Origin of the sequence: Cupriavidus sp. DL-D2 (genome assembly GCF_039710735.1) — a bacterium.
GTDB lineage: Bacteria > Pseudomonadota > Gammaproteobacteria > Burkholderiales > Burkholderiaceae > Cupriavidus.
This window is the reverse complement of sequence record NZ_JBDKXK010000065.1, coordinates 1-57,671: the sequence shown is the minus strand read 5'-3', so window position 1 is coordinate 57,671 and position 57,671 is coordinate 1. Positions and strand designations below refer to the sequence as shown.

At 63.4% G+C, this 57,671-nt stretch carries 52 protein-coding genes (1 of these 52 running past the window's edge); 35 read left to right on the top strand and 17 right to left on the bottom strand.

Going from position 1 to position 57,671, the window contains the following annotated elements:
• From ABDB81_RS25635 to ABDB81_RS25605, 7 genes are all read left to right on the top strand, one after another.
• On the top strand, positions 1-286 hold the 3' end of the coding sequence (locus ABDB81_RS25635; protein ID WP_346813948.1) for a branched-chain amino acid ABC transporter permease. 593 nt of this gene lie to the left of the window's left edge; only the last 286 of its 879 coding nucleotides appear in the window; its start codon lies beyond the left edge, outside the window; the stop codon is at positions 284-286.
• A gap of 8 nt (positions 287-294) precedes the next feature.
• Positions 295-2,871, top strand: coding sequence for an ATP-binding cassette domain-containing protein (locus ABDB81_RS25630; protein WP_346813947.1), 2,577 nt, complete (start codon positions 295-297; stop codon positions 2,869-2,871).
• Entirely contained in the window at positions 2,868-4,448 is a 1,581-nt protein-coding gene (locus ABDB81_RS25625) for a gamma-glutamyltransferase family protein (protein WP_346813946.1), read from the top strand. Before ABDB81_RS25630 ends, ABDB81_RS25625 begins: the two co-directional genes overlap by 4 nt.
• A gap of 312 nt (positions 4,449-4,760) precedes the next feature.
• Entirely contained in the window at positions 4,761-4,982 is a 222-nt protein-coding gene (locus ABDB81_RS25620) for a hypothetical protein (protein ID WP_137925397.1), read from the top strand.
• Between the two features lie 97 nt (positions 4,983-5,079).
• Positions 5,080-6,525 (top strand): MFS transporter, encoded by a 1,446-nt coding sequence (locus ABDB81_RS25615; protein WP_346813945.1) that lies wholly within the window; start codon positions 5,080-5,082, stop codon positions 6,523-6,525.
• Positions 6,526-6,675: 150 nt separating this feature from the next.
• Positions 6,676-7,053 carry a hypothetical protein gene (locus tag ABDB81_RS25610; protein WP_346813944.1) on the top strand — a complete coding sequence of 126 codons (378 nt, stop codon included), beginning with the start codon at positions 6,676-6,678 and terminating at the stop codon, positions 7,051-7,053.
• Positions 7,050-7,442 (top strand): type II toxin-antitoxin system VapC family toxin, encoded by a 393-nt coding sequence (locus ABDB81_RS25605; protein WP_346813943.1) that lies wholly within the window; start codon positions 7,050-7,052, stop codon positions 7,440-7,442. Before ABDB81_RS25610 ends, ABDB81_RS25605 begins: the two co-directional genes overlap by 4 nt.
• On the opposite strand, the gene ABDB81_RS25600 is transcribed toward ABDB81_RS25605, so the two are convergent.
• The gene (locus ABDB81_RS25600; protein ID WP_137925401.1) at positions 7,439-8,158 is read right to left on the bottom strand and encodes an SDR family oxidoreductase; all 720 of its coding nucleotides are present in this window, start codon (positions 8,156-8,158) and stop codon (positions 7,439-7,441) included. The genes ABDB81_RS25605 and ABDB81_RS25600 overlap by 4 nt on opposite strands.
• Positions 8,159-8,354: 196 nt before the next feature.
• Here ABDB81_RS25600 and ABDB81_RS25595 point away from each other — a divergent pair, with 196 nt between their 5' ends.
• On the top strand, positions 8,355-9,275 hold the full coding sequence (locus ABDB81_RS25595; RefSeq protein WP_237380569.1) for a DMT family transporter: 921 nt from the start codon (positions 8,355-8,357) through the stop codon (positions 9,273-9,275).
• Here the strand turns inward: ABDB81_RS25595 and ABDB81_RS25590 are convergent.
• Complete coding sequence (locus tag ABDB81_RS25590; RefSeq protein WP_137925402.1) at positions 9,239-9,859, bottom strand: GNAT family N-acetyltransferase; 621 nt, start codon at positions 9,857-9,859, stop codon at positions 9,239-9,241. The two genes, ABDB81_RS25595 and ABDB81_RS25590, sit on opposite strands and share 37 nt — an antisense overlap.
• Positions 9,860-9,947: 88 nt before the next feature.
• On the opposite strand from ABDB81_RS25590, the gene ABDB81_RS25585 reads away from it, so the two are divergent.
• The 9 genes from ABDB81_RS25585 (at position 9,948) to ABDB81_RS25545 (ending at position 22,124) form a co-directional block, all read left to right on the top strand.
• Positions 9,948-10,448, top strand: coding sequence for a helix-turn-helix domain-containing protein (locus ABDB81_RS25585; protein WP_346813942.1), 501 nt, complete (start codon positions 9,948-9,950; stop codon positions 10,446-10,448).
• A gap of 171 nt (positions 10,449-10,619) precedes the next feature.
• Positions 10,620-10,994: a helix-turn-helix transcriptional regulator gene (locus ABDB81_RS25580; protein ID WP_346813941.1), complete on the top strand. Its 375-nt coding sequence runs from the start codon at positions 10,620-10,622 to the stop codon at positions 10,992-10,994.
• 3 nt (positions 10,995-10,997) lie between these two features.
• Positions 10,998-12,299: a type II toxin-antitoxin system HipA family toxin gene (locus ABDB81_RS25575; protein WP_346813940.1), complete on the top strand. Its 1,302-nt coding sequence runs from the start codon at positions 10,998-11,000 to the stop codon at positions 12,297-12,299.
• Between the two features lie 315 nt (positions 12,300-12,614).
• Complete coding sequence (locus tag ABDB81_RS25570; protein ID WP_346813939.1) at positions 12,615-13,928, top strand: MFS transporter; 1,314 nt, start codon at positions 12,615-12,617, stop codon at positions 13,926-13,928.
• A 37-nt stretch (positions 13,929-13,965) separates the two neighbouring features.
• Positions 13,966-16,527, top strand: coding sequence for a nitrite reductase large subunit NirB (nirB, locus tag ABDB81_RS25565; protein ID WP_160473990.1), 2,562 nt, complete (start codon positions 13,966-13,968; stop codon positions 16,525-16,527).
• Between the two features lie 25 nt (positions 16,528-16,552).
• A complete protein-coding gene (gene nirD, locus ABDB81_RS25560; RefSeq protein WP_137925408.1) occupies positions 16,553-16,948 on the top strand; it encodes a nitrite reductase small subunit NirD in 396 nt (131 codons plus the stop codon).
• A gap of 49 nt (positions 16,949-16,997) precedes the next feature.
• Positions 16,998-18,254 carry an FAD-dependent oxidoreductase gene (locus ABDB81_RS25555; protein WP_160474702.1) on the top strand — a complete coding sequence of 419 codons (1,257 nt, stop codon included), beginning with the start codon at positions 16,998-17,000 and terminating at the stop codon, positions 18,252-18,254.
• Positions 18,255-18,286: 32 nt separating this feature from the next.
• Positions 18,287-21,025, top strand: coding sequence for a molybdopterin-dependent oxidoreductase (locus tag ABDB81_RS25550; protein WP_346813938.1), 2,739 nt, complete (start codon positions 18,287-18,289; stop codon positions 21,023-21,025).
• Positions 21,026-21,158: 133 nt separating this feature from the next.
• On the top strand, positions 21,159-22,124 hold the full coding sequence (locus ABDB81_RS25545) for a threo-3-hydroxy-L-aspartate ammonia-lyase (RefSeq protein WP_346813937.1): 966 nt from the start codon (positions 21,159-21,161) through the stop codon (positions 22,122-22,124).
• A 176-nt stretch (positions 22,125-22,300) separates the two neighbouring features.
• Here the strand turns inward: ABDB81_RS25545 and alaC are convergent, their stop codons facing one another.
• The 4 genes from alaC to ABDB81_RS25525 all read right to left on the bottom strand — a co-directional run bounded on the left by alaC (position 22,301) and on the right by ABDB81_RS25525 (position 25,559).
• On the bottom strand, positions 22,301-23,515 hold the full coding sequence (gene alaC / locus ABDB81_RS25540) for an alanine transaminase (RefSeq protein WP_346813936.1): 1,215 nt from the start codon (positions 23,513-23,515) through the stop codon (positions 22,301-22,303).
• A gap of 117 nt (positions 23,516-23,632) precedes the next feature.
• Positions 23,633-24,019, bottom strand: a complete 387-nt coding sequence (locus ABDB81_RS25535; protein WP_137925412.1) for a hypothetical protein — start codon at positions 24,017-24,019, stop codon at positions 23,633-23,635.
• A gap of 80 nt (positions 24,020-24,099) precedes the next feature.
• A complete protein-coding gene (locus tag ABDB81_RS25530) occupies positions 24,100-24,921 on the bottom strand; it encodes a siderophore-interacting protein (RefSeq protein WP_346813935.1) in 822 nt (273 codons plus the stop codon).
• A 2-nt stretch (positions 24,922-24,923) separates the two neighbouring features.
• Positions 24,924-25,559, bottom strand: a complete 636-nt coding sequence (locus ABDB81_RS25525) for a PadR family transcriptional regulator (protein WP_346813953.1) — start codon at positions 25,557-25,559, stop codon at positions 24,924-24,926.
• A 207-nt stretch (positions 25,560-25,766) separates the two neighbouring features.
• Between ABDB81_RS25525 and ABDB81_RS25520 the strand changes: the two genes are divergently transcribed.
• From ABDB81_RS25520 to ABDB81_RS25485, 8 genes are all read left to right on the top strand, one after another.
• A complete protein-coding gene (locus ABDB81_RS25520) occupies positions 25,767-26,495 on the top strand; it encodes an SDR family oxidoreductase (RefSeq protein WP_346813934.1) in 729 nt (242 codons plus the stop codon).
• Positions 26,496-26,919: 424 nt separating this feature from the next.
• On the top strand, positions 26,920-28,218 hold the full coding sequence (locus tag ABDB81_RS25515; protein WP_346813933.1) for an HlyD family efflux transporter periplasmic adaptor subunit: 1,299 nt from the start codon (positions 26,920-26,922) through the stop codon (positions 28,216-28,218).
• A gap of 67 nt (positions 28,219-28,285) precedes the next feature.
• Complete coding sequence (locus ABDB81_RS25510; RefSeq protein ID WP_346813932.1) at positions 28,286-28,708, top strand: hypothetical protein; 423 nt, start codon at positions 28,286-28,288, stop codon at positions 28,706-28,708.
• The gene (locus tag ABDB81_RS25505) at positions 28,705-29,031 is read left to right on the top strand and encodes a hypothetical protein (protein ID WP_346813931.1); all 327 of its coding nucleotides are present in this window, start codon (positions 28,705-28,707) and stop codon (positions 29,029-29,031) included. Before ABDB81_RS25510 ends, ABDB81_RS25505 begins: the two co-directional genes overlap by 4 nt.
• Positions 29,032-29,075: 44 nt before the next feature.
• Positions 29,076-29,783, top strand: a complete 708-nt coding sequence (locus tag ABDB81_RS25500; RefSeq protein ID WP_346813930.1) for a cupin domain-containing protein — start codon at positions 29,076-29,078, stop codon at positions 29,781-29,783.
• 75 nt (positions 29,784-29,858) lie between these two features.
• On the top strand, positions 29,859-30,224 hold the full coding sequence (locus ABDB81_RS25495) for a hypothetical protein (RefSeq protein WP_346813929.1): 366 nt from the start codon (positions 29,859-29,861) through the stop codon (positions 30,222-30,224).
• A 13-nt stretch (positions 30,225-30,237) separates the two neighbouring features.
• A complete protein-coding gene (locus ABDB81_RS25490; RefSeq protein ID WP_346813928.1) occupies positions 30,238-32,322 on the top strand; it encodes a peptidase domain-containing ABC transporter in 2,085 nt (694 codons plus the stop codon).
• Positions 32,323-32,485: 163 nt separating this feature from the next.
• Positions 32,486-33,082: a 2-hydroxychromene-2-carboxylate isomerase gene (locus ABDB81_RS25485; RefSeq protein ID WP_137925416.1), complete on the top strand. Its 597-nt coding sequence runs from the start codon at positions 32,486-32,488 to the stop codon at positions 33,080-33,082.
• A gap of 6 nt (positions 33,083-33,088) precedes the next feature.
• On the opposite strand, the gene ABDB81_RS25480 is transcribed toward ABDB81_RS25485, so the two are convergent.
• From ABDB81_RS25480 to ABDB81_RS25470, 3 genes are all read right to left on the bottom strand, one after another.
• The gene (locus ABDB81_RS25480; protein WP_137925417.1) at positions 33,089-34,633 is read right to left on the bottom strand and encodes a methyl-accepting chemotaxis protein; all 1,545 of its coding nucleotides are present in this window, start codon (positions 34,631-34,633) and stop codon (positions 33,089-33,091) included.
• 145 nt (positions 34,634-34,778) lie between these two features.
• Complete coding sequence (locus ABDB81_RS25475; protein WP_346813927.1) at positions 34,779-35,273, bottom strand: DUF6644 family protein; 495 nt, start codon at positions 35,271-35,273, stop codon at positions 34,779-34,781.
• Positions 35,270-35,632, bottom strand: a complete 363-nt coding sequence (locus ABDB81_RS25470) for a DUF6152 family protein (RefSeq protein ID WP_137925446.1) — start codon at positions 35,630-35,632, stop codon at positions 35,270-35,272. Before ABDB81_RS25470 ends, ABDB81_RS25475 begins: the two co-directional genes overlap by 4 nt.
• A 163-nt stretch (positions 35,633-35,795) precedes the next feature.
• On the opposite strand from ABDB81_RS25470, the gene ABDB81_RS25465 reads away from it, so the two are divergent.
• On the top strand, positions 35,796-36,944 hold the full coding sequence (locus ABDB81_RS25465) for a DSD1 family PLP-dependent enzyme (protein WP_346813926.1): 1,149 nt from the start codon (positions 35,796-35,798) through the stop codon (positions 36,942-36,944).
• Between the two features lie 16 nt (positions 36,945-36,960).
• Here ABDB81_RS25465 and ABDB81_RS25460 read toward each other — a convergent pair whose 3' ends face one another.
• Complete coding sequence (locus tag ABDB81_RS25460; protein ID WP_137925419.1) at positions 36,961-37,446, bottom strand: hypothetical protein; 486 nt, start codon at positions 37,444-37,446, stop codon at positions 36,961-36,963.
• Between the two features lie 481 nt (positions 37,447-37,927).
• On the opposite strand from ABDB81_RS25460, the gene ABDB81_RS25455 reads away from it, so the two are divergent.
• The 5 genes from ABDB81_RS25455 (at position 37,928) to ABDB81_RS25435 (ending at position 43,350) form a co-directional block, all read left to right on the top strand.
• Complete coding sequence (locus tag ABDB81_RS25455) at positions 37,928-38,101, top strand: hypothetical protein (RefSeq protein WP_171020411.1); 174 nt, start codon at positions 37,928-37,930, stop codon at positions 38,099-38,101.
• Between the two features lie 79 nt (positions 38,102-38,180).
• A complete protein-coding gene (locus ABDB81_RS25450; RefSeq protein WP_137925420.1) occupies positions 38,181-40,322 on the top strand; it encodes a phospholipase C, phosphocholine-specific in 2,142 nt (713 codons plus the stop codon).
• Positions 40,323-40,562: 240 nt separating this feature from the next.
• The gene (locus ABDB81_RS25445) at positions 40,563-41,486 is read left to right on the top strand and encodes a LysR substrate-binding domain-containing protein (RefSeq protein WP_137925421.1); all 924 of its coding nucleotides are present in this window, start codon (positions 40,563-40,565) and stop codon (positions 41,484-41,486) included.
• 61 nt (positions 41,487-41,547) lie between these two features.
• The gene (locus ABDB81_RS25440; protein WP_346813925.1) at positions 41,548-42,576 is read left to right on the top strand and encodes a M14 family zinc carboxypeptidase; all 1,029 of its coding nucleotides are present in this window, start codon (positions 41,548-41,550) and stop codon (positions 42,574-42,576) included.
• A gap of 15 nt (positions 42,577-42,591) precedes the next feature.
• On the top strand, positions 42,592-43,350 hold the full coding sequence (locus tag ABDB81_RS25435) for an alpha/beta hydrolase (protein ID WP_346813924.1): 759 nt from the start codon (positions 42,592-42,594) through the stop codon (positions 43,348-43,350).
• Between the two features lie 58 nt (positions 43,351-43,408).
• Here ABDB81_RS25435 and ABDB81_RS25430 read toward each other — a convergent pair whose 3' ends face one another.
• Together ABDB81_RS25430 and ABDB81_RS25425 are read right to left on the bottom strand one after the other, a co-directional pair.
• Positions 43,409-44,029, bottom strand: coding sequence for a TetR/AcrR family transcriptional regulator (locus tag ABDB81_RS25430; RefSeq protein ID WP_137925424.1), 621 nt, complete (start codon positions 44,027-44,029; stop codon positions 43,409-43,411).
• A 277-nt stretch (positions 44,030-44,306) separates the two neighbouring features.
• On the bottom strand, positions 44,307-45,188 hold the full coding sequence (locus tag ABDB81_RS25425) for a hypothetical protein (RefSeq protein WP_346813923.1): 882 nt from the start codon (positions 45,186-45,188) through the stop codon (positions 44,307-44,309).
• Positions 45,189-45,652: 464 nt separating this feature from the next.
• On the opposite strand from ABDB81_RS25425, the gene ABDB81_RS25420 reads away from it, so the two are divergent.
• The gene (locus ABDB81_RS25420) at positions 45,653-46,528 is read left to right on the top strand and encodes an alpha/beta hydrolase (RefSeq protein WP_137925426.1); all 876 of its coding nucleotides are present in this window, start codon (positions 45,653-45,655) and stop codon (positions 46,526-46,528) included.
• Between the two features lie 27 nt (positions 46,529-46,555).
• Here ABDB81_RS25420 and ABDB81_RS25415 read toward each other — a convergent pair whose 3' ends face one another.
• Positions 46,556-47,629, bottom strand: a complete 1,074-nt coding sequence (locus ABDB81_RS25415) for a methyl-accepting chemotaxis protein (RefSeq protein ID WP_346813952.1) — start codon at positions 47,627-47,629, stop codon at positions 46,556-46,558.
• A 346-nt stretch (positions 47,630-47,975) separates the two neighbouring features.
• On the opposite strand from ABDB81_RS25415, the gene ABDB81_RS25410 reads away from it, so the two are divergent.
• Entirely contained in the window at positions 47,976-48,275 is a 300-nt protein-coding gene (locus tag ABDB81_RS25410) for a hypothetical protein (protein WP_346813922.1), read from the top strand.
• 92 nt (positions 48,276-48,367) lie between these two features.
• On the opposite strand, the gene ABDB81_RS25405 is transcribed toward ABDB81_RS25410, so the two are convergent.
• Complete coding sequence (locus tag ABDB81_RS25405; protein WP_160474004.1) at positions 48,368-49,288, bottom strand: LysR family transcriptional regulator; 921 nt, start codon at positions 49,286-49,288, stop codon at positions 48,368-48,370.
• A gap of 133 nt (positions 49,289-49,421) precedes the next feature.
• On the opposite strand from ABDB81_RS25405, the gene ABDB81_RS25400 reads away from it, so the two are divergent.
• Both ABDB81_RS25400 and ABDB81_RS25395 read left to right on the top strand, forming a co-directional pair.
• Positions 49,422-50,915: an acyl-CoA synthetase gene (locus ABDB81_RS25400; RefSeq protein WP_346813921.1), complete on the top strand. Its 1,494-nt coding sequence runs from the start codon at positions 49,422-49,424 to the stop codon at positions 50,913-50,915.
• Between the two features lie 43 nt (positions 50,916-50,958).
• Positions 50,959-51,930, top strand: a complete 972-nt coding sequence (locus ABDB81_RS25395) for a tripartite tricarboxylate transporter substrate binding protein (protein WP_346813920.1) — start codon at positions 50,959-50,961, stop codon at positions 51,928-51,930.
• 13 nt (positions 51,931-51,943) lie between these two features.
• Here the strand turns inward: ABDB81_RS25395 and ABDB81_RS25390 are convergent, their stop codons facing one another.
• The 3 genes from ABDB81_RS25390 to cobN form a co-directional block, all read right to left on the bottom strand.
• Positions 51,944-52,513 carry a VWA domain-containing protein gene (locus tag ABDB81_RS25390; RefSeq protein WP_346813919.1) on the bottom strand — a complete coding sequence of 190 codons (570 nt, stop codon included), beginning with the start codon at positions 52,511-52,513 and terminating at the stop codon, positions 51,944-51,946.
• 98 nt (positions 52,514-52,611) lie between these two features.
• A complete protein-coding gene (locus ABDB81_RS25385; protein ID WP_346813918.1) occupies positions 52,612-53,646 on the bottom strand; it encodes an ATP-binding protein in 1,035 nt (344 codons plus the stop codon).
• Entirely contained in the window at positions 53,643-57,437 is a 3,795-nt protein-coding gene (cobN, locus tag ABDB81_RS25380; RefSeq protein WP_346813917.1) for a cobaltochelatase subunit CobN, read from the bottom strand. Before cobN ends, ABDB81_RS25385 begins: the two co-directional genes overlap by 4 nt.
• Positions 57,438-57,671 lie beyond the last annotated feature (234 nt).

Sequence of the window (57,671 nt, the reverse complement as noted above, 5' to 3'; positions counted from 1 at the left end):
ATTGCTCGCCGGTATCGCTGGCGTGCTGATCGCCCCGCTGTTCAATGTGCAGGCAGACATGGGCACGGTCTTCGGTCTCAAGGCGTTTGCCGTGGCGATTCTCGGCGGACTGTCGAGCGCATGGGGCGTGATGGTCGCCGGCCTGATCTTCGGCTTGGTCGAGGCACTGATCACGGCATCGCTGGGTTCCAGCTACACCCAGATCATCACGTTCGCGCTGGTGATCGCCATCCTGGCCCTGCGGCCCGATGGCCTCTTCGGTCGCGCGGAGGTACGCAAGGTATGAGCAAGACAATGACTTCGACGCTGCCAACAGCGCCTGCTGCCAACGCACCCCGCGCCGCCGCACCCGTGCTCGGCCTCGGCACGCCGCTGCAGATCGCATCAATGATCGCCGTGCTGGTGGCATCGGCCGCGCTCACGCTAACGCTCAACGGCTACTTTGTGTTCGTGATTGCTGGCGTTGCGATGCTGGCGATCTGCGGCGTCGGACTGAATCTGCTGCTTGGGCTGACTGGGCAGGTTTCGTTCGGCCATGTCGGTTTCTACGCCATCGGCGCCTATACGGTGGCGATCCTAACCGGACAGGCCGGCTGGAGCTTCTGGGCCGCATGGCCGGTGGGCATGCTGATCGCCGCCGTACTCGGCGCATTGCTGGCGCTGCCTGCGCTACGTGTCAAGGGGCCGGGTCTGGCGATGGTGACCATCGCCTTCGGCTTTATCGTCGAACACGGTGCGGTGGAATGGCGTGCCCTGACCGGCGGCCAGAATGGCCTGATGGGTATCGCGCAGCCTTCGCTGCCTGGTGTCGAAGGTGGCGAGCGCGCGCTGGCGCTGATCGCCATCGCCGTACTCGGTGTGGCGCTGGCGGCTTACGCGCGCATTTCGCGCGGTAGCTGGGGTGCCGCGATGCGTGCAGTACGCGACAGCGAAGCCGCCGCTGCATCGATCGGCGTGAATCCACTGGTGGTCAAGACCGTAGGCTTCGCATTCTCGGCAGCACTGGCCGGTCTGGCAGGCGGTCTCTTCGCGCCCTTGCAGGGCATGGTCACGCCGGGCATGTTCTCGTTCCTGCAGTCGATCCTGTTCGTGCTCGTGGTGATGATTGGTGGCGCGGGCACGGTGGCTGGCCCGGTGGCAGGCGCGATCATCGTCGGCCTGTTGCCCGAGATCCTGTCGAGCCTGGAAAACCTGCGCCTGCTGTGCTTCGGCGTACTGCTGCTGGTGGTGTTGTGGGTTGCACCGACCGGTCTCGTTGGTGTCGCAACATCCGCGTTCCGCCGCCTGCATCCCAAGGCCGCAGCCCAGCACGACGCCGTGACCGGTGCCACGCTGCCCGCGCGCGCACCAGAGGCGCGGCGAGGACTTTCCGCGCTCGGTCTGTCGATGGTGTTCGGCGGCGTGCGTGCCGTGGACAACCTCTCGTTCGATCTGCCGCCTGGACAGGTGACGAGCCTGATCGGCCCCAACGGTGCGGGCAAGTCCACCGTCCTGAACATGCTGTCAGGCTACTACCGTCCGCGCGCGGGGGGTCGCAAGCTCGGCAGCGACACCCTGCCCGCTCGTGGCGCGTGCCACAGCGCGCGGCAAGGCATCTCTCGCACCTACCAGACTACGCAACTGTTCGCGGGCATGAGTGCGCTGGATAACGTGGCGATTGCGCTGTCGCGCGGCAAGCTCGGGACGTTCCTCGGCATTGCCGGTTTCACCGCACCGTCCGTACGCGACGAAGCCCGCGCACTGCTGGCCGCCTGCGGCTACATGGGCAACCCCGACACGAGCGCGGCGGACCTCGCGCACGTGGATCGCCGACTCGTGGAAATCGCACGCGCACTGGCCACGCGTCCTGCCGTGCTGCTGCTCGATGAACCGGCCGCTGGCCTCTCGCGCGAAGACAAGGCCACGCTGGGCCGACTGCTGCGCAAGATTGCCGATAGCGGCGTGGCCGTGGGTCTGGTCGAACACGATATGTCGCTGGTCATGGACGTGTCGGACAGCATCGTCGTGATCGACGCAGGCCAGCATCTGGCTGCGGGCACGCCCGATGCCGTACGCGAGGACCCCGCCGTGCGCCGCGCGTATCTCGGCGATGCGGCAGCGGTACCTACGCGTCATCGGGCGGCATCGAAGAACGCTGCGCAGTTGCCCGAAGTCATCGGCGTCAGCCGCCTGCGTGCCGGCTATGGCGCGGCCCCCGTGCTGCACGATGTGGATCTGCAGGTGCGCGAGGGCGAGATGGTGGCGCTCCTCGGCGCCAATGGTGCAGGCAAATCCACGTTGATGCGTGCGATGGCCGGCCTGCATCGCCCTGTGCAAGGCGGCATCACATTCGACGGCACCGACCTGGCCCGACTCGATGCCGCACGCATCGTCGAAATGGGTGTGGTGCTGGTGCCCGAAGGCCGGCAGGTCTTCCCTGAACTGTCAGTGCTCGACAACCTGAAACTCGGCGCCTTCCCCTCTGGCCGCATCGCGCGCTCAGAGATGCTGCAGCGGGTTGAATCGATGTTCACGCGCTTTCCGCGTCTGCGCGAGCGGCAGCATCAGCGCGCCGGGCTGCTGTCCGGCGGAGAGCAGCAGATGCTGGCCGTGGCGCGTGGCCTGATGTCGAAGCCGACCGTGGTGCTGCTCGACGAGCCATCGCTGGGCCTCGCGCCGAAGGTTATCGACGAACTGTTCGCCTCGCTCGACAAGCTGCGCGAAGCCTCGATCACGATTCTGCTGGTAGACCAGATGGCGGCACTTGCGCTGTCTCTGGCAGACCGCGCCTACGTGCTCGAAGAAGGCCGCGTGGTGGCGAGCGGCGATGCGGAGACGCTGGCGCGCGATCCCGCACTGGTGCAGGCTTACCTCGGCGGACAACACGCATGAGCCGGCTCGCCACTTCCCGCGCGGGCATGGTCACCAGCCCGCATGCACTGGCCAGCGAGGCGGGGCTGGAAGTCCTGCGCGCCGGCGGAAATGCCATCGAGGCCGTGATCGCCATCGGCGCAACGCTGGCCGTGACTTACCCGCACTTCACGGGATTGGGCGGCGATGCGTTCTTCATCGTCAGCGATGGCGCGGGCAACGTGCGCACGTTGTCCGGCATAGGGCAGGCCGCCGGCACGCTGCCGGACTACGGCGATGCGATTCCCACGCGCGGCGCCGCGTCCGCCCTCACCACCGCTGCCACGGTCGATACCTGGGACCGCGCGTTCGCCATCAGCCGCGGCCAGTGGGGCGGCACCCAGAATTGGAGCAGTTTGTTCCAGCGCGCCATCACGCTGGCGCATGAAGGATTCGAGGTCACGCCATCGCAACGCTTCTGGCAAGCGTTCCGCAAGGACGAAGTTGGTAGCTGGCCCGGCTTCTCGAGCACGTTCATGCCTGATGGCAGGCTGCCCGAAGCCGGCGATTGGCTGCGCCAACCCGCGCTGGGCCGCAGCCTGGCGCGCATTGCCACGCATGGCGCGCGCGAATTCTACGAAGGCGAACTGGCCGAGCGTATCGTCGCTGGTCTGCGCGAAGCGGGTTCTCCGTTGTCGATGCAGGATCTGGCCCGCACTGCCGCGCGCGATGAAGCGCCGCTGCGCGTGCCGTATCGCGGCGGCGAGCTACTGAGCCTGCCGCCGCCCACGCAAGGTGTGACCACGCTGCAGATCATGGGCATCCTGGAGCGGTTCGACATCGGGAGCCTGGAGGAAGGCAGCGCGGACTACTACCACGTGCTCGTGGAGGCCGTGAAACAGGCGTTCATCGAACGCAACCGCTACGTGGCGGACCCCGAGTTCCATGCCGTGCCGACGGACGAGATGCTGTCGCCGACGCGCCTTTCCGCACTGGCCGCGCATATCGATATGACGCACGCATTGCCGTGGCCACACGTCTACCAGCATGGCGACACCGTGTATCTGGCGGCAGTGGATAGCGAAGGCCGCTGCGCGAGCGTGCTGCAGACCGTGTATTTCGACTGGGGCAGCGGCGTGGTGGCCGGCGATACCGGCATCCTGTGGCACAACCGTGGCGCCGCCTTCAGCACGGACACGCGGCATCCCAATTGCATTGCAGCAGGAAAGCGTCCGTTTCATACGTTGAACCCCGGCATGTACCTGCGCGGCGGCAAGCCGCGATTGCTCTATGGCACACAGGGTGCGGATGGTCAGCCGCAGACGCTTGCGGCGGTGCTGACCCGAATGATCGACCACGGCATGGACCCGCTCACCGCGCTGTCGCGGCCACGTTTTCTGCTCGGCCGCACATTCTCCGATACGCGCGACAGCCTCAAGATCGAGGCCGATGCCGGCGACGATGTGATCGCTGCGCTGGCCGCGCGCGGGCACGAGGTCAGCGTCATCCCCGCGCAAAGCCCGCTGGCAGGCCATCCCGGTGCCATCGCGTTGTACGACGACGGACACCGTGCAGGCGCCCACGACCCGCGCAGCGACGGCATCGCCATGAGCGCGTGAGGGGCTTGCATCATCAGATGACAATCCTGTTGCATCATGCAGGCAAGGCGAAGCCTGCATGACGAGGGGATGACAACCCTGCGTTGTGTAGCGGTTTTGTATCGGTCCGGAACCGATGCCGGGGCGCCCCGTCCAATGCAATGACTGTCGACTGCGGATCACGATGCAATGCAGCGTGCAAGCTGCAGCGCGATAGTCCAGAATCTCGACGGAGAGGCGCCCCCCAGCATCGGCACATCGCCGATGAAGTACCGCTGAGAAGCGCGTCCCTATGTCCCCAGCAACCGCTCCCCTCTCGCCAAGGAGAACACCGTGCTGAGCCCACATGAACTTGCCACGCTGATGCTGATCGGCAATGGCCCCCAAACGCGTAACGACACCACTGCCGCATCGCGTGAAATCGATCCCGTCGATCTCGACGCCCTGATCAACCACGAACTGGTGGTCCTGCAATCCGAACAGGGCAAACGCCCTTGCCCGCAGATCACCGCGCACGGCCGCTCGATGCTGGCCGCCGTGGGTCGAATGGGCTGACGGCGTATCAGTGGTTCACCGACAGGCAAGTGCCCTGCCTGTGCTTATCATCCCGTGAATACGGCGCTGCGTATCGCCCAGCGCCGCATTCACACTCATGACACAACCCTCCTCCACCGGCTGGCAATCGGACATTCCCGCACGACTTGACCGTCTGCCGTGGTCGGCATGGCACTGGCGTGTAGCCATTGCGCTCGGCGTTGCGTGGGTGCTCGACGGTCTGGAAGTCACGTTGGTCGGTTCGGTGGGCGCCGTGCTGGAACGGCCCGACACGCTGGCGCTCGATGCCACGCAGGTGGGCTGGAGCGGCTCGCTCTACATCCTCGGGGCTGTGTTCGGCGCACTGGTCTTCGGGCGGATGGCCGACCGGCTCGGCCGCAAGAAGCTGTTCCTCGCCACGCTGGCGGTCTACATGGCTGCCACGCTCGCCACCGCCTTCTCGCCCAACTTCGCGTTCTTCGCGGTGTGCCGATTTGTCACAGGCCTGGGCATCGGTGGCGAATACGCAGCCATCAACTCGGCCATCGACGAACTGATCCCCGCCCGCGTGCGCGGCCGTGTGAACCTGGCGATCAATGGCAGTTTCTGGCTCGGCGCCGCATTGGGGGCCGGACTCAGCCTGGTGCTGCTCGATCCTCGTGTATTCGGCCCGGTCTGGGGCTGGCGTGTCTGTTTCGGCCTGGGCGCCCTGCTGGCCGTGGCTATCGTGCTGATCCGCCGGCATATCCCGGAGAGTCCACGCTGGCTGACCACCCATGGCCGGCATGCGGAAGCCGGCCGGGTCATCGACGCCATTGAAGCCGAGGTATCACGCCAGCATGGCCCGCTGCCCGCCGTGGACCCGCGCGCCCTGGTGGCCTATGCCGGCAAACCCATCCCCGCGCTGGGCGATATCGTGCGCCTGCTGGTCCACCGCTACCGTTCGCGCAGCGTTGTGGTGCTGGCGCTGATGGTGGCGCAGGCATTCTTCTACAACGCCATCTTCTTCACCTACGCGCTGGTGCTGACGCGCTTCTATGCCGTGCCGGACGAGCGCGTGGCGCTCTACATCTTCCCGTTCGCGCTCGGCAACGCGCTGGGTCCGTTCCTGCTAGGACCATTGTTCGATCGCATCGGGCGTCGCAAGATGATTGCCGTGACCTATGTGCTTTCCGGGATCGGACTTGCGGCCACGGGCTGGGCCTTTGTGGAAGGACACCTCGATGCGCGCTCGCAGGCGCTATGCTGGTCCGCCGTGTTCTTCCTGGCGTCGGCAGCCGCAAGCTCGGCCTACCTGACCGCCAGCGAGGTCTTCCCACTGGAAATGCGCGCGCTGGCCATCTCCGTGTTCTACGCCGTGGGCACGGGCACCGGTGGTTTCATCGCGCCAGTGCTGTTCGGCATGCTGATCGAGACCGGCAGCCGCGGCGCGGTGGCTATCGGCTACGGCATCGGCGCCACCCTGGTGATCGTGGCGGGGCTGATGGCGCTGCGATTCGGCGTGGATGCAGAACGACGGGCGCTGGAGGACATTGCGCCGCCGCTGGGCGCCGAGAGGGACTGACCGGCCCTTTGGTTGACCCTTTGATTGGACGCAAACGGCTGGCCGCCACTTTGAGAACCGTCCCATATCGCTTCGTCGGCCCTCATCCGAGAATGGTTGCACCGGGCGCCAATGCGCTGCCGGGCCAACAACCAACCGAGGGGCACAACCATGAATGCAGCAACCCTGGCAGCCGACACCACGGCTTCCACATCGGCATCCACATCGGCATCCACATTCGCTGACACCACCTTGGCAGCCGACCATCATTTCTCGATCCACCATCTCGAAGGCTGCCTGGGCCGGGTGCGGACGCCGACCGAGGAAGAGATTGGCGCGGCTGTTGCGGATCTTGAAACGCTGGATACCCGCGCCGATGCCGACTTCAACCGGACGCTGCCGCCGCTTCGGCCGGGCCAGCGGTGTTCCGTGGTGCAGCTCGAAGGCTGTCTGGGCCATCTGGCTTCATGTTCCGCGCCAACGCTGGAAGAACTGGACGCAGTCATTGCCGACGCAGCCAGCGCGCACTACCTCGGGAGCTTCGCATGATCGGACTGGATTCGAACATCGTGCTGAGATTCCTTGCGCGAGATGACCCCAGCATGACACCGAGGGCGACTTCCATCATGAGGTCACTCTCCACGAGCCTGCGGGGTTTCATCCCGATTGCCGTGCTGGTCGAGGTGGTCTGGACCATGCGGCGCCACTACGGCGCGGACCGGAGCACGATCGCGCGCGTCGTCGAATACATGATCCGCAGCGACGAACTGGTCGTGGAATCATCCGATGTCGTGAAATCGGCGCTACACCTGTTCCGGGAGAAAAAAGGCGATTTCGCCGACTGCCTGATCACGCGCACATGTGAGGCGGCCGGCTGCTCGCAGACGCTCACGTTCGATCGCAAAGCAAAGGAAAACGGCATGCGCCTGGTCAACTAGCTCAATCCATCCAGCACCATATGCTGCCCATGCACCGCCTCTGCCGCATCCGAGGCCAGGAACGCCACGGCGCGCGCCGCCGCGCCGGTAGACACCCAAAGCGCATGGTCGGCAGCAGGCATCGCGTGCCGGTTGGCGGGGGTATCGAGAATACTCGGGGCGATGCTGTTCACGTTGATGCCCGAGCTACGCACCTCGTGGGACAGGCTTTCTACCAGCCGCTGCAACGCGCTCTTGGACGCGGTGTAGGCGCCCATCGCCGCGGCGCCCTGGCTGGCAGCTCGCGCGGACACGGCCACTACTTTTCCGCGCTGCTGGAACTTCATCGCCGGAATGAAGTGGCCGGTAACGGCCACGAAGGACCATGCATTGAGATCCATCATCCGTACAAACGACTCGCGGCTCAGCGCGTGGGTGGGCTCACCCATCTCGAACCCGCCGGCCACATGCACAAGCACATCGACCGAGCCCAATGCATCGAGGATGGCTGCTGCCACCGGGGCCATGGCCGTATCCGATGTGACATCGGCGGCGTGCAGCAAGGTACCGCCGTGGTCGGGTTCGGGATGGGCGAACACGCTCTGCAGATGCTGCAGGTCGCGGTCGATCAGCGCAAGCCGCGCGCCTTCCGCTGCAAACCGGCTGGCGATGGCACGGCCGAGGGCGCCGGCGGCACCGGTGATGACAACATGACGGCGGACGGCACTGGCTTCCATGGCGATCTCCTGGAAAGGGGGTGTCTGCCCCGCTGGGGTCTCTCAACCATAGTGCGTGGCACCGCGCTTCGCCAGATGCGGCGTCGGAGGCAACTGTACAGTGGCGGATCACGGCATCTGTGCATGGTTGGCCGCGCAATGTTGGGGCATGATGCCGCACCACCCCGCCACGGGGCCATCGCACCCAGGATCACAATTGCCGCTTTCCCGCCTCAAACAGAGCGATACGCTGCTTGCCGTGCTGGCGCTCATCGCGTCGATGGCGTCGCTATGCATTGGCACATCGTTCGCCAAAAGCCTGTTTGGCGCCGTCGGCGCACAAGGCACGGTTGCCATGCGCGTGTCGTTCGCCGCGCTGATCCTGATTGCTGTCTGGCGGCCCTGGCGCTTTCCGCTGTCGGGCGCCCATGCCCGCGCCATCGCGCTGTACGGGGCCGCGCTCGGCGCCACGAACCTGCTGTTCTATATGTCGCTGCGCACGATCCCCCTGGGTCTGGCCATTGCGATCGAATTCACCGGGCCACTGGCGGTGGCGGTGCTGTCATCACGCCGCGCCATCGACTTCGTGTGGATCGCATGTGCCGTACTGGGTCTGATCCTGCTGCTACCGCTCGGCGAAGCCTCGACGCATCTGGACCCGGTCGGTATCGGCTACGCGCTGGCTGCCGGCGTGGGTTGGGCGCTCTATATCGTGTTCGGCCAGATGGCGGGAAACGCCCATGGTGGGCAGGCGACCTCGCTGGGCATGACCATGGCAGCCATCGTGGCGGTGCCGTTTGGCGTGGCGCATGCAGGAACCGACCTGTTCAGCCCGGCGCTGCTGCTATCCGGGCTGGCCGTCGGCCTGATGTCGAGCGCGATTCCCTATTCGCTGGAAATGGTGGCGTTGAAGCGGCTGCCGCGCCGCACATTCGGCATTCTGCTGAGCCTGGAGCCGGCCATGGGCGCACTGGCTGGACTGGCCTTCCTGCACGAACAGCTGACGCCCATCCAGTGGGTGGCCATCGGGGCCATCATCACGGCGTCCATCGGCTGCACAGTGACGGCGCGCGGAAAGCGACCGCCGCCGCAGGACGAAGCTCAGTTGGCGGCGAACCAGTCGGCTGGCAACCACTGAGGCGTCAGCCGGCCGGGATGTGCCGGGGCAGGCGCGCCCAGCGTCAGGCTGACTTCATGCAGGAAGCTGTCCTCCGGATTGCGGCGTGCGGAGAAGCCGCACTCGCGCATGATCGCCAGCATGCGGCGGTTCTCGCTGAGGACGTCGCCACGCATCCCCCGCAGCTTGCGGGTCCGCGCAATGTTCTGGAGCCGCTGGATCAGGCGCCGCCCCAGCCCCTTGCCCTGCCAGCCATCGGCCACCACGACGGCGAGGTCGGCCACGCCTTCGGCATTCACCACGTATTCGGCCTTGCCAATGATCGTCTCCTCACCATCCGGCGACGGCGAAGTCAGCACCACGGCCACATCGCGATCCGGCCGATAGCCAATGAAACTCTCGATGATCGTGTCGGCAACCCGTCCGCCGGTCAGATAGCGGTAGTAGCGGCTCTCCAGCGACAAGCCATCAATGAAGGCGCGCAGCCCGGCGCGGTCCGTGTGCCGTACCGCGCGCAGCGTCACGCGCGCACCGCCCGATACCTGCCACGATTCTTCCGCGTTCGGCATCCCCGTATAAGCAGCAGCACCCTGTGTTTGGCTCATGACAACCCCTGACTACGTTTTACATAGCCAGAAGCATAGTCGAAACCCTAGCTTTTGCAAATGAAGTTAGGGCTGCTATGCTGAAGTCATGGACAAGACACCTATCGCGTCACCCGAAACCCCGACGATCAGCCCCGCTGACTTTGCTCAGTGCTCGATTGCCGGCACCTTGTCGCTCATCGGCGAGAAGTGGACCATTCTTATCTTGCGGGATGTGTTCTCGGGTGTGCGACGATTCGACGATTTCCTGGAGCGGCTCCAGTGCTCGCCCGCCGTCCTGTCTGCCCGGCTGAAAACGCTGACCGAGGCCGGCCTGCTCCGCAAGATTGGCTACAAGGAGCCGGGCGAGCGCGAGCGCTTTGCCTATCACCCCACCCGCGCCGCGGTCGAGCTGCTGCCCGTGATCGTGGGCTTGATGCAATGGGGCGACGACCACCTGACAACCTGCGGACAAGGCCCGGCCGAAATCCGCTCGAAGGTCAACGGCCTCAAGGTCCGCGCAGCGCTTGTCGACGAAAACAACGATCCTGTGGCACCGAATGAAATGGCGTTGATTTCGTTGTTGGTGCCAGTCAGAGCAGACGACTAGCCATCGCCGCCGAAGCAGACATGATGAGCGCCTCAACGAGCTTTAGCGCTCACTCATGAGTACTAAACACAAATAAGCGCTCATATGCGAGCGATTAAATCGATGCTGCTTGACGGCTGGATGATGCTTGCCCAATAATGCAGCAACCTCCGAAAGAATATAAGCGCTCACATGGGATCGATTAAACCGCCTAAAAGATCGTACATGAGCGATAGGAACACCGCCGTCGTCCCTACTCCGGTTTCGCGCGCTCTGATAAAGCTCGGTCGCGATTTATCGATGGCTCGAAGGAGGCGGATGCTGACCCAGCAGTCGATGGCCGAACGCATCCAGACATCTGTGTCCACGCTGCGACGCCTGGAAAAAGGCGACCCCCGCATTCCGATCGGCACCATCGCGCAAGCAATGTTCGTATTGGGCGAACTGGAAAAGATCAGCGGCTTGCTGGAGACTGCCGACGACGACATCGGGCTGACCCTGATGAATGAACAACTTCCTCAGCGGGTTCGAGGCAAGAAGCAAAAGCCTGATTCGGGAGCACTCTGATCCATGGCCCCGACGCGGAAGAAGGTTGGCGTCGCCTTGGGTCAGCGGGCCATACCGCTTGGCGAACTCGCCTATGCCCGTGACGGACGACGGGAGCATTCGTCATTCGCCTACGACGCCGCTTGGCTATCCGACTCGGCAAAGTTCTCGGTCTCCCCTGACCTTCCTCTCGTCTCAGGCAACCAGTTCCGGAAAGCACCGAGCAAAGACGACTCAATCTTCCATTTCGCGTTTGCGGACACCGAACCCGATGGTTGGGGCTGCCGCGTGATCGCGCGCGACCATGCCAAGCGCCGTAAAGCTGCGCAGCGAAACGACCTTCCTGTGCCATCGGCAGAACTGACCGAAATGGACTACCTGCTCGGGGTCGACGACACAAGCCGGATCGGCGCCATCAGACTCGTCGATCCAGAAACCAGGCGTTTCCTGCGCGTCATTGAAGACGGTGAGCGCGGCACACCACCGCTTCTGGAGCTTGCGCAACTGATGGCGGCGTCGCGCGCAGTGGAATTGAACAAGGAAACGGAAGCCGACCTGCGATATCTGCGCGGCCGGGGAACGTCGATAGGCGGCATGCGCCCGAAATGCACGATCGTCGACGACGACGGGCATCTGGCGATCGGAAAGTTTCCCAGCGTGAAGGACGATCGCAGCGTCACCCGAGGCGAAGTCCTTGCCCTGCAACTGGCTGCTGCAGCCGGAATCAACGTCTCCGACTCGCGCGTCGTCATGTCCGACGACATCCCCGTGGCACTGATTCGCCGGTTCGATCGCGTTGAAGGCGGAGGCCGGATTCCCTATCTTTCCGCCGGTTCAATGATGCAGGCATCCCGGCAAGACGACCACGCCTACACGCAGATCGCGGAAACCATCATTGCAAACAGTGCGCGTCCCGCCGAGGACCTTGAAGAGCTATGGCGTCGCCTCGTCTTCAATCTGCTGATTACGAATGTCGACGACCACGTGCAAAACCACGGTTTTCTCCACGTCGCTCACGGACAATGGCGCCTGGCGCCCGCGTTCGACATCAATCCCTTCCCCGACAAGGACCAGGAACTCAAGCTTTGGCTCGATGAAGCCTATGGCCCGGTGGATTCCATCAAAGCCGTCATCGGCGTGGCAAGCTACTTCAGGCTGGATTCGTCCGCAGTCCAGCGCGTGCTTAGGCAAGTCTGTCGTGCCATCGGCACGTGGATGGATGTTGGCAAGTCCGCTGCGGTGGGCATGTCGAACCGCGATCTGGACGATTTCGCGCCCGCGTTTGAGAACGCCCAGATGCGGATTGCCAAGACGCTCTTGAAGTAGTCCCACGCACCGCCCCCGCACATTGCACTGCACCATAGCCGTGCGAACGCCCAAGTCTGGCGCTGCACCATAACGCGCATACGGGCATCAAAACGCACTTGTTCGGCGCTTTTTTCCGTCCCAAGCCCCCTCCAAGCCACTTCCCACCCCTGGCACACCGCTTGCGATATAGAGCGTGGGCCGGTCAACGGCGACTGTCCCACCCCACATAAAACGACGGCTATGCCATGTAGCCGTCTGTCAGGACAACGGCGTCCCCTGAACTGGTCACTCTTGCCAGATTCTCGGGACGCCTTTTGTTTTTGGAGCACGAGAATGAACGGCAAAGCCACCCGGATCGAACTGCTGAATTTCAGCACGCCGCAGATGCGCGCTTTCCACCTGACCTGGATGGCGTTTTTCGTCTGCTTCTTCGCTTGGTTCGCTTGTGCGCCGCTGATGCCCGTGCTCAAGGGTGAATTCGGTCTGACGCCTGGTCAGATCGCCAATATCAATATCGCCGCCGTGGCCGTCACCATCATCGTGCGCCTGATCATCGGGCCGATGTGTGATCGCTTTGGCCCGCGCAAGACCTACACCGGCCTGCTCGCCATCGGCGCCATCCCCGTGATCGGCGTGGCGTTCGCGCAGAGTTACGAGACCTTCCTGTTCTTCCGCCTGCTGATTGGTGCGGTGGGTGCCAGCTTCGTGATCACGCAGTACCACACGTCGGTGATGTTCGCGCCAAACGTGGTGGGTACGGCCAATGCCGCGTCGGCGGGCTGGGGCAATGCCGGCGGCGGGGCCGCGCAGGGCGTGATGCCGCTGCTGCTGGCCGCCGTGCTGTTCCTCGGTGTGGATCACGCCATGGGCTGGCGCGTGGCGCTGATCGTGCCGGGCGTGCTGATGCTGGTGATGGCGTTCATCTACTGGCGATTCACGCAGGACTGCCCCGAAGGCAACTTTGCCGATCTGCGCGCACGTGGCATTGCGGTGAGCGGTGGCAAAGGCGGTGGCGGCTGGGCTAGCTTCCGCGCGGCCAGCACCAACTATCGCGTCTGGCTGCTGTTCATCACGTACGGCGCATGTTTCGGCGTGGAGATCTTCATCCATAACGTGGCCGCCACGTTCTATGTGGATCGCTTCGGCCTGTCGCTGTCGGCAGCTGGCATGGCAGCGGCGAGCTTCGGCCTGCTGGCGCTGTTTGCCCGTGCGCTGGGCGGCTATGTGTCGGATCGCTTTGCGCGCCGTCGCGGCCTCGATGCCCGCTCCATCGTGCTGTTCGTCTTCATTCTTGGCGAAGGCCTGGGCCTGCTGGCCTTTGCCCACGCCTCGGGCGTGGCCATGGCGATCGTCGCAATGCTCGTCTTCGGCCTGTTCACCCACATGGCCTGCGGCGCCACGTATGCGCTGGTGCCGTTTATCGATCGCAAGGCGCTGGGCGGTGTGGCCGGGATCATCGGCGCAGGCGGCAACGTGGGCGCAGTGGCCGCGGGCTTTCTGATGAAGGGTCTGGGCGATCTGCAGCAAACGCTGACGTATCTCGGCGTGGCCGCCACGCTGGCCGCGCTGTGCGCCATTGCCGTGCGCTTCAGCGCCGAGCACAAGGCGCAGGAGCAAGCCCTCTACGAAAACGCCCTCGCCAACTAATCGACAAAGCACAACATCCCCGCACAAGGAAAGCATCATGAAGATCATCATCGTCGGGCACGGCATGGTCGGCCACAAGTTCCTGGAATGCCTGGCTGAAGCCGGCGCGCAGGACCTCGAAGTGACGGTGCTCTGCGAGGAGCCGCGTCCTGCCTACGATCGCGTTCACCTGTCCGAGTTCTTCGCGGGCAAGTCCGCCGATGACCTGTCGCTGGTGCCGGAAGGCTTCTTCACGCAGCACAACAACATGCTGCTGCGCCTGAACGCGAAGGCCACGGCCATCGACACCGCCACGCGTACGGTCACCACTTCTACCGGCGAAACGCTCTCCTACGACAAGCTCGTGCTGGCCACCGGCTCGTATCCGTTCGTGCCGCCGCTGCCGGGCAAGGATCGCAAGGACACGTTCGTCTATCGCACCATCGAAGACCTCGAAGCGATGCTGGAATGCGGCAAGCGCGCGAAGTCCGGTGTGGTGATCGGCGGCGGCCTGCTGGGCCTGGAATGCGCCAAGGCCCTGCGCGACATGGATCTGGAAACGCATGTCGTCGAATTCGCGCCGCGCCTGATGGCTGTGCAGGTGGACGATGGTGGCGGCCGCATGCTGCGCCAGAAGATCGAAGACCTCGGCGTCAAGGCGCACACGGGCAAGAACACCGTGGAGATCGTCGATGGCGTGGATGGCACGCACCGCATGAACTTCACCGATGGTTCGCACCTGGACACCGACATGATCGTGTTCTCGGCGGGCATCCGTCCGCGTGACGAACTGGCGCGCGACAGTGGCCTGAATATCGGCCCGCGCGGCGGCATCGTGATCGACAACAATTGCCTGACCTCGGACCCGCACGTCTACGCTATCGGCGAATGCGCGCTGTGGGACGGCAAGATCTACGGTCTGGTCGCGCCCGGCTACGACATGGCGCGTGTGGCCGCGCGCCACCTGCGCGGCGAAGCTGCCGAGTTCGGCGGCGCCGACATGAGCACCAAGCTCAAGCTGATGGGTGTGGACGTGGCCAGCATCGGCGATCCGCACGGCAATGTGCCGGGCAGCCGTTCGTACCAGTTCACCGACGAGCGCAAGCAGGTCTACAAGAAGCTCGTGGTGTCCGATTGCGGCAAGTTCCTGCTCGGCGGCGTGCTCGTTGGCGACGCCGAGGAATACGGCACACTGCTGCAGATGATGCTGAACCGCATCGAGTTGCCCGAGTCGCCCGAATTCCTGATCCTGCCCTCCTCCGATGGCCAGGCCAAGCCCGCGCTGGGCGCCGACGCATTGCCTGACACCGCACAGATCTGCTCGTGCAACAACGTCAGCAAGGGCCAGATCTGCGCCGCCGTGACCGATGGCGCCACCAGCATCGGCGCGCTGAAGACCTGCACCAAGGCCGGCACGGCGTGCGGCGGCTGCGTGCCGCTGGTCACGCAGATCATGAAGGCCGAGATGAAGAAGCAGGGCATGGCGGTGAACAACCATCTCTGCGAACACTTCCCGTATTCGCGCCAGGAGATGTATCACCTGGTGCGCGTGGGCAAGTTCAAGTCGTTCGACGATCTGCTGGCCGCGCACGGCAAGGGCCTGGGCTGCGATATCTGCAAGCCCACGGTCGGCAACATCCTGGCTTCGTGCTGGAACGATTTCGTGCTCAAGGAAGAGCACGCCAGCCTGCAGGATTCCAACGACTACTTCCTCGCCAACATCCAGAAGGACGGCACGTACTCGGTGGTGCCGCGCATGCCGGGTGGCGAAGTCACGCCCGATGGACTGATCGCCGTGGGTCAGGTGGCCAAGAAGTACGGCCTCTACACCAAGATCACGGGCGGTGCGCGCGTGGACATGTTTGGCGCTCGCCTCGAAGAACTGCCGCTGATCTGGGAGGAACTGGTTGCCGCCGGCTTCGAGTCGGGCCATGCGTACGGCAAATCCCTGCGCACCGTGAAATCGTGCGTCGGCTCCACATGGTGCCGCTATGGCGTGGATGATTCGGTCGGCCTCGCCATCGACATCGAGAACCGCTACAAGGGCCTGCGTGCACCGCACAAGATCAAGTTCGGCGTCTCCGGCTGCACGCGGGAATGCGCCGAAGCACAGGGCAAGGACGTGGGCATCATCGCCACGGAAAAGGGCTGGAACCTCTACGTGTGCGGCAACGGCGGCATGAAGCCGCGCCACGCCGAACTGCTGGCGGGCGATCTGGATCGCGAAACGCTGATCCGCTACGTGGACCGCTTCCTGATGTTCTACGTGCGCACCGCCGACCGCCTGCAACGCACCAGCACCTGGCGCGACAACCTCGAAGGCGGCCTGGACTACCTGAAGTCCGTGATCATCGACGACAAGCTTGGTATCGGTGCCGAACTCGAAAGCGAGATGCAGCATGTGGTGAACACCTACGAGGACGAGTGGAAGAAGGCCATCACCGACCCCGAGACCCGCAAGCGTTTCCGCCACTTCGTGAACAGCGACATGCGCGACGACAACCTCGTTTTCCTCGAAGAGCGCGGCCAGATCCGCCCGGCCACGCCGGAGGAACGGAACTTGCAGCGTTCCCGCCTGAACCACATTCCTGTGGTTGCCGTGCCCGCCAATGCAGCCTGATACGCGTCAAATTGAGGAGAACGTGATGAATCAAGCCCACCATCCCGAAACCTGGACGGCCATCTGCACCTTGCGCGACATCGTGCCCAATACTGGTGTGTGCGCGCTGATCGGCAAGCAGCAGGTTGCAGTGTTCCGCATCGGCCGTGGCGAAGACGTCTACGCGATTGCCAATTTCGATCCGAACTCGCAGGCCAATGTGCTCTCGCGCGGGCTGGTCGGTAGCCTGGGCGATCGCGTCGTGGTGGCGTCACCGATCTACAAGCACCACTTCGACCTGCGCACGGGCGAGTGCCTGGAAGCACCGGAGCACTCCATCGACGCCTTCTCCGCACGGGTCTACGACGGCAAGGTGTGGGTCGCCACCGAAGCGGTGACGCGCGAGACCGAGGAAGCATCCGAGGAAGAATTGGCTGCCTGAATTACGGGCCGCCTGAAAGCGGGCGGCCCTCTACCGGATGACGCTTATGATGTCCCCCTCCCCGACCGCCGTCGCTCAAACCGCTCCCGCACGCCCCCGGCTGGTCGTCGTCGGCAACGGCATGGCCGGTATGCGCACCGTCGAGGAACTGCTGAAGCTGGCACCGGACCTTTACGACATCACCGTCTTCGGCGCCGAGCCGCACGGCAACTACAACCGCATCCTGTTGTCACCGGTGCTCGCTGGCGAGAAGACCGTTGACGACATCATGCTCAACACGCGCGACTGGTACACGCAGCACGGGATCGAGCTGCTGGCCGGCGACCCCGTGGTGGCCATCGATCGTCCGCGCCGCGTCGTGCGCTCGGCATCGGGCCGCGAAGTCCGCTACGACCGCCTGCTGCTGGCTACCGGCTCCAAGCCGTTCATCATCCCCGTGCCGGGCCACACGCTCGATGGCGTGATCGCATTCCGCGACATCCAGGACGTGGAGACCATGTTGCACGCCGCGCGCAATCATCGCCACGCGGTGGTCATCGGCGGCGGACTGCTGGGGCTCGAAGCGGCCAACGGTCTGATGCGTCAGGGCATGGACGTGACCGTGGTCCATCTGGCCGATACGCTGATGGAGCGCCAGCTCGACAAGCCCGCCGCCGAACTGCTCAAGGGCGCGCTCGAACGCAAGGGGCTGCGCTTCCTGCTTAACGCGCAGACCGCCGGCATCCTTGGCGATGAGCGCGTGACCGGCGTGCTGTTCAAGGACGGCACGCGGATTCCCGCCGATCTCGTAGTGATGACCGCAGGCGTGCGTCCCAATATCGAACTGGCGGCCGGCGCCGGGCTGCGCTGCGAGCGCGCCATCGTCGTGGATGACACACTGCAGACCTTCGACCCCCGCATCTACGCCGTGGGCGAATGCGTGCAGCACCGCCAGGCCACATTCGGCCTCGTGGCACCGATCTGGGATCAGGCGCGCGTCTGCGCCGCCCATCTGGCTGGCGCCGGGCATCGCCGTTACGTGCAGCAAGCCACGGCCACCAAACTCAAGGTGACGGGCGTGGATCTCTACTCGGCTGGCGATTTCATCGGCACCGAAGGCAGCGAAGACCTCGTGCTACGCGATCCGCGCCGGGGCGTCTACAAGCGGCTCGTGCTGCAGGACGGCCGCCTCGTTGGCGCCGTGCTCTATGGCGATGTGAAAGACGGCCCGTGGTACTTCGACCTGATCCAGAGTGGCAAGCCCGTGGCCGCGCTGCGCCAGCGCCTGCTGTTCGGCCAGGCGCAATGCGACGCGCTGGCTGCCTGATTGCCTGATCGCCACAAACCGGAAATCGATTCGTGAACCTGTCCGATATCGCGGTGGTTGCCACCACTGCCACCAAGACCGTCTCCACCACGTGCCCATACTGCGGCGTGGGGTGCGGCGTGCGCGCCACGGTGCGCGCCGATGGCCAGGTTGAAGTCCAGGGCGACGCCGACCATGCATCGAACTTCGGTCGCCTGTGCGTGAAAGGCTCCGCGCTTGGAGACACAGTCGACCTCGACGGCCGGCTGCTGCATCCACAGTTCCGCGATGCCGATGGCACGCTACGTCGCGTGAGCTGGAACGATGCGCTGGATCGCGTCGCGAATGGCTTTGCGGACGTGATTGCTCGCCATGGTCCCGACGCCGTGGCGCTCTACGTCTCCGGCCAGATCCTGACCGAGGACTACTACGTCGCCAACAAGCTCATGAAGGGCTTTATCGGCTCGGCCAATATCGATACCAACTCGCGGTTGTGCATGTCATCGGCCGTGGCCGGCCACAAGCGCGCGTTCGGTGAAGATCTGGTGCCGTGCAACTACGAAGACCTGGAATCCGCCGATCTCGTCGTGCTCGTTGGCTCGAATACCGCGTGGTGCCATCCGATCCTGTTCCAGCGCCTCATACGCGCCAAGGAAGCGCGGCCCGAGATGAAGATCGTGGCTATCGATCCGCGCCGCACCGCCACGTGCGAACTGGCCGACCTGCATCTGCCGTTGCGCGCGGGCACCGACGTGCGGCTGTTCAACGGGCTGCTGTCGTACCTGTCGCGGCATGGCCATGTGGATCAGGCGTTTGTCGAGGCGCACACCAGCGGATTCGATGACGCTCTGGCCGCCGCCGACTTGGAAACCAACGAGATCGCCGCGCTCGCCCGCGCGTGCAAGCTCGATGCGCAAGACGTAGAGACCTTCTTCGCGCTATTCGCCGGCACCGAGAAGGTCGTCACGGCGTTCTCGATGGGTGTGAACCAGTCATCGTCGGGCACGGACAAGGTCAACGCCATCGTCAATTGCCACCTGCTGACGGGTCGCATCGGCCGCGCCGGCATGGGTCCGTTCTCGCTGACCGGGCAGCCCAATGCGATGGGTGGGCGCGAAGTGGGCGGCCTCGCCAACATGCTGGCGGCGCATATGGAACTGGCGAATCCGCTGCATCGCGACATCGTGCAGGATTTCTGGCAGTCGCCGCAAATGGCCGATCGCCCCGGCCTCAAGGCCGTGGATCTGTTCCAGGCCATCGAGCAAGGCAAGGTGAAGGCCGTGTGGGTCATCGGCACCAACCCCGTGGTGAGTCTGCCCGATGCCGATCAGGCACGCCGCGCGCTGGCGCAGTGCGAACTCGTGGTGGCTTCCGACATCGTTACCCGCACCGATACCAATGACGCTGCGCACGTGTTGCTGCCTGCGCTGGGCTGGGGCGAGAAGGACGGCACGGTCACCAACTCCGAGCGCCGCATCTCGCGCCAACGCGCGTTCCTCTCCGCACCGGGCGAGGCTCGCGCGGACTGGGACATCCTCTGCGATGTCGCGCGTCGCATGGGCTTTGCGGGCTTCGACTATGCGGGCCAGCATGAAATCTTTGACGAGCACGCGCGCCTGAGCGCGTTTCGCAATGGTGATGCCGATGATCGCCACGCCCCGCGCATGTTCGATATCGGCGGCCTCACCGGTCTTGGCGAGGAAGCCTACGACGAACTCGTACCCGTGCAATGGCCGCTGCGTACCGCCACCGCGCCCGGCACGCAACGTCTGTTCGAAGACGGACGCTTTGCATTCGGCGATGGCCGCGCGCGCTTTGTCGCTACGGCTGCCCGCGCACCTGCGAACAGCGCGGACGATGATTTCCCGCTGATCCTGAACACGGGCCGCGTGCGCGACCAGTGGCACACGATGACGCGCACCGGCCGCGCCGCGCGACTGGCCGATCACCTGCCCGAACCCTTCGTCGACATGCATCCGCAAGACGCGCTGCTATGCGGCGTGGGCGAAGGCAAGCTCGCGCGCGTGACCAGCCGATGGGGCGCCATGGTGGCGCGCGTGCGCTTTGGCGGCGGCATCCCGCGCGGCAGCGTGTTCGTGCCGATCCACTGGAACAACCAGTTCAGCTCCGACGCGCGCGTGGGCGCCGTGGTCAATCCCGCCGTCGATCCGGTCTCGGGCGAGCCCGAGTTCAAGCACACGCCGGTACGCGTGGACGAGTTCCGCGTCTCGTGGCACGGCTTTGCACTGAGCCGCAACGCGCTGCCTGCCGACGCACTGACGTACTGGACGCGCATCCAGGGCAAGCAATTCCACCGCTACGAATTTGCGGGCCGCGATGTGGTGACCGACCGCACGGCCTGGGCGCGCGCACTGCTCGGGGTGCAGGACCCGGATGCCGACTGGCTCGAGTACGAGGATCGCACGGCAGGCGTGTACCACGCGGGCTACGTGGTCAATGACCGCATCGAGGCCTGCGTCTATATTTCGACGCGCGCCGAACTGCCATCGCGCGCGTGGCTGTCGCAACTGTTCGGCCAGGAACGGCTGGAAGACGCGGACCGCATTGGCCTGCTGCTCGGCCAGCCCCTGGAAAAGACCGCCGATGCAGGACCCACGATCTGCTCCTGCTTCGGGGTGGGACGGAACACGATTTGCGATGCAGTGCGCAAACACGACCTCAAGACGCCCGCCGAGATCACGGCCTGCGTGAAGGCCGGCGGCAACTGCGGCTCTTGCGTGCCAGAGCTTCGCAAGCTGCTGGTGGAGATCCGCGTCACGGAAGTGGCGTAAGGACAGCGCAGGGGAAGCGTGAAGTCGGGTACAGGCGGCGCTGTTCCGGTGCCGTCTGTATCTTGACAATCGAGGAGCCAGCCTTAAAGCTATGGGGCTTCGCGTGCCCACGCGCCCTCCTCGCGGAACCATCATGACCACCCTGACCCTGCCCACTTACGCCGACGTCGAAGCTGCCGCCGGCCGCATCGCCGGTTACGCCAACCGCACGCCAGTCAACACCAGCCGCACGCTCAACGACCTGCTGGGCGCGGAAGTGTTCTTCAAGTGCGAAAACTTCCAGCGCATGGGCGCGTTCAAGTTCCGTGGCGCGTTCAACGCGCTGTCGCGCTTTTCCCTCGAGCAACGCAAGGGCGGCGTGGTGGCGTTTTCTTCGGGCAATCACGCACAAGGCATCGCGCTGTCCGCCAGGCTACTCGGCATGCCCGCCACGATCGTGATGCCGCATGACGCACCCGCTGCCAAGGTAGCGGCGACCAAGGGCTATGGCGCCACCGTGGTCAGCTACGACCGCTACACGGAAGACCGCGAAGCCATCGGCCGCGAGCTGGCCGAAGAACACGGCATGACACTGATTCCCCCGTTCGACCACCCCGACGTACTGACGGGCCAGGGCACGGCGGCCAAGGAATTGTTCGAGGAAGTGGGCAAACTCGACGCATTGTTCGTGCCGCTGGGCGGCGGCGGCCTGCTCTCCGGCACCGCACTGTCCACGCGCGCACTGGCGCCGGACTGCAAGCTCTATGGCGTGGAACCCGAAGCCGGCAACGACGGCCAGCAATCGTTCCGTAGCGGTTCCATCGTCCACATCGATACGCCGAAGACCATCGCCGATGGCGCACAGACCGGCGCGCTGGGCAACTACACGTTCGGCATCATCAAGCGCGATGTGACCGATGTGCTGACTGCATCGGACGCCGAACTGGTGGAAGCCATGCGCTTCTTTGCCGAACGCATGAAGATGATCGTGGAGCCGACCGGCTGCCTGGGACTGGCCGCCGTCCTCCAGCAAAAGGAAGCCCTGCGCGGCAAGCGCGTGGGCGTGATCATCAGCGGCGGAAACGTGGATATTGCGCGGTTTTGCGAGTTGCTGGGTTAACTGCTGACCGCCTCCCTCGCTGGTTTGCTCCCCTCTCCCGCATAGCGGGAGAGGGGTTGGGGGGTGAGGGCCGGAGGTTCTGCTTGCCGACCACGTCGCAATTTGATCCGCTTGCCCTCTCCCCCGCCCCTCTCCCAGAGGGAGAGGGGAGAAAACCGAGGGGAGAAAAATGACTACTACTCCCCCACCTTCACCAACCCATCCGCCCGGAACATCGCCTTGATACCGCGCACCGCCTGCCGGATGCGGGATTCGTTTTCGATCAGGGCAAAGCGCACATACTCGTCGCCGTAGTCGCCAAACCCGATACCCGGCGAGACCGACACCTTGGCCTTTGCCAGCAACTGCTTGGCAAACTCCAGCGAACCCAGCGCGCGGTACGGTTCCGGAATCCGCGCCCAGATGTACATCGACGCCTTCGGGATATCCACCTGCCAGCCCGCCTCGATCAGTCCGCGCGCCAGTACGTCGCGGCGTGACTGATATTGCGCGGCGATTTCCTTCACGCATGCCTGGTCGCCTTCGAGCGCGGCGATGGCGGCCACCTGCACCGGCGTGAACGTGCCGTAGTCGTGATACGCCTTGATGCGCGTCAGCGCGGCCACCAGGTCGGGGTTGCCCACCATGAAGCCGATGCGCCAGCCCGCCATGTTGTAGCTCTTGGACAGCGTGAAGAACTCCACGGCGATGTCCTTGGCGCCGGGCACCTGCATGATCGACGGCGCCTTCCAGCCATCGAACACGATATCGGCATAGGCCAGGTCATGCACGACGAAGATGTCGTGCTTGCGCGCCAATGCGATCACGCGCTCGAAAAAATCCAGTTCCACGCACTGCGCCGTAGGGTTCGACGGAAATCCGAGCACGATCATCTTCGGCTTCGGATAGCTGCCACGGATGGCGCGCTCCAGTTCCGCAAAGAAGTCGATACCCGGCGCCAGCGGCACCGAACGGATATCGGCACCGGCAATCACGGCGCCGTAGATATGGATGGGATAGCTCGGGTCCGGCACCAGCACCGTATCGCCGCGATCCAGCGTCGCCAGCATCAGGTGGGCCAGACCTTCCTTCGAACCGATGGTGACAATGGCTTCCTTGTCCGGATCGATCTCCACGTCATAGCGCTCTCGATACCAGTGCGAGATGGCGCGACGCAGGCGCGGAATGCCTTTCGATGTCGAATAGCCGTGCGTATCGGGCCGCTGCGCGGCATCGACGAGCTTGGCGACGATATGCGGTGGCGTGGCCCCATCGGGGTTGCCCATGCTCATGTCGATGATGTCCTCGCCACGGCGGCGGGCGGCCATCTTGAGCTCGGCGGTGATATTGAAAACGTACGGGGGAAGGCGATCGATGCGCGCAAAGCGGCGCTTGCCGGAATCGGCAGTCATGGAGAGATCCTTTACGTAAGCGCCCGGAACCGTCCGAGCGACGTCGTGACCGCTGTCTAGGTCACTGGGGATCGATCATAGCCATCCGTGCGCATTTTCACAACTGGCCCGTGACACCTAGATGAGTCCGCCCGGCACGTTGACCGGCCGATCGGGCGGCAGGTTGCGCACGGTGCAGTCCAGCGCGTCGGCGTTCTCCTTGTTGCCGCCAAAGGTGGCGGCGATGGAGTCGCGATATTGCGGCACAGAGATGCGGTTGTAGTAGAGCCGCGACGTCTGATCCAGCCAGTAGACGTAGTTGCTGTCGCTGTCATCGGAGCCGCTGCGCAGCCACTCGCCCATGGGCTGGCCGCCCAGCCGCGTGTTGGCGCAGACGTCCTGGATCTTGTCGAGATACTTGTTGAGACCGTGCGCCTCGTAGTTGCGCACCGAATCCGGTGCGCATGCAGCAAGGGCAAAACAGGGGATGGCGGCGATGAGCGACAACCGGCGGAGACTGGGCATGTCAGGGTTCCATGTCGATGGGCATGCCAAACAGTGTAGTCGGGCACGCGCATCCGTGCTTCCGCATCCGCCCGCTTGCTTCAGTCGTCGATCGTTTCATGCACGGCAGCATTGCCATGCTTCCAGTAGGCCGAGGCGCGGATGCGCTTCTTGTCGATGCCCCGCTCGCCCACCAGGTACTGCCGCACGTCGCGCATCGCGGCGGCCTCGCCGGCAGCCCATACGTAGCCCTCGCCTTGCGGCAGGGTCAGTGTGCGCAGCGCGGGCAGCAACTGGCTGCCTTCCGGCTCGCCCCCGCGATAGACCCAATGAACCTCGACATTGGCGCTCGATGCCAGCGCAATGCGCGCCGACTCGTCACCCACCTCGGCTACCACCACCACGCGCGCATCCGGATTCTGCTGCGTGATGTCTTCCACGCGGCGGCCAATGGCAGGCAGCGCGGTGTCATCGCCAATCAGCAGATGCCAATCGAATCCAGTGGGAATCACGAACGATCCGCGCGGGCCACCCACGCCGAGGTACTGCCCCGGCTGCGCCTGCGCGGCCCAGGTGGATGCGGGGCCATCGCCGTGCAGCACGAATTCGATATCGAGTTCCAGCGCAGCGGCATCGTAGCGGCGCGGTGTGTAGTCGCGCGCCTGCGGGCGAGGCTGGCCTTCGGGGAACACGACGCCGTCGGGGCCTACCTGTGGCAGCACCGGCTTCTCATCGCCGGGCGCGGGGAAGAAAACCTTGATGTGGTCATCGAACGATGCGGATACGAATTCGGCCAGATCATCGCCGCCCAGCGTCACGCGCAACAGTTGCGGCGACATCTGCCGGGTGCGCAGCACCTTGAGTAAGCGCATCTTGAGCGGATGGCGCACACGTTGCACGGTCAGGTCGCGGGGTTCAGTCATATTCAAGCCTCCGGGTTCGGGTTCGATGCATTCGTCGCGCCTTCGATCTCGTCGGCAGCGCGCTCCAGGATGGCCGCGATGCGGCGCTGTTCGTCGGCGGACGCGCCGCTGCGCATCATCATTGCCTGCTTGAGACGGCCACGTGCACGCGTGAGTTCAGGCGCCCAGCCGCCCTCTTCAGGCTCGCGCTGCGGCTGGCCACTCATGGCGCGGCGCATGAAATCCATCTTGCGCGCCACGTGCTGCAGGCGGGCCACCATTTGCTCCAGACGCTGGCGGTTCTGGGCCAGGTATTCGCGGCCGGCATCCGACAGTTGATAGCGCTTCTTGTTGCCCTCGGTATCGACCGTGGCATAGCCCACGTCTTCGAGGTACGTCAGCGCGGGATACACCACGCCCGGACTCGGCTTGTAGAAGCCACCGGTGCGGGTTTCCAGCGCCTTGATCAGTTCGTAGCCGTGCGAGGGCTTTTCGTCGAGCAGGGATAGCAGCAGCAGTTGCAGATCTTCCGCGCTGAACTTGCGGCCACGGCGCAGGTTCTCGCCGTCGAAACCGCTTCCATCGCCCTCGCCACCGTCGAATCCGCCGCCTTGCGACCAGAACCCGCCGCCGCGCACCATGGCGAAAAGACCGTGCATATGACGATGCAGCTTGCCACCATGGCCATGATGATGACCGTGGTGAGCGCCGTGATGTCCAAAGTGATGTCGCATGGAATAGCTCCGTTATGTCGTAAGACGTATCGTAAGATATATATCGTACGATATAAAGTCAAGGGTTGATCTGCATGCGCCGCCCGCGATTGACGCTGTCATAATGCAAGTCACTTCGACCGGAGGAGACCCATGCCCGACAAGAAAGCCGTGCTCGTTGTAGGTGCTGGAGATGCGACAGGCGGTGCCATCGCGCGCCGTTTCGCGCGTGAGGGATATATCGCGTGCGTTACGCGCCGCAGCGCCGACAAGCTCGCGCCCCTCGTCGACCAGATCCGCGCAGAAGGCGGCGAAGCCCACGCCTTCGCCTGCGATGCGCGCAAGGAAGAAGACACCGTGGCGCTCATCGCGCGCATCGAACGCGAGATCGCACCACTGGAAGTGGCGATCTTCAACATCGGCGCCAACGTCAATTTCCCGATCCTCGACACCACGTCGCGTGTGTATTTCAAGGTCTGGGAGATGGCCTGCTTCGCCGGCTTCCTGATGGGCCGCGAGGCTGCGCGCGTGATGGTGCCGCGCCAGCGCGGATCGATCTTCTTCACCGGTGCCACGGCCAGCACGCGAGGCCGCGAAGGCATGTCGGCCTTTGCCGGCGCCAAGCATGCCCTGCGCGCTCTGGCACAAAGCATGGCGCGCGAACTGGGACCGAAGAACATCCACGTCGCCCACCTGATCGTCGACGCGGCCATCGACACGGCCTTCATCCGCGACAACTTCCCAGAGCGCTACGCCACGCGCGAGCACGACGGCATCATCAACCCGGACCATATTGCGGATACGTACTGGATGCTGCATCAGCAGCCGAGGGATGCGTGGACGCATGAACTGGATGTGCGGCCGTGGGTGGAGCGGTGGTGATTCACCGATAACCCTCCGCTCGCGTAGAGTCTGATCTAAGGACCGCACGAAATAGGTCTCAGGTCCGCTAACACGTGGCTCAAGTCCGCCACTAGCTCTGCGAACCGAACGATACAAGCTATGTCGTTCGCGAAAAACAAATTCCCTGGATCTGGGCCTCCTCCGTCCTCCCCTCCCGCATTCTCCGTTTCCACGCTTCCCCAGCCCCGAGCGCGAGCGAAGCCTTCCCTTGCCCCCATCGCTGGAAACCGAAAACCCGCAGCACTGGCAGCCTTTCGCAGTTCATCTGCTCAGCCATATGAGCAATGAAGAATTTCGGAGATTTACGATTTACGCATCCAAAAATGAACGGAAGAATGCATTCCTTTAAGTTTAATGATTCGCATTCTCATTTGCGATGGTGACACCATCCTGATTGGGCTATATGGAACAAACAGACCAGGCAACAATGGAAAATTCCCTGTTCCGCCATGAGGCATTAACTGGCGGACGAGAGAATTGGCTGGGGAATGTGCTACTGCATGAGCCATGGAGTCACTCAGTCATCGCAATCATCGCCATCTCTTTTGTGGCGATGATTGCAGCCTTTTCCTACCTTGGCACATACACCAGGAAGGCAACTGTTACTGGGTTATTGATACCCGAACAAGGCCTCCTACGACTTGCTGCAAGCGAGAAAGGCGTTGTCGCAGAGGTGAACGTAAATGAGGGGCAGAGTGTTGCAACTGGGGATGTGCTCTTCGTCGTATCCGATGAGCGTCTCAGCAATACCGGTAGCTTTCAGCGTCAAGTCTCCAAGCAATTGGAGCAACGAATCCACCTGCTGAATCGCAGTCGCGCCCTCGCAACCGAGCGCGCGGATATTCAAGTTCGGACGCTGGACGGCAGAATAAAATCCATCGATGAGGAACTTGACCGTTTCAACGACGAGTTAAGGCTTTCCCAGAAGCGAATCCAGTTAGCCGAGGCTCACATGGAACGCCAGAGAGAGTTGGTCGCAGCGAAGTTCATCACCATTGTGCAACTCCAGAACGCCGAAGCAGAATTGTTGGCATTGAAAGGCCAGCATCAGGCACTGATACGGAGTCACAAGAGTACCCAACGTGACCGGATGGAACTGCTGTCCGAACGGACGGGAGTCGATCTGCGCCGCAAGAGTGATTTATCTGAAATCGACAACGGAATCGCCGTTGTTAAGCAGGAACAGGCGGAAAACGATCTCCGGGCCGGGCAGATCAGCGTTGCTCCGTTTGACGGGAAGATAACGGGAGTAAGTATTCAACCCGGACAACAATTGATGCCCGGCACACTACTCGCTAGCTTGATTCCTCACGATGCCAAGCTAGTAGCGCACGTGTACGTCGCCTCGAGCCAAATCGGTTTCGTCGAGGCAGGACAGTTGGCACTAATGCGGTATGCCGCGTATCCCTATCAAAAATTCGGCACTGCGAAAGCAACAGTCTTGGACGTGGCAAAAAGCCCTTACGCCCTTCAGGAATTGCCGGTGCACATCGCGGAAACGCTGAGCAGCACCGCGCGAGCCTCCGAACTGTTTTATCGGGTCACACTTGCGTTGGAATCGCAGACCTTCGAAGTATATGGCGAGCCACAATCACTTCGGGTGGGAATGCTGGTGGAAGCGGATATTATTCAGGAAAGACGTAGACTCTTTGAATGGATATTCGAGCCCATTTACGCCATCGGGGCAAGAATTTTCCACTGAACCAATTTAACGCGGCGTTATGCCATATCACGCGACTCAACCACGCTCAATCCACGAACAAATATATATGGAAAAAATCCTTAAAAGCAGAATCACCGCAGTATCCGGCTGGGGGGTCGGGATAGTCATACTATTTATATTGTTTCGAGGAAAAATTGAATTAGTCGGGGAGCCAGCAAGATTCACAGATATGCTTCTGACGATGCTAGTCGCCATATTTTCTCTTTTGCTAGCAACAGCCATCTCTATTGGTAATAACAACACGCAAAATCCAGCGTTCGAGTGGAATCAAAATGGGTGGCTGCGAAGGATTCTATCTCCTTTGATTCCCGCACTCGCGATCATTATCGGCTGGCTAATTATGACACTTTCTAAAACCGAAACGGTTGTACCTATGGCAACCGCAACGCTGGGAGCCATCATCTCAGGTGCAGGGTGTGTAATTTCATATTTTTCAATTGTGCGTATCTTTCGGAAAAATAAGATATGAGAGAGCTTAGCGTTCAAGACATGGAATTGGTGGCCGGAGGCGATGACAGTGCAGGAAAGGCAGCGGCCGCAGGCGTTGGCGGATCCGTTGGCGCTGGACTGGGCAAGGCAGCCGGCGGTGTCATCGGTGGCTTTGTCGGCGGCCTTGCAGGCGGGTTGGTAGCTGGCCCTGGGGGAGCCATAGTTGGTTATATCGGCGGACGTGCAGGAGGCCAGTATCTCGGCGGCGGCATCGGAGCCGGTCTTGGTGGTTATTTTGGCGGCGAGATCTACGACATGGCGGGAACGAACTATGGTAATGCCGCCGGTACGAACTACAACTGATCCGTTCCAGGATAATTTTCCAGACCAAGTGAGTGGTCCTAAATATGCCTATAAATTTCAGTATTTCTTCGCACGATTTTCGAAACAACTATCAAGAGCGCAAGCCATTTCTTATGCCCGGCGCCCTACCCGTAGATGCAGTCACCTGGCGCGACGTGAATGGTATTGTAGAACGTGCCAACGTCGCATCAGATGACTTCAAGATTAGTTACGATGGAATCCGCCCGAAGGGCGAATATATTGAAAGTTGGTGGGACATAGGAACACTACGTCACCGACTAATTAGAAGTGTTGTTTACGATTACATGCAAAAGGGAGCAACACTAATCTCAAACAAGATATACGGAGAAGAAAAGGTAAGCCAAATATCCAATGAGATCAGTAATTTTACAGCGAGGCAAGTTGTAAGCAGTGTTTATGTGGCATTTGGCGATCGGAGTTCGTTCAAGTGCCATTGGGATACGCGTGACGTTTTCGCGGTACAGATCATTGGCCGCAAACGATGGCTAATCTACAAACCGTCTTTCGAATTTCCGCTTTATACGCAGCAAAGCAAGGACTATGGTCATTTGTATCCCTGTCCCGATAGTCCGTACATGGACGTCATCCTGGAACCGGGGGATATCTTGTATTTACCGCGAGGATGGTGGCACGACCCTTTGCCGCTCGGCGAACCAACGGTACATATTGCCCTCGGCACCGTCCCGGCATATACAATGGACTATTTATGCTGGTCCGTAAATCAAATGTAAAATAATCTGCATTCGCGGCGGTCGCTCTCCGAATGGAAGGAAGACTACATATCACTGACATCAGTCGTTAAGCAAATGAACGAATTTATTTGCGATCGGGATAACTATGAGCGCTTCCTGAATGAATTCACCGCAGGAAGTCGCGTTGAATCCCCTCTGTCTCTTGAAGTTTTTGGTAACCCATCGGCAGGGCCCTTGCCTGACATAGCCACCTTTTTCCTGAATTCCAACAAGGCACATGGGCTAGATAAAAACTACATCATTGCAAACGGAACGAAATTAAGCATGGATGACTCCGGCGCCGAGTTGATCCGATTTATCACTGACCATCCACGTGCCACCCTTGCGGAGATCATTGAACACTCCGGCACTCCAGAGGCGCAGATCCGAGAATTGATCACGCAGCTTTGTCGTAACGATATCCTGGGTATGATCTTTTAGAAGGATTCTTGGCATGCGAAAACGTAGCATGAGAGCTGTATTGCAATCCGGCTCTCAGGAATGCGGCCTTTCATGTCTTGTTATGGTTGCGGAGTTCCATGGACTAGATCTGGACCTGCGTGCTGTACGCCAGAAGTTCTCCGTCTCGGTCAAAGGAGTAAATCTGCCACAATTGATTAGGTATGCAGACGCTCTGGGTTTTCAATGTCGTGCATTGAGGCTCGAACTCCATGAAATGAGCAAACTTCTGCTCCCTTGCATACTGCACTGGGACATGAATCATTTTGTCGTGCTAGAGAAGATTCACGGCGACAAAATATCGATTATCGATCCAGCGACCGGCCGCCGGACTATGACGCTTCTAGTTGCATCAAAACACTTTACCGGTGTCGCGTTGGAGATGACGCCGGCCACAAATTTCAAATCCGCACGCGGCCGCCCCAGGATACGCCTTCGCGATCTTACCCTTGGCGTCAGGGGACTAAAACGATCGCTAGCCAGCATCTTTGCTATAGCATTCGCCTTGGAGATACTAGGCTTAATAATGCCATTGACCACACAATGGATCGTTGACGGCGCACTCGTTTCGGCGGATCGAGAGTTATTGCTGATTGCAGTTGTGGGCTGCGCCATTCTTATTCTGATTGAGTTCGTTGTACGAATGGCGCGCGGTTGGATTGAACTGCAGTTGAATCAGCAACTAGCGCTGCAATGGTCGACGGCGCTTTTTAGTCGCCTTCTGCGCCTCCCTTGGCCATTCTTCGAGAAGCATCATCTCGGGGATATCAGTAGTCGTTTTCAATCTCTGTCCGCTATACAAGCCACATTAACCAGTGGTGTCGTTGTGGCGGTACTGGACGGAGTGCTCGGCGCAGTTACTCTAGCCATGATGCTGGCGTACAACGGCACCTTAACCGGGATCGTGGTAGCTGCAGTTCTGCTCTATGCCGCTGTTCGTCTGTTTTTTTATGAACCGCTCCGAAGAGCAGCTGAGGAGCGAATTGTCATGGCGGCACGAGAGAGTTCGTATTTTCTCGAGACTATTCGAGCCATACAGGCGTTGAAGCTGTTGAATCTTGTCTCGTTACGTATGGCCACGTGGCAAAATCTCATCACCCGCCTTCAGAATCGAGACGTCAATACGCAAAGAATCATGCTGGTCTTTGGTGGCGTCAACACCCTGATCTTGGGGTTGGAAAGCTTGGCGATCTTGTACGTCGGTGGCATAGCGGTTCTTGACCGCAGTCTGACACTGGGAATGTTGTTGGCTTTCATAGCCTATAAAAGCCAATTCACACGTCGCATGAGTAAGCTGGTTGACGTGGCAATTGAGATTCGAATGCTCTCCTTGCATACCGAGCGTGTGGCCGACATAGCCCTCGAGAAACCTGAACCAGAGTACAAAGCTGGATACGAGACCCATAGGATCGAGCCGTCTATAGAGTTTCGTGACGTGTCTTTCCGCTATGCCGAGGGAGAACCGTGGATACTTCGCAATCTGTCGCTAATCATCGACGCCGGCGATGCGATTGCAATTGTGGGTAGATCAGGCTGTGGCAAGACGACTTTGTTCAAGCTGCTATTGGGTCTTCTGATGCCAACGGAAGGAGAGATTTTGGTTGGAGGAATTCCCGTACGCCAACTGGGCCCTCGAACGCTTCGTGATCTCATTGGAGCAGTCATGCAGGACGATCAATTACTCGCTGGATCCCTAAGTGAGAACATCGCCGGTTTTGATCCCGATGCCTGTCAGAGCCAGATTGAGGAGGCCGCAATCATCGCTCGGATCCACGGCGCTATTATGCGCATGCCGATGGGATATCAAACTCCTGTAGCAGAGCTCGGCGCTGGTTTATCAGGGGGGCAAAAGCAGCGAGCACTTCTTGCCCGTGCGCTCTACAGAAAACCCCGCATTCTGGCCTTGGACGAAGCGACCAGTCACTTGGATTTCCATAGCGAGCAGCATATCGTTCAATCACTGCATCAAATGAAAATGACCCGAGTCACGATCGCGCACAGACGAGAGACGATTGCATTTGCAAAACGTATCGTCTGCCTCGAAAAAGGACAGATCGTAGAGGATGTCCGAGTCGAATGACGTGAGCGGTGTAATTTTTTGGATAGCTAGCTTCCGAGAGATGAAAACTCGAACACGCAATGGCACTGCCGATGCTGGTCCTATGCCGAGCCGTTGTGTTTCTAGACTTGTATGGTCTTAAATTTCCGAACCCTCCCAACTCCCAGAGAAAATGAGGACCCCCATGCCCCACCAAGTCCACTTCTACTTCGACTTCGGCAGTCCCTATTCCTACCTCGCCTATCGCGAACTGCCGCGCATTGCGGCGCGCACGGGTTCGACCATCGTCTGGAAGCCGATGCTGCTGGGTGGTGTGTTCAAGGCCACGGGCAACCATAGTCCGATGGAGATCCCGGCCAAGAGCGACTGGTCGAAGCTCGATCTTCGCTGCTGGGCCGAGCGCTACCACGCGCCTTTCCAGCACAACCCGCATTTTCCGATCAACACGCTGGCACTGATGCGCGGCGCGATCGGTTATCAGCGCAAGGGCGAAGCCGAATTCCTCCGCTATGTGGAGGCGATCTTTGCTGCGATGTGGGAGAACGGCAGGAACCTGAACGATCCGAACGAGATCGGCAAGGTGCTGGTGGCGGCGGGATTCGATCCGCGCGAGGCGCTGGCGATGCTGGACGATCCCGAGGTCAAGGCCGGGCTCAAGCAGGCCACCGAGGAAGCCGTGGCGCGCGGTATCTTCGGCGCGCCGAGCTTCGTGGTCGATGAAGAACTGTACTGGGGCAATGACCGGCTGCTGTTCGTCGAGGAACGGCTGGCCGGTCGATAACTCACGTCAGGCCAGACGGAACGTGCCCACGGCGGCGGCCAACTGGTTCGCTTGAGATTCGAGCGAATCTGCTGCAGCCGCAGCCTGCTCTACCAGCGCGGCATTCTGCTGGTTGACCTGCTCCATTTGCGACACGGCCTCGCTGACCTGCGTGATGCCGCTGGACTGCTCCAGCGACGCCGCCGAGATCTCGCTGACCGTACTCGCCAGCCGCTGCACAGCGGATACGATTTCCTCGATCGTGCTGCCGGCCTGCTCCACCTGGGCGCTGCCCGCATCCACCTTGTTCACCGAAGAATCGATCAGCGTCTTGATTTCCTTTGCGGCGTTGGCGCTGCGCTGGGCCAGGCTGCGCACCTCGCCCGCCACCACGGCAAACCCCCTGCCCTGCTCGCCCGCGCGCGCGGCTTCCACTGCCGCATTCAGCGCGAGGATGTTGGTCTGGAATGCGATGCCGTCGATCACGCCGATGATGTCGACGATCTTCTGCGAGCTCGAGTTAATCTCGCTCATCGTATGGACCACGCCACGCACCACCTCGCCACCGCGCGAGGCCAGGTCGGCCGCGTTGCTCGCCAGTTCGGCGGCGTGCGCCGCGCTCTGCGCGTTGTTGCCCACGGTCGAAGTCAGTTGCTCCATGCTGGCCGCCGTCTGTTCGAGCGCCGACGATTGCTCCTCTGTACGCGACGACAGATCCGTATTGCCGGCTGCGATCTCGCGCGCGCCGATCGTCACGGCATCCGAACCCGTGCGCACCTTGTTCACGGTCTGCGTCAGGCCCGCCTGCATGCGGGACAGCGCGTCGAGCAACTGGCCGATTTCGTTGCGGCCCGCCTTCGGCACGTTGATGGTCAGATCGCCATCGGCCACGCGCATGATCAGGTCACGCGCCTGCATCAACGGCGCCACCACCAAACGGCGCAGTGCTACGTGGACCATGACGATCAGCGCCACGGACATGACCAGTCCCACGCAAACCAGCACGATCACACGGCGCAGGCGCGACGCATCTTCTTCCATCGCCGCATCGTTCAGCTTCGTTGCGTACTGCTGAAACCGCTCCACGCCGGCCGAATACCTGGCGCCGGATGCCGTGATGTCGCGGTCGTTGATAGCCGCGTAGCCATCTGGATCGCCGTTGCGCAGCGCTTCCAGCCCGCGCTGCACCACTTCCATATGCGAACGGCCCGCGCTGACGATTTCCTCGCGCGTGGAAGCATCCTGCTGCGGCAAGGCTGCGGCCTTCTCGAATTCGTCGAGTTCGGTCTTCGATTTGCCGAGCGATTTCTCCGCGCTGGCAATTGCTTCGGCATTGACCTGGCCGCTGGCCTTGGCCGAGCTGTACGCACGCGTCAGCGCGGAGCGCACGCGGGTCATGTTCTTGTAGGCATCGTTGATCAGCAACGCCCGCGTGGACACCGCATGCACGCTGCCGGCGGCCTGGCTGGCCGCACTCAACTGGCTGACGCCGAGCACGGCGCCAAACACAATCATCAAACCAAAAATCACAAGCGTCGCCAGCAAGCCGTGGCGAATACTGAGGTTGTTCATCAGGGGGGCTCTACTCGTAAGGGGTCCGACCTGCCTTAACGTCGCCCACCTTTAATTCTTGAGCGTCTACTCTCACACGTTTGAGTTACATCAATTTCAGCACTTGAAAGCGCCGATTGATGCACCCGAATTGCCTGGAAAACGCCTACACATAGGCGATGAGACGCCCTGCGCAGATGACCAGGAACCACGTCAGGATCGACAGTCCGGCGCACGCGCGAGCCATCGGCGGCGGCGCACGTTGCGTTTCCCACGCGCCGTTGCCGTGCAGCCGGCGATACGGGCCAAGATGAAACCATGCGGCATTGAGCAGCCCGAGCAAAATCAGCACGAGCTTGATCAGGAAGGCGCGATTGGTGATCAGTTCATCGGCATGCGCGATGAACAGCAAGGCGCCGCTGACCACGATGCAGGCAAATCCCACCATCGACGCTGGCAATGCGTGCCGCAACAGCGTGGTCACGGGCAACTGACGCCCCAGTCCCGCCAGCCGCAGATCCACCACGACGATGGCCCCGAACAGCAGCGCCATACCGCTCAGGTGCAGGATTTCCGCAGCGGGATAGGCCCAGGGCGACGCGCGCAGCCAGACCGCGAGCGGCGCGTCAGCAAGCGCAGCCGCCCATGTAGTCCAGGTCAACGCAATTCCACGGTCTGGCCACCGTCGAAGGTGATACGTTCCACGCGCATTTCGTCGCCCTTCTCCTTGCTGGCATAGCCCACCAGCGTCACCTGCTTGCCCACGGCAACTTTCTCTGCCGATGCGCCGCGCGATTCCATGCGCGAGATGGGCGCGAGGATTGCCAGCCAACGTTTGCCCTGCACGTCGATGCGGATGCTGGCGTGGGGATTCTCGTAATGGGTTTCGACGATCTTGCCGGTCACGGTCAGCGGCTTGGTCTGGTCATAGGTGGACCAGCCGTGATGTGCGAGAGCGGGAACTGCGGCCATCGACATGGCAGTGACGGCGGCGATGCGAAGAACGGAACGGCGCGACATGGCGGACATGAGCGAACTCCGGTTGGCAAACACGCTGAAGGCGGCGCCTGAAGGCGGGGGCACTCCCCTATCGTAGAGGACATGCCATGGGGCGCCAAGGCGAAGTATGCCGCACGCCGTGTTACGCTGCACTCCGCCCCAACCCTCTGTGTCCCTCCTCGCCATGTCCTTCGCCTTCGATCTGCCTCCCGCCGCGCGTATCGGCCAACCTGCCGAATCCATCGATACTCCCTCCCTCGTACTCGACCTCGCTGTCTTCGAGCGCAATGTCGAGCGCATGCAGGCGGCGGCCGACAAAGCCGGCGTGAAGTTGCGCCCGCATGCCAAGGCCCACAAGACGCCCGATATCGCGCTGGCGCAGATTGCACGCGGCGCCGTGGGCATCTGCTGCCAGAAGGTCAGCGAGGCGATACCGTTTGTCCGTGCCGGCGTGCGCGACATCCATATCAGCAACGAAGTGGCTGGCCCGGCCAAGGCCGCGCTGCTGGCCGAACTGGCCCGCCATGCGCACCTGAGCGTCTGCGTGGACGATCTCCGCCAGATCGACGCGCTCGCCGCCGCCACGCAGGCTGCCGGCAGCCAGCTCGATATCTTCGTGGAAGTCGATGTCGGCCAGGGCCGCTGCGGCGTGGCCGATGGCGATGCGGCATTGCCGCTGGTCGAACGCATTGCCGCACATTCGCAGTTGACGCTGCGCGGCCTGCAGGCGTACCACGGCGGCATCCAGCATCTGCGTGGCTGGGATGAGCGGCGCGAAGCCGCCGCACGCGCCGCGGACCGCACCGGCAACGCCGTCGCGCGGCTGGCTGCGGCGGGTGTGCGCTGCGACGTGGTCACTGGCGGCGGCAGCGGCAGCGTGGAATTCGACCTGTCCAGCGGCGTCTATACCGAGATCCAGCCCGGTTCGTACGTGTTCATGGATGCCGACTACGGCAGCAACGCCTACACCGGCACGATGCGCTTCGAGCACGGCCTGTTCATCGCCACGGCCGTGATGAGCGTGGCAGCAGGAGATCGCGTCGTCGTGGATGCCGGCCTGAAATCGATGGCTGTCGATTCGGGCCTGCCGTGGATCTGGGAGAAGAATGCACCGTCAAACTCGCTCGACTACGTGGCGGCCAACGACGAGCATGGCATCGTCAGGCCGAAGCAGGAAGGTGCTGTGGACGCGCTGCCGCCGCTGGGCAGCCGCATGATGCTGGTGCCGGGCCATTGCGACCCGACGCTGAATCTCTATGACGAACTCGTGGGAGTGCGGGATGGTGTCGTGGCGTGCATCTGGCCGATTTCGGCGCGCGGACTGAGCCGCTGAATGTCGCGTTAGATCACTAAGCCAGCTGAGCGGCCAGTTCGTCGAGGTTCGCCGGTGTCCACGCGGCGCCGGTCCATCTTTCGAAGCGCAGATCCTCGACCGGGATCGAGGTCAGCGTACCGAGCCAGTCGGTCGGGGCGGCACCGCAGCGCAGCCCGCTGGCTACCATCGTCATGGCCTCGGGCACATCGATGTCCGCCACGCGGGTCACCGTCGGCCAGGGCAGCAGGCGCATGTCCTGGGCCGGCAGGCCGAACCGGTACAGCCCGAACCGCGCGTGCAGCGCCGCGCGCGACATCGTGTGCCGCGCGCGGTCCAGCGCGTCATCCTTGGTGGCCGATGGGTCCCATTGCTGGTTGCGCGAAAACCACAGGATCTCCTGCTCGCCCAGGCGCGGAACCTCCGCGCGGGCCGCGGCCGGAATCAATTGCCCCGAACGCGCGATGGCCGCCAGCGGCGTGCCGACCGTGTAGTGCCAGACGTAACCAGTTTCGTTGTTCATAGTGCAGCTCCTGCAAACGTCCCTTCCGCCTCCAAGAGTGGTGGCGGATTGCCCCGCTTACAAGAAAGGTCACGGCGCATTGCGACCGCAACAAAGATGGCACATGGGGGTTGGCAACCGCTCCCATCGCCCTGCGAGCCAGCACTGGCGCGGATCTTCGTAAATCCGCTGCCGCGCTGGCTTCGCGATCATTGTGTGTATTTTGAGTGAGACGTCTAAAACCTTAGCACAGCGACTGGTGCATTGCAGCATTTGCCGTCATCGACATGGCTCGATACGTGCGCCACGCCACACCTGCCCGATTATCGCAATGGGCGCCTTGAAGAAACATGGACAGTGCCATGGATGTTGCCAGGGGTGACAAAGAATACCGATACCGGCATCGGGATTCTTGGGGCGGATGTCACATGCTGTGACTTTCGGGTGGCTTACGCTGCGTCCCGCATCGCAACTCGCCATGCTCCCCCAAGAGACACCCACAATGACCGAAGCCACCCGAACCTTCGCACCGGCCCGCCCACTGGGTCTGCTGGCTGCCCTGCTGCTATGCACGGTGCTGACCGCCTGCGGCGGCGACAACGATAACGGCACGCCGACTACCGCCCCGACCACTACGCCCGAGGCCAAGCCGCAAGGGGTGAAGTGCGCGCCCTGAGGCGCCGGCGCTCCCCCTTTCCGACATCGCCAATCCGCTACAGAACAGCGCTTCAGACCTTCCAGGGCAGACCGAGAACATGACTTCCAGCCGCCGTAACTTCCTGAAAATGGCCGGTGGCAGCGCCGCCGCCACCGCCGCGCTTGCCGCCTTCCCGCCGGCCATCCGCCGCGCACTGGCCATTCCGGCCAACAACGCCACCAAGTCGATCCGCGACGTGGAATACGTCGTGGTGCTGATGCAGGAAAACCGCTCCTTCGACCACTACTTCGGCACCATGAACGGCGTGCGCGGCTTCAGCGACCGCTTTCCGATTCCGCTCGCCGGTGGCCGCACCGTCCTTGAACAGACCTACGCCACGGGCAACACCAACCGCGTGGTGCTGCCGTATCACCTCGACCAGACCCTGGGCAACGCCCAGCGCGTCAGCGGCACGCCGCACAGCCAGCCCGACGGGCAGGCCGCCTGGGATCTGGGCCGCATGAGCGCCTGGCCGACATCGAAGAAAACACAGTCGATGGGTTACTACACGGAGCAGGAACTGGGCTTCCAGTACGCGCTCGCCAACGCCTTCACGCTCTGCGATGCGTACCACTGCAGCTTCCACGGCGGCACCAACACCAACCGGCTGTTCCACTGGACCGGCACCAATGATCCGTTCGGCAGGAACGGCGGCCCGGTCATCGACAACAGCGGCGACTCGCTGAACGCCACCGGCATCAACTACACCTGGACGACCTATCCGGAGCGCCTGCAGTCCGCCGGCGTGACCTGGAAGGTCTACCAGAACATGCCGGACAACTACACGGACAACCCGCTGGCCGGCTTTGCGCAATATCGCGCGGCCAATGCGGCCAAGGGCAATGCCATCGATGGCGCGCCCTATCCGCCGTACACCGCCGCCGACGAAGCCGTGAGCCCGCTCTACAAGGGCATTTCCAACACCATGCCCGATGGCGGCTTCGTGCAGGCGCTGCGCGACGACGTGGCCGCCGGCACGCTGCCGCAGGTCTCGTGGGTCGTGGCACCGGCCACCTACTCCGAGCACCCGGGACCGTCGAGCCCGGTACAGGGCGCGTGGTACACGCAGCAGGTGATCGACGCGCTGACGTCGAACCCCGATATCTGGAGCCGCACCGTCCTGCTGATCAACTTCGACGAGAACGACGGCTTCTTCGACCACCTGCCCCCGCCGTGCGCCCCGGCGCTCGATGGCAAGGGCCTGCCGGTGGGCTACACGTCGATGGATGCTTCCCCCGAGTACTACAGCGTGGACAAGACCCCGTTCGGCCCCGGCCCACGCGTGCCGATGTACGTGGTGTCGCCGTGGAGCCGTGGCGGCTGGGTCAACTCGCAGGTGTTCGATCACACCTCGGTGCTGCGTTTCCTGGAACAGCGCTTCGGCGTGGCCGAGACCAACATCAGCGCATATCGCCGCGCCGTGATGGGCGACCTGACTTCGGCCTTCGACTTCGTCAATCCGAATGGCAATGTCACGGTAGGTGTTTCGTTCGACAAGGCCAAGGCCGACGCGGATCGCGCCGCGCAGGACGCCAAGACGCAGATTCCCGTGCCGACCGTTGCCGCCCAGTCGGTGCCGGTGCAGGCCAAGGGCACGCGTCCGTCGCGCGCCCTGCCCTACACGCTGCACACCAGCGGCGTGGAAGAGCCGGCCACCAACTCCTTCCTGCTGCGTTTCAAGAACGACGGCAAGCAGGCCGCGGTGTTCCACGTCTACGACCGTCTGAACCTCAGCGATGTCCCGCGCCGCTACGCGCTCGAAGCCGGCGTGTCGCACGACGCCCGCATCGACGTCAGCGCCGATAACGGCCGCTACGACCTCTGGGTGCTCGGCCCCAACGGCTACCACCGCGCCTTCCAGGGCGACGTGACTGCACAGAAGGCCGCCGGCGGCGGTGCTGCACCGGAGATCCAGGTCTGCTACGACGATGGCCCCGAGCCGAAGGTCTGGCTCACGCTGATCAATCGCGGCAGCGCCACCTGCACGTTCACGGTCAAGCCCAACGCCTACCGCACCGACGGGCCTTGGTCGTTCGAAGTACCGGCCGGCAAGAGCCTGGACCAGGGCTACCCGGTGAAATCGCAGGCCAACTGGTATGACTTCACGGTGACCACGCAGCAAGGCGGTTTCAATCGCCGGTTTGCCGGACGGTTGGAGAACGGCGTACATACGACATCGGATCCGGCGATGGGGGTTTAAGCCCCAGCATCTCTCCCGCTGATGGTTTTCTCCCCTCTCCCGCGAGCGGGAGAGGGGCGGGGGAGAGGGCGAGCCGTGCAAATTGCTACGCGGTCGGCAAGCAGAACCTCCAGCCCTCTCCCCCAACCCCTCTCCCACTGCGTGGGAGAGGGGAGCAAACACGCGCACAACCCCACCTTCTTCCCCCTGTCACATTCCCGCCTTACAGTCGCCGGCTGACCTTGTTCTTCCGGAAGCTCAATGCTTGGCGATCTGCTCATTACGTTCTACGAAGTGGCACGACAGGGCAGCATCACCACGGCGGCGCGGCAACTGCGCCTGAGCCAGCCCACGGTCACCGGACGTATCCGCCAGCTTGAAGAGCTCTATGGCGTGGAGTTGTTTCATCGCCGGTCCGGCCGGGTGGACCTGAGCGATGTGGGCGTGGCGCTGATGCCGCTGGCCGAGCAGATCCTGCAGCAGGAGAGCAATGCGGACTTCCTGCTGCGCAATGCCGGCAACCTGCGCATGGGCAACCTGCGGATCGGTGCTACCGGCCCCTACTACATCCTGCGCAGCGTTGCCGCGTTTCGGCAGCGCTATCCCGCCATCGAGATCAGTATCGAGATTGGCAATTCGCGGCAGATGATCGAGGCGTTGTACGAGTACCGCATCGACGCCGCCGTGTCCTCGCACGCGCTCGACGACGATCGCCTGCACCGCGTGACGCTGGCCGCCGATCCGATGGTGCTGGTCGTGCATCCCGTGCATCCGCTCGCCCGTCGGCCCCGCGTGGAGGTGGCCGAACTGGCGACATGCCACCTGCTGGTACGCGAACAGGGCTCGATGACGCGCGAGGCCACAGAGTCCGCGCTGCTCGCCGCTGGGGCCAGCCTGCCCTCGCACACCGTCATCGGCAGCCGCGAGGCGATCTGCGAAGCCATTCGCCACAACCTCGGCGCCAGCGTGATGCCGGTAGGCGAGGTGCCGCGCGATCCGGCGCTCACCGTCGTGCAGTTCGCCAGCAATGCGCCAGTCATCCACGAATACCTGTACTGCCTCAACAGTCGACGCGACACCAGACTGCTGAGCGCACTACTCGGCTGCCTGGTTACCCCCGGCAGTGTCGCCAGCCCCACGGACCTGCGTGGCGAGGTGCCGCCGCCAGCGCCTATATTGAATTGACGTCCGTCCGCGCCCCCCTTCGCCCTCACGCCTCCACCAGACACCTCCCACTGACGATGCAATGACCGACCCGGGCCGCCCCAGCTTTCCCGAGTACGACCAGTTGCTCACGCTGCTGGAGCTTGGCGCGCCATGGTTCCAGACCCAGTCCGCCTGCCAGGTGGATGTCCGCGGCCACACCTTCGATGTCCACGTAGCCAGCCTGGGCACCCGCTCGCCCGATGCACCGGCCATTGGCATCTTCGGTGGTATCCACGGACTGGAACGCATCGGCACGCAACTGGTGCTCGACTACATGCGTGCGCTACTGTGCCGGCTCAGTTGGGACGAACTGCTGCACCGGCAACTGGAAACGGTTCGGCTGGTGTTCATGCCGATCGTCAATCCCGGCGGCATGTACGAAGCCACGCGCGCCAATCCCAACGGGGTGGATCTGATGCGCAACGCGCCCCAGAACGCTGACGACCGTGTGCCATTCCTGGCCGGTGGACAGCGGCTTGGCGCCTGGCTGCCGTGGTATCGTGGCCGCGCCGGCGCGCCGATGGAGGCCGAGAGCCGCGCGCTGCTGCGCGTGGTGGAGACTGAACTGTTGCCGCGCCCGCTCAGCTTTGCGGTCGATTGCCATTCCGGCTACGGCTGGCGTGACAGCATCTGGTTTCCCTATGCCCGCACGCACGCGCCGATGCCGCATTTCCCGGAGATGTACCTGCTGAAGACGATGTTCGAACAGGCCCACCCCCATCACGGCTATGCCTTCGAGCCCCAGAGCCACCAGTACCTGCTGCATGGCGACCTCTGGGACTACGCCTACGACCGCACGCCGCCCGGTGGCCTGTTCCTGCCGATGACGCTGGAACTGGGCTCGTGGCTCTGGATCAAGAAGAATCCCCGGCAACTGTTTTCACGGGCGGGCATCTTCAATCCGATCAAGGCGCACCGCACGGCGCGCGTGCTACGGCGCCATGTGAGCCTGTTCGACTTTCTGGGCCGGGTGGCCGTGGCGCCCGAGCGCTGGCTGCCACACGGCGACCATCGCAATCAACTGCTGGCGCAGGCGCGCGCGCACTGGCGCGGCAGGCCCGCACCGTAGCGCCTTCGATCCACCATGGGACGTTGGATATTCCTGCGCGGCCTGACCCGCGAATCGCGTCACTGGGGTGACCTGCCCGCACGATGGGTGCAGCACGGGCTTGGCCAGCCGCTGCTGATCGACCTGCCCGGCAATGGCGATGCCCGCCAGCAACCGGTGCCCGGCACGGTGCGCGGCATGGCCCAAGCGATACGCGATGCGGCACACGCCTCCGGCACAAGCGGGCCATGGCATATCCTGGCCATGTCACTGGGCGCGATGGTCGCCACGGACTGGGCACAAACGCACCCGGAAGACCTCGCCAGCCTGGTGCTGATCAATACCAGCATGCGGCCGTTCAGCCGTCCCACGCAGCGGCTGCGGCCACAGAACTGGGCTGCGATCCTCGGCATGGCACGTCACTGGCACGACCGGGTCCGGTGCGAGCGCACGATCCACCGGCTGACCTGCGAGCGGCTGGATACGCGCGATGCCGACCTTGCCCGCTGGGTCGAGATTGGAGAAAGCGCCCCCGTCACACGCGATGCCGCATGGCGCCAGCTACTGGCGGCGGCGCGCTTCCGCGCGCAGGACGTGCCGCCGCCCTGCCCCACGCTCATCGTCGCTTCCGACGTGGACCGGCTGGTCGATCCGCGATGCTCGGCGCGATTGGCAGCGGCATGGCAGGCCCCGCACGTCCGGTTCGCCCGGCATCCGTGGACCGGCCACGATTTGCCGCACGACGATCCGGCATGGCTCTGCGAGACCGTCCGCGCGTTCCTGCCACGCCAATAAAAAACCGCCGGAGACCCGAGGCCGTCCGGCGGTTGCTTCCTGCGTATGGCTGAGTGACTTACAGCGAACCGCAGGTGACTGGCGACTGCGATTCCAGCAACGCCTTCGCGCGGTGGTTGCACAGGGCGCCAAGCAGCGTCTCGGCTGCCGCTTCCAGACGCTCTTGCGTACCGAACAGCCGCGCTGCGATCAGGCCGCTCTGCAGCGAGCCGTAGATCACCTGTGCCAGCATGGCGGGCGGCACCGGGTACGGCGTCTCGCGCTCCTTCTGGCCGCGCTCCAGCAGTCGGGCCAGCCATGCCTCGTTGATGTGATAGAACTCCTTGAGCACGTGATGCACCGATTCCGGCAGGCTCAGGATTTCGGTGGACAGCATGCCGGCCAGGCAGATCTGGCCCGAGCCGCAGGTCTGCCGCAGCGGATCCAGATACTGGCGCGCCTGCTCCAGCACGGGCAGGCTCTGGTCGATGCCCGCCAGCCGCGCCGAGATCCTGCGGCTGTATTCCTGCACCGCCTCCAGGACCAGGTCGTCCTTGGAAGGGAAGTAATAGTGGATGCTGGAGGTCTTCACCCCCACGAGTTCGGCCAAGTCGCGATAACTGAAGCCGTTGAAGCCGCGGCTGCGGATCAGGACCAGTGTGTGTTCGAGCAGTTGCTCGCGGACGGGTTGCGTTTTCATGGTGGGTACTTTATCTACACGAAGATAGATACTCAACCGGGAATTTCCCGGAGTCAATGCCGGCGCCGATCACAGCACACCCTGCACCGCCAGCGTGATGGCTGCACCACTCACGGCGCACAGCGCCAGCCAGCCGCCCAGAACTAGGGCATCCTGCCCGATCCACGTTTTCATCTTAGTGCTGCCTCAAAAAAAACAGACGTGCGCCCTTTTGGGACGCCCGTCTGTGCCGGAGTCATCGTCAGATCATGACGACGTTTGAAACCTTGGCCGTACCTCAGACCAGTGCGCCGTCGGTGAAGACGTCGATCGAGCGGGCACCGTCGCTGAAGCCATCGCGGTTGCTGATGCGGGCACCTTCGGTGTACACGTCGCGGTTCGAGAGGCTGGCAACCAGGCCATCGCGGTTGCTGACGCGCGCACCATCGACGAACGGGTTGCGCGGAGCATTGCCACGGGCGCCTTCGGTGTACACATCGCGGTTCGACAGGCTGGCTACGAGGCCATCGCGGTTGGTGACGCGGGCACCGTCAACGAACGGGTTGCGCGGAGCATTGCCACGGGCGCCTTCGGTGTACACATCGCGGTTCGACAGGCTGGCTACGAGGCCATCGCGGTTGGTGACGCGGGCACCGTCAACGAACGGGTTGCGCGGTTCATTGCCACGGGCGCCTTCGGTGTACACGTCACGGTTCGACAGGCTGGCTACGAGGCCATCGCGGTTGGTGACGCGGGCACCGTCATCGAACGGGTTGCGCGGAGCATTGCCACGGGCGCCTTCGGTGTACACGTCACGGGTCGACAGGCTGGCTACGAGGCCATCGCGGTTGGTGACGCGGGCACCGTCCACGAACGGGTTGCGCGGAGCATTGCCACGGGCGCCATCGGTGTACACGTCACGGCTGGACAAGCTGGCAACCAGACCGTCGCGGTTGCTGATGCGGGCACCATCGGTGAAAGCATCGCGGTTTCCGATACGGGCACCGTCCGTGAAGGCGTCGCGGTTACCGATGCGAGCACCGTCAGTGAAGGCGTTGCGTTGATCGTTGACGCGGTAGCTGTAACCGTAGGCTTCGCCACGGGGTTGTGCGGCCTGGGCAGCGCCCGTAACGAAAGCGGCGGCGAGGGCGGCGGCGGTGATGATGGTCTTGGCGTTCATGATGCTCTCCTTGCGGGCCGGGCGATCCTGGATTGGGCGGATCGGGCGGCGGGTCTGTGCTGCAGATCGAGCGGTCTTTCTTTTGGTCCTCGTTGCTATCTACTGCTAGATAGAGGACCAGGGCTAAAAAAAAGACCGCCTCCGGTTTCACTGCCTGGTGTTGCGTGGACCTTTCTGCTTCGGTTCCGTACCGTTTCTGTCTCGGTCCGGAGCGCTGCGTCGCTGTCCATGGCGTGAATACTATCTACCTATAGATAGACAATCAAGGAGAATTTCGTAGAACTACGAGAAAAGATTTCTATGGGGAGGATTGAGTTTGCCTATTTCATCGGTAACCCGTTGATTTTTCTAAGCTTTCCATAGCCTTTCCGCCAATTTTCGCTTGTTCGACCTCCAGCACAAACTTTCTTTTACGCAGGCGAGTGCTACGGTTATCACATACGGACCCCGCCTACCGTCGCGCCATGCCCTCCTCGCTCGATCCCTCCGACGTGCAGCGCTCCGGCTGGCGCTGGGTGGCAGGCGCATTCGGGCTGGCGGGACTGGCGGCTGCCGCATCCTTCGGCCGACTGCTGCTGTACCGCGCCGTGGAACGCGAGGCGTTCATGCCCAGCCCCATTGGCACGCTGACACCCGATGATCTCGGCGTGGTCTCCCGACAGTTCACGTTCCACAGCGGCGACAGGACCCTGCAAGCGTCGTGGGTGCCGGCTGCGCAGCCGGGCGCCCCGGCGCTGGCCGTCTTTCATGGTGATGAAGAAAGCCTGGCCGACTGGGCGCCGGTGCAGGCGTTACTCCATGCGGGCGGGATCAGTTCATTCGTATTCGATTACAGCGGCTATGGCAGCAGTACCGGCACGCCCAGCGTACGGCGACTGCGCGAGGACGCTCTTGCCGCCTACCTGCAGTTTCGCGAGGCGGCGTCGGGTGCCAGTCGGCACTACGTGATGGGGTATTCGCTGGGCAGCGGGGTGCTGCTGGATGTCGTGGCATCGCTGCAGCCACAGCCGGACGGCGTGGTCGTGGGCGCCGGGTTCTCGTCGGCGCGCGCCGCTGCCGTGGCCACGGGGCTGGTATCGCGCTGGATCGCCTGGGCGCTACCCGATCCGTGGAACAACATCGCCCGGGTGCGCAAGGTGAAGCTGCCGGTGATGCTGGTACACAGCCGGCTCGACGCCACCATTCCGTTTCGCCACATGCAGCACATGGCCCGGGCGATTCCGGGCCCGAGCCGGCTGGTGGTGTTCGAGCAGTTGCCGCACAACGCGGCCATCGAGCCCGCTTTCATGAAGACGTTCTGGGCGCCGGTGACCCGCTATCTCTCGAGCGGCAAGCTGTAAATGTGAAGCTCGGCTTTACAGCCACCCTTACAGCTTGAACTCGCCCACCACCCGCTGGAGTTCCTGGGCTTGGTCGGCCAGCGCGGCCGACGCGGCGGCGGCTTCCTCCACCAGTGCGGCGTTCTGCTGCGTCACGTCGTCCATCTGCGTCACGGCCACGTTGACCTGCTCGATGCCATCACTCTGATGTTCCGACGCCGAAGCGATCTCGCCCAGGATCTGCGTCACGCGACGCACGGCCTGCACGATCTCGTCCATCGTCTGCCCGGCTCGTCCCACCAGCGCCGTGCCGCTTTCCACCTGCTGCGCGGAGTCGCTGATCAGTACGTTGATTTCCTTGGCGGCCGCGGCGCTGCGCTGGGCCAGCGTGCGCACCTCGCCCGCTACCACGGCAAAGCCGCGCCCCTGCTCGCCCGCCCGTGCCGCTTCCACGGCGGCGTTGAGCGCCAGAATATTGGTCTGGAATGCGATGCCTTCGATCACGGCGATGATGTCGGTGACCTTGCGCGAACTGACGCTGATGGCGTCCATGGTCTGCACCACATCGCTGACGATGGTGCCGCCCCGCTCGGCGATACCCGACGCGGCATCCGCCAGCCCATTGGCCGTGCGTGCGCGCTCGGTGTTCTGCCTGACCATCGCGGTCAGTTCGCCCATGCTCGACGCGGTTTCCTGCAATGTGGCCGCCTGTTCCTCGGTGCGTTGCGAGAGATCGGTGTTACCCACGGCAATCTGCTGCGACGCGGACGAAATCGCATCGCTGGCGGACTTGATGCGCGTGACCAGTTCGGTCAGCATGTCTTCCATCTCGCCCAGCCCGCCCAGCAGCCGGCCGAAGTCGCCGCCCCGGTCGGTGTCGAAATCCTTGCTCAGGTCGCCAGCCGCCACGGTCTCGGCGATGAACTCGGCCTCCTTGAGCGGCGCCTCGATCGCGCCCACCAGCCGCACCCAGAAAATCAGGCTCAGCACCGGCACCGCTGCGCCAATGCCCCAGATCCAGCCCCGCGTGCCAGCATCGTTGATCTGCCCCAGCGCCAGCGTGGCCATGACGCCCACCAGCACCACGATCACCCCGAAAGCCGCGCCCATGCGGGTGCGCATACTCAAGTTGTCCCAAGCCATGATGCCTTCCGCTCCTCGTTCCTGCCCCGCGTTGTCCGGGGCTATCGATGGGCTAACGGTTGGAGGGCCGGGAAACTTTAGGGGCGTTGTGGCCCGGTGGAGGCCACTCAGACTGCGGTCATGCGGAACACCGTTGGGGGGCCATCCCGGCCGGGTCTGCGCCTCGCTCTCGATGAATCACCACCAAATAAGGAAGACGCAAGCACTTATAGCCTTTCCCAACGCGAAAGTTACCCCGCTTACATCTTGCACACATCGTCGGCAGGTGAGTAGTGAATAGAATCTGACGAGTAGAAGTCGACAATCGATTTTTGAGATAGCCACAATGCCACGCACCCTCCTTTCTGCCGCAGCCGTCGCGGTCCTCTCGATCTTGGCGATCACCGCCCATGCCGACCCATGGAAGGACGAGTCTGGCCATGGTCATGGCAAGCGAAAAGGCGGCGAATACAAGGAGGAATATTGGGACGGTCCGTGCAAAGTGGAACGCAAATGGAAAGGCAATGGCGAGTACAAGGAAGAACGAAAGTGCAAGGACCGCGGTGCGTACTATGCTCCCGCTCCCGTGTACCCGGCGCCTGAGCCGGCCATCGTGATCAGCCCACAAGTGATCGTGCGCCCATGAAGGTGGTGTCCTGCGTGAGAGACGGAGGTGGGGGCTGCTACCGGAAGCCGCCAATCTGACAACTCTCGGAAAAGTTCTCGTCCTCTAGCCCCCTACTCCCCCACAAACACCGGCAACCCCGACACCTCGTCACGCAGAAACGCAATCAACGCCCGCGTCGCCATCGACAGATGGGGATTGGGCGTCGTGATGATGTAGAGGCGGTTGCCCAGTCCTTCCGGTGTCCAGTCGGGCAGCACGGGAACGAGCGTGCCGCGTCGCACATCGTCCCAGCCCATGTAGAGCGGTAGCAGGCTGACGCCGTGCCCTTGTCGTACGGCGTTCATCAGGAATGGGAAGTGTTCGGACTGCAGGTACGGGGTGATTTCCACGTCTTGCCGTTCCGGGCCGCAGTCGGTGTCGCGACCCAGCGTCAGCAGGAAGCGGCGCGACGTATAGGGCGGGCACAGGAAGCGGCATTCGGTCAGGTCCGATGGCTTCCTCAGTGGCGCGACGCGCTTCAGGTAATCGGGTGAGGCGCAGAGCTGCCAGCGGATCGCGCAGACGTCGCGCGCCACGGTATCGAGTGGTGGCAGCGACGTCACCTTCAGCGCCACGTCGATCTCCGCAGCAATCAGGTCAGTGACGCGGTTCGCAAAGAACACGCGCAGCGAGATACCGGGGTGCAGTTCGGCAAAACGCAGCAGCATCGGCGCGATGAATGCATCGCCCAGTCCGGTTGGCACGCTGATGCGCACATGGCCGCGCAGCGTCTTGCCCAGGCTGTCGATCTCCGCCTGCGCGGCTGCGATCTCCTGCAGGATGCGCAAGCCATGTTCGTAGAGCGACTGCCCCGCATCTGTCATTTCCAGCCGACGCGTGGTTCGGCGCAGCAGCATGGTCCCCGCCTGCTCCTCCAGTTGCCCGAGTTGCCGGCTGATCTGCGACCGCGTCACGCCGCGTCGGCGCCCTGCCTCGGCCAGGTTGCCCGACTCCACGATATCCACGAATGCCTGAACGAGATTGAGGTCCATGCGAATGTTCTGAAAAGCAATGTCAAGTATTACGCAACATTGTGCTGCGGCAAGACAGGATTGTCGATGATGAAGAGCGTGGCTACAGTGTTGTGCCACTGGATAAAGATGTCGAATAACTGGGAGACACCGTATGCCTGCAGACCTCTGGTTCGAATCGTTGCATCGCCCCGGCGCGGAGGTCGTGGATCGCGGCAACCGGCTGGCGGGCGGTCTCAGGCGGCTTGGGCTGGAGTCGGGTGACGTGGTGGCGGTGCTGCTGCGCAACCATCCGGTGTTCGCCGATGTGGTGTTTGCGTGCCGCACGGCCGGCACCTATTACTGCCCGATCAACTGGCACTTCACGGCGGAGGAAGTGCGCTATCTGCTGGAAGACAGCAACGCGCGCGTGCTGATCACCCAGGCAGACCTGCTGCCCGCCGTGCTGGCCGTGGTGCCTGCCGGTGTAGTCGTGCTGACCGTCGACGGTATCAATGACGATGCCATCGAATACGAACCCTGGCTCGCTGCGCAGGCACCGTACGACGGCCCGCGCGTGGCACCGCGCGGCCATCTGGCCTATACCTCCGGCACCACGGGGCGGCCCAAGGGCGTGCTGCGCCAGCCGGTTCCGCTCGACCAACTGGACGATCAGCAGACGCGGCTGCGCTCGCTGGTCAGCCAGGCCATCGGCATCGTTCCCGGATGCCGCGCGCTGATGTCGGCCCCGCTGTATCACAGCGCGCCGAGCGTGTTCGTGCAGAACGCGCTGCAGATGGCCGAGCGGCTGGTGCTCGCCCCGCGCTTCGATGCCGAGCAGGTGCTGGCGCTCGTGGAGAAGCATCGTATCGACGTGCTCTACCTCGTCCCGATCATGTACGTGCGGCTGCTCAAGCTGGCGCCCGAGGTGCGTGCGCGCTACGACCTGTCGTCGATCCGGTTTGTCGCATCCACCGGATCGCCCTGCTCGCCCGAGGTCAAGCGCGCGATGCTCGACTGGTTCGGCCCGGTCATCCACGAAACCTATGCATCGAGCGAGGCCGGCATGATTACGGTGGCCACGCCGCATGACGCCGCTACGCGGCCCGGTACGGCCGGGCGTGCCGTGGACGAAGGCAGCATTCGCATCATCGACGAGGCTGGCCGCCCTTGCGCCGCCGGCGAAGTGGGCCTGATCTACGTCCGACAGCCTGCGTATCCCGATTTCACGTACCTGAACAACGATGCCGCACGGCAGGCCATCGATATCGACGGCCGCGTCACGCTCGGTGACATGGGCTATCTCGACGCGGACGGCTACCTGTTCATCTGCGACCGCGCGTCGGACATGGTGATCTCCGGCGGCGTGAACATCTATCCGGCCGAGATCGAGCACGAACTGGTGCGCTACCCAGGCGTGGCAGATTGCGTGGTCTTCGGCGTGCCCGACGACGAATATGGCGAGCGACTGCACGGCGTGGTGCAGCCGGTGGCAGACACCACGCTGGAACCGGAAGCCGTCGTCGAATGGCTGCGCGGACGGCTCTCGGGCTTCAAGGTGCCGCGCACGATCGAGATCGTTGCGCAACTGCCGCGCGACGAGACCGGCAAGCTCGCCAAGCGCCGGCTGCGCGACCAGCACTGGGCGGGACGCCAGCGTCGCGTCTGAGTCATCGATCAAACAACAACGCACAAGAAAGACAGGAGACAACATGCAACGCAGGACCGCACTCATCGCCGCCGCAACGCTCGGCCTCGCAACCTTCGCTTCATCGGCCTTTGCCGCGTATCCCGATCGTCCGATCAAGCTTGTGGTGCCGTACACGCCGGGCGGCTCGACCGACCAGTTCGGCCGTGCAATGGCCGAGGGCATGGCGCGCGAGCTGAAGCAGCCCGTGGTGGTGGAAAACCGCCCCGGCGCCAATACGATGGTCGGCACGCAAAGCGTGGCGCGTGCGCAGGCCGATGGGTACACCATCCTGATGGGCAGCAGCGCGAGCATGGTGCTGAACCCGATGCTCTACAAGAAGACCGGCTACGACCCGAAGGACTTCAAGGTCATCCTGGTGGGCATCGAAGTGCCGCTCGTCGTGGTCACCAACAATCAGGTGCCAGCCAACACGATCAAGGACTTTGCCGCCTACGCCAAGGCGGCGGGCGGCAAGCTCAACTATTCCTCGGTAGGACTCGGCAATCCGCTGCAACTGGCCTCGGAGATGCTCAAGAGCGAGCTTGGCATGGAGATGACACACGTGCCGTACAACGGCAGCGCGCCGGCGTTGTCGGCGCTGCTGGCCAACGATACGCAGATGATGGTCGATGTGGTCAGCACCTCGCTGCCCCATATCAAGGCCGGCAAACTCAAGGCGCTGGCAGTGACGGCGCGCTCGCGTCTGGAAGTGCTGCCCAACGTGCCGACCATGGCGGAGAGCGGCTATCCGAACTTCCATGCCGCCACGTGGTTCGGGCTGTCCGTACCGGCCCAGACGCCGCCGGAAGCCATCGCGAAACTGCAGGCTGCCGCATCGCGCGTGCTGACCGAGACGGCGTTCCGCAATACGTTCAACGCGCTTGGACTGATCGTGCAGCAGCCCCGTTCGCAGGCCGAGATCGACCGCTACGTCAGCGCCGACCGTGAGAGCTGGGGCAAGGTCATCCGCGCCAACAACATCAGCCTCGATTGATGCGATGGATGCATCAGGCGAGCGCCTCGGCGGTGCGGTAGTCCGCATCCCACGCGCTCGCCAGTTGCAGGCAGCGGCCCAGCGGTACGGCGTTGCGCTCGACATCCACGACCATGACGTGATCGGCCCATGCGGGACGCGGCGGTGTCTCCGCGCTGCGTCCATCGGTCAGCAGCCATAGCCAGCGCTGCTGCGCGGGACGCTCCCGGGCCTGGCGCGCCAGCAACTGATCGGCGCGGACAAGGCCCAGCGTCAGTGGCGTGCCCCCTCCCCCACTGATCGGCCGAATCCAGTCTTCATTCCAGCGCTGCGCGCGTGACGGCGCCAGCCGCACCTCGGCGTGCCCTGCGGCAAAGCAGACCAGCGCCACATCGGCGCGCGACTGATAGGCACGTTCCAGCAATCGCACCAGCACGCCTTTGGCCAGCGCCATGGGTTCGCCATGGACCATCGAACCGGAACAATCGAGCACCACGCAATGCAGCACACCCGCACGCGGGTCCGTGCGACGGTAGCGCAAGTGCGCGGGCGTCAGCACGGCGTTGCGGCGCGCGGCCAGCGTGCGCGGCCAATGCACACGCACGCCCGGTGCCGCACCATGCGTGGCTTGCCGTGCCGATACCGGACGCGCCGCCTGCCACCGATTGCCACCGGACCGCTCGGGTCCGGGCGCCCGGTGGCTCAGGCTTTTTTTGCGGTGCGGTCTCCGGCGAATGGCTTCAGCGGTTTCACATCGGCAATCGCACTTGGCTGGGGCGGCGGCAGTGCACCCCACGGGTCTGTTGACGATGGCGATTGGGACGATGGCGGCGGTGCGGCCTGCGCGTTGTCCTGCGCAGGCTGTGTCGCTGGCGAGCCGGCATGACGGCGATGATGGAGCACCAGTTCGGCCACGGCATCGACATGTCCTGCGTCGATGGCGCTGGCGCCCTGCCACGCAGCCAGCGCACGCGCGGCGCGTAGCATGACGAGGTCAGCACGCACGCCATCCACGGCAGCGGCCAGACAGAGCGCACTGACGCGATCGTGCACGGCATCACTGAACGTCAACGCGTCGAGCGATGCACGCGCACTGACCACACGCGTCGCCAGTTCACGCTGGCGCGGCGCCACGGCGGCGCAGAACGCTTCCGGGTCCGCATCGAACGCCAGCCGCGCACGCACGATGGCCTGACGCGCGGCGGGGTCCGCGTAGTTGCCCAGCGACAGCGCCAAGCCGAAGCGATCGAGCAACTGCGGCCGCAGCTCGCCCTCTTCCGGATTCATCGTGCCCACCAGCACGAAGCGCGCAGGATGCTCGTGCGATACCCCGTCACGCTCTACCACGTTCACGCCGCTGGATGCGGCGTCGAGCAACTGGTCGACCAGCGGATCGGGCAGCAGGTTCACTTCGTCGACGTAGAGCACGCCATCGTGCGCGCGTGCCAGCAGCCCCGGCTGGAAGCGCACCTCGCCCTGCTGCAATACGTGCGACAGATCGAGCGTGCCCGTCAGTTGTTCCTCGCTGGCACCGAGCGGCAGCGTCACGAAGTGGCCGTGCGGCAGTAGTCCGGCCAGCGCACGCGCCGCCGTGGATTTGGCGGTGCCACGCGGGCCAGTCACCAGCACGCCGCCGATGCCGGGATCGATGGCCGCCAGCAGCAGCGCCTGTTGCAGCGCGTCCTGCCCGACCAGGGCACTGAACGGAAAAATCGGGCGCAGGGCCTGGCTTGTCATGGCTGTCCTTCCAGACGCTGTTCGTTGTCGAGTAGATGGTGTTCGATGCGATCCCGCTGGTCGCCCGGTTCCTGCCAGAGGCCACGGTCCATCGCTTCCAGCAGGCGTTCGCAGATGCCTTGCAGTGCGCGCGGATTGTGCTGGGCGAGGAAGTCGCGATTGGTAGCGTCGTGCACATAAGCATCGGCCACGAGCGCGTACTGGTGATCGCCCACCACGCGCGCGGTGGCGTCGTAGCCGAACAGGTAATCCACGGTTGCGGCCATCTCGAACGCACCCTTGTAACCATGCCGACGCACGCCGTCTATCCATTTCGGATTCACCACGCGTGTGCGGATCACGCGCGCGATTTCTTCGTTCAAGGTGCGCACGCGCGGCGCGGCAGGATTGGCGTGATCGCCGTGATAGATCGCCGGCTGCGCGCCGCCGAGATGGCGCACCGCCGCGACCATACCACCCTGGAACTGGTAGTAGTCGTTGGCGTCGAGGATGTCGTGCTCGCGGTTGTCCTGGTTCTGCACCACGGCGTCGATGCCGGCCAGCCGCGACGCGAAGGTTTCGTGCGCCGCCACGCCATCGAGCCGCTGCCCGTAGGCGAAGCCGCCCGCGTGCAGGTAAGCATCGGCGAGGTCCGCATCGGTCTGCCAGCGGCGACCATCGATCAGCGCCTGCAGGCCCGTGCCATAGTCCCCAGGCCGCGCGCCGAACACGCGCCAGCTTGCGCGATCCTTTGCGGCATCGGACGAGACACCCTGCGCCATCAGCGCCTGCTGTTCGGCCAGCACGCGTGCGCGGATCGGATTGACGTCTTCGGGTTCATCGAGCGCGGCCACGGCACGCACGGCGGCATCGAACAGCGACACAAGATTGGCGAAGGCATCGCGGAAAAAGCCCGAGACGCGCAGCGTCACATCCACGCGCGGACGGTCGAACACGGTCATCGGCAGGATCTCGAAATCGACCACGCGATGGCTGCCATGTGCCCACTTCGGCCGCACGCCGAGCAGCGCCATGGCCTGCGCGATGTCGTCGCCGCCCGTGCGCATCGTCGCCGTACCCCAGACCGACAGCCCCACGGCGCGCGGATATTCGCCGTGCTCCTGCAGATGCCGTTCGATCAACTGGCTGGCCGAGCGCAGCCCGAGCGTCCATGCCGTACGCGTGGGCACGGCACGCGTATCGACCGAGTAGAAGTTGCGGCCTGTGGGCAGCACATCGGGACGTCCGCGCGAAGGTGCGCCGCTGGGTCCCGGTGGCACAAACCGGCCTTCCAGTCCGTTGGCGAGTTGCGCGAGTTCCTGCGTGCCGCATGCGTCGAGACGTGGCGCAACATCGCTGCGCAATCGCGCGACGACGGCGGATGTCTGCGGCATCGACGTTGTCACGGTGCTGATGTCTTCATCGAGCATATGCAGCGCCAGCAGTTCAAGACGCTCGCGTGTATCGCCATGATGGCGCCATGGGCCCGCGTCGATATTCGACAGCACTTCCGGACGCAGACCGGTCCACGGTGCGGCCCAGTCTGCATCGAGCGGATCGAAACCGAGCGACAGGTCTGCAGCCAGCGCCGTCAGCAGGCTCGCGCGGCCGTCGGCACCATCGCCTGCCGGGAAGCGTGCCAATGCCGCCAGCGTGTCACGACGCTGCCGTCCTTCTGGCGATTGGCCGAATACGTGCAGCCCATCGCGAATCTGCGACTCCTTGAGTTCGCAGAGCCACGCGTCGGTGCGATTGAGCAGCGCGTCTTCGTCATCGTTGCTGGCCGGGACATCGAGGCCCAGCTCGCGGTGCAGTTGCTGGCTGACGATGGATTGCAGGATCTCGCGACGCAGCAGTTTCGCGCGACGCGGATCTATGCTCAGTGCTTCGTAGTACTCGTCAACCTGACGTTCCAGATCTTGCAGCGGACCGTAGTTTTCGGCGCGCGTCAGCGGCGGCATCAGGTGATCGATGATCACGGCCTGCGCACGGCGCTTGGCCTGCGCGCCCTCGCCGGGGTCATTGACGATGAACGGATAGAGATGCGGCGTGGGTCCAAGGATCGCATCGGGCCAGCAACTGTCGGACAGCGCCACGCTCTTGCCCGGCAGCCATTCGAGATTGCCGTGCTTGCCTACATGTACCACCGCATCGATGGCGAACACGCGGCGCAGCCAGAAGTAGAACGCGAGGTAGCCATGCGGCGGCACGAGTTCCGCATCGTGATAGCTCGCGTAATCGTCCACGCCATACGCACGCGCGGGCTGGATGCCGACGAAGACGTTGCCCGTGCGCACGCCCGCGATCATGAAGCGACCGTCGCGCATCATGGGGTCTGCTTCAGGCGCGCCCCAGCGCGCGGCGATGGCGTCGCGATTGGCCTCGGGCAATTCGGCCAGCCATGCGCGATAGTCCTCCATCGACAGGCTCTGGAACGCGGGCCGCCATGCATGCTGATCGAGATCGTTGGTGACGCCACGGGTGAGGCCGCGCATCAATGCGTCGCCATCGGCGGGAAGCGGACCCAGTGTGTAGCCTTCGGCATCGAGCGTTTGCAGGATGCGCACGACCGACGCCGGCGTATCGAGCCCTACCCCGTTGCCGATGCGCCCTTCGCTGGCGGGATAGTTGGCGAGGATCAGCGCCACGCGCTTTTCATCGTTCTGCAACGTGCGCAAGCGACACCAGCGATGCGCAAGCTCCACCACGAATCGCACGCGCTCCGCATCGGGCTGATAGCGCACGACATCGACCTGTGTATGCGGGCAGCGCCACGCCAGCCCCTTGAAGCTGATGGCGCGCGTGATGATGCGGCCATCGACCTCGGGCAGCGCCACATGCATCGCCACATCGCGCGTGCCTAGGCCCTGGCTATCGGCCAGCCAGTCCTCGCGATTGCCGCCGCTCAGGATGACCTGCAGCACCGGAGCATCGTTGGCGAGCGGTACATCGCTATCGCTCGCATTGTCGAGCGAGGCCGTGGCGAAGGCCGTGGTGTTGAGGACGAGCGCTACCGAATGTTCGTCGCACAGGCGCTGGAGCACCTCGCGGCACAGCGGCTCTTTCAGCGAACTGACGGCCAGCGGCAGCGGACAGAGGCCAGCATCGAGCAACGCCTCAGCCACGGCATCGAACACGGCGGTGTTACCGGCTTGCAGATGCGAGCGATAAAACAGCAGTGCCACGACCGGCGCACCATCGAGTCCGCGTGCAGACCATTCGTGCTGCCAGTCCTGCACGGTCGCCACGCCATGGTCGCGGTGATAGAGCGCGGCTTGCGGCAGGACTTGCGGGGGTAGCGCGGGTGCGGTGAACTGTTCTGGATAGGCATGACCGGCGAGGTGGCGGAAGAACTGTTCCGCGTTGCCAGGGCCACCTTCGCGCAAATAGCGCCAGAGCTGATGCGAGAGTTCCGCCGGGGCATTGCCACGCCGCGCGAGGTTATCGTCCTCGGCAAGATCGCCCGAGAACATCACCAGCAGTTGCCCACGGGCGCGAGCGAGTTCCGGCAGGCGTTCCAGCCCGTAGGCCCAGTCGCTCTCGCCGCCGAGGTGATCCACCACCACTACACGCGCATGCTGCAGAACTTCGTCGATATAGAGATCGAGCGAGGCCGGCTGGCGCAGGTACATCTGGTTGGCCAGTCGCACACTCGGATAGTCTGCGCCGAGTTGCGGCACGGCAGCAGCCAGCAGCGACAGCGTGGTGTCAGCGGCACTCAGGACGACGATATCGCCCGGCGTCTGCTCGATGCGCAAGACGATCGAATCGTCCTCGACGAAGCCGCCTGGCCGGGTGGACAGCAGATGCATGGGTCAGCGAACGCCCGTAACGATCGTGGCTGGAATGCTGGACGTCTGCATGGCTGGGGCGGGTGAATTTGTGAAGGCGATCAGGATACGGGGGTTGGCGGTGGCTGTCTATTTGGGGGGCCTTGCCCGCCCTGCCGGTTTGCTCCCCTCTCCCATGTAGTGGGAGAGGGGTTGGGGGAGAGGGCATGCGGTGGGCCTGTCAGGAATTTTGTGTGTAGGGCATAACATGTCGTT

Coding starts and splice junctions, on each gene's coding strand:
- ABDB81_RS25630 (WP_346813947.1), top strand. CDS start 295: ATGACTTCGACGCTGCCAACAGCGCCTGCTGCCAACGCACCCCGCGCC.
- ABDB81_RS25625 (WP_346813946.1), top strand. CDS start 2,868: ATGAGCCGGCTCGCCACTTCCCGCGCGGGCATGGTCACCAGCCCGCAT.
- ABDB81_RS25615 (WP_346813945.1), top strand. CDS start 5,080: ATGACACAACCCTCCTCCACCGGCTGGCAATCGGACATTCCCGCACGA.
- ABDB81_RS25610 (WP_346813944.1), top strand. CDS start 6,676: ATGAATGCAGCAACCCTGGCAGCCGACACCACGGCTTCCACATCGGCA.
- ABDB81_RS25605 (WP_346813943.1), top strand. CDS start 7,050: ATGATCGGACTGGATTCGAACATCGTGCTGAGATTCCTTGCGCGAGAT.
- ABDB81_RS25600 (WP_137925401.1), bottom strand. CDS start 8,158: ATGGAAGCCAGTGCCGTCCGCCGTCATGTTGTCATCACCGGTGCCGCC.
- ABDB81_RS25590 (WP_137925402.1), bottom strand. CDS start 9,859: ATGAGCCAAACACAGGGTGCTGCTGCTTATACGGGGATGCCGAACGCG.
- ABDB81_RS25585 (WP_346813942.1), top strand. CDS start 9,948: ATGGACAAGACACCTATCGCGTCACCCGAAACCCCGACGATCAGCCCC.
- ABDB81_RS25580 (WP_346813941.1), top strand. CDS start 10,620: ATGGGATCGATTAAACCGCCTAAAAGATCGTACATGAGCGATAGGAAC.
- ABDB81_RS25575 (WP_346813940.1), top strand. CDS start 10,998: ATGGCCCCGACGCGGAAGAAGGTTGGCGTCGCCTTGGGTCAGCGGGCC.
- ABDB81_RS25570 (WP_346813939.1), top strand. CDS start 12,615: ATGAACGGCAAAGCCACCCGGATCGAACTGCTGAATTTCAGCACGCCG.
- nirB (WP_160473990.1), top strand. CDS start 13,966: ATGAAGATCATCATCGTCGGGCACGGCATGGTCGGCCACAAGTTCCTG.
- nirD (WP_137925408.1), top strand. CDS start 16,553: ATGAATCAAGCCCACCATCCCGAAACCTGGACGGCCATCTGCACCTTG.
- ABDB81_RS25555 (WP_160474702.1), top strand. CDS start 16,998: ATGTCCCCCTCCCCGACCGCCGTCGCTCAAACCGCTCCCGCACGCCCC.
- ABDB81_RS25545 (WP_346813937.1), top strand. CDS start 21,159: ATGACCACCCTGACCCTGCCCACTTACGCCGACGTCGAAGCTGCCGCC.
- alaC (WP_346813936.1), bottom strand. CDS start 23,515: ATGACTGCCGATTCCGGCAAGCGCCGCTTTGCGCGCATCGATCGCCTT.
- ABDB81_RS25535 (WP_137925412.1), bottom strand. CDS start 24,019: ATGCCCAGTCTCCGCCGGTTGTCGCTCATCGCCGCCATCCCCTGTTTT.
- ABDB81_RS25530 (WP_346813935.1), bottom strand. CDS start 24,921: ATGACTGAACCCCGCGACCTGACCGTGCAACGTGTGCGCCATCCGCTC.
- ABDB81_RS25525 (WP_346813953.1), bottom strand. CDS start 25,559: ATGCACGGTCTTTTCGCCATGGTGCGCGGCGGCGGGTTCTGGTCGCAA.
- ABDB81_RS25520 (WP_346813934.1), top strand. CDS start 25,767: ATGCCCGACAAGAAAGCCGTGCTCGTTGTAGGTGCTGGAGATGCGACA.
- ABDB81_RS25515 (WP_346813933.1), top strand. CDS start 26,920: ATGGAACAAACAGACCAGGCAACAATGGAAAATTCCCTGTTCCGCCAT.
- ABDB81_RS25510 (WP_346813932.1), top strand. CDS start 28,286: ATGGAAAAAATCCTTAAAAGCAGAATCACCGCAGTATCCGGCTGGGGG.
- ABDB81_RS25505 (WP_346813931.1), top strand. CDS start 28,705: ATGAGAGAGCTTAGCGTTCAAGACATGGAATTGGTGGCCGGAGGCGAT.
- ABDB81_RS25500 (WP_346813930.1), top strand. CDS start 29,076: ATGCCTATAAATTTCAGTATTTCTTCGCACGATTTTCGAAACAACTAT.
- ABDB81_RS25495 (WP_346813929.1), top strand. CDS start 29,859: ATGAACGAATTTATTTGCGATCGGGATAACTATGAGCGCTTCCTGAAT.
- ABDB81_RS25490 (WP_346813928.1), top strand. CDS start 30,238: ATGCGAAAACGTAGCATGAGAGCTGTATTGCAATCCGGCTCTCAGGAA.
- ABDB81_RS25485 (WP_137925416.1), top strand. CDS start 32,486: ATGCCCCACCAAGTCCACTTCTACTTCGACTTCGGCAGTCCCTATTCC.
- ABDB81_RS25480 (WP_137925417.1), bottom strand. CDS start 34,633: ATGAACAACCTCAGTATTCGCCACGGCTTGCTGGCGACGCTTGTGATT.
- ABDB81_RS25470 (WP_137925446.1), bottom strand. CDS start 35,632: ATGTCGCGCCGTTCCGTTCTTCGCATCGCCGCCGTCACTGCCATGTCG.
- ABDB81_RS25465 (WP_346813926.1), top strand. CDS start 35,796: ATGTCCTTCGCCTTCGATCTGCCTCCCGCCGCGCGTATCGGCCAACCT.
- ABDB81_RS25460 (WP_137925419.1), bottom strand. CDS start 37,446: ATGAACAACGAAACTGGTTACGTCTGGCACTACACGGTCGGCACGCCG.
- ABDB81_RS25455 (WP_171020411.1), top strand. CDS start 37,928: ATGACCGAAGCCACCCGAACCTTCGCACCGGCCCGCCCACTGGGTCTG.
- ABDB81_RS25450 (WP_137925420.1), top strand. CDS start 38,181: ATGACTTCCAGCCGCCGTAACTTCCTGAAAATGGCCGGTGGCAGCGCC.
- ABDB81_RS25445 (WP_137925421.1), top strand. CDS start 40,563: ATGCTTGGCGATCTGCTCATTACGTTCTACGAAGTGGCACGACAGGGC.
- ABDB81_RS25440 (WP_346813925.1), top strand. CDS start 41,548: ATGACCGACCCGGGCCGCCCCAGCTTTCCCGAGTACGACCAGTTGCTC.
- ABDB81_RS25435 (WP_346813924.1), top strand. CDS start 42,592: ATGGGACGTTGGATATTCCTGCGCGGCCTGACCCGCGAATCGCGTCAC.
- ABDB81_RS25430 (WP_137925424.1), bottom strand. CDS start 44,029: ATGAAAACGCAACCCGTCCGCGAGCAACTGCTCGAACACACACTGGTC.
- ABDB81_RS25425 (WP_346813923.1), bottom strand. CDS start 45,188: ATGAACGCCAAGACCATCATCACCGCCGCCGCCCTCGCCGCCGCTTTC.
- ABDB81_RS25420 (WP_137925426.1), top strand. CDS start 45,653: ATGCCCTCCTCGCTCGATCCCTCCGACGTGCAGCGCTCCGGCTGGCGC.
- ABDB81_RS25415 (WP_346813952.1), bottom strand. CDS start 47,629: ATGCGCACCCGCATGGGCGCGGCTTTCGGGGTGATCGTGGTGCTGGTG.
- ABDB81_RS25410 (WP_346813922.1), top strand. CDS start 47,976: ATGCCACGCACCCTCCTTTCTGCCGCAGCCGTCGCGGTCCTCTCGATC.
- ABDB81_RS25405 (WP_160474004.1), bottom strand. CDS start 49,288: ATGGACCTCAATCTCGTTCAGGCATTCGTGGATATCGTGGAGTCGGGC.
- ABDB81_RS25400 (WP_346813921.1), top strand. CDS start 49,422: ATGCCTGCAGACCTCTGGTTCGAATCGTTGCATCGCCCCGGCGCGGAG.
- ABDB81_RS25395 (WP_346813920.1), top strand. CDS start 50,959: ATGCAACGCAGGACCGCACTCATCGCCGCCGCAACGCTCGGCCTCGCA.
- ABDB81_RS25385 (WP_346813918.1), bottom strand. CDS start 53,646: ATGACAAGCCAGGCCCTGCGCCCGATTTTTCCGTTCAGTGCCCTGGTC.
- cobN (WP_346813917.1), bottom strand. CDS start 57,437: ATGCATCTGCTGTCCACCCGGCCAGGCGGCTTCGTCGAGGACGATTCG.